General features: G+C 52.2%; 43 protein-coding genes, 2 tRNA genes and 2 rRNA genes. 1 reads left to right on the forward strand and 46 read right to left on the reverse strand.

Translation table 11 applies throughout. The features are described 5' to 3' along the window. The 36 genes from EVJ30_RS12620 to metG form a co-directional block, all read right to left on the reverse strand. Positions 1 to 111, reverse strand: a 16S ribosomal RNA gene (locus EVJ30_RS12620); the annotation flags it as partial. Positions 112 to 431: 320 nt separating this feature from the next. Continuing rightward, a complete protein-coding gene (lysS, locus tag EVJ30_RS12625; protein WP_070329362.1) occupies positions 432 to 1922 on the reverse strand; it encodes a lysine--tRNA ligase in 1491 nt (496 codons plus the stop codon). 148 nt (positions 1923 to 2070) lie between these two features. Further along, positions 2071 to 3066, reverse strand: a complete 996-nt coding sequence (gene dusB, locus EVJ30_RS12630; RefSeq protein WP_131458701.1) for a tRNA dihydrouridine synthase DusB — start codon at positions 3064 to 3066, stop codon at positions 2071 to 2073. Positions 3067 to 3088: 22 nt separating this feature from the next. Next, a complete protein-coding gene (gene folK / locus EVJ30_RS12635) occupies positions 3089 to 3592 on the reverse strand; it encodes a 2-amino-4-hydroxy-6-hydroxymethyldihydropteridine diphosphokinase (protein WP_131458700.1) in 504 nt (167 codons plus the stop codon). Continuing rightward, positions 3589 to 3954, reverse strand: coding sequence for a dihydroneopterin aldolase (folB, locus tag EVJ30_RS12640; RefSeq protein WP_070329365.1), 366 nt, complete (start codon positions 3952 to 3954; stop codon positions 3589 to 3591). Before folB ends, folK begins: the two co-directional genes overlap by 4 nt. Continuing rightward, complete coding sequence (gene folP, locus EVJ30_RS12645) at positions 3947 to 4732, reverse strand: dihydropteroate synthase (protein WP_131458699.1); 786 nt, start codon at positions 4730 to 4732, stop codon at positions 3947 to 3949. The genes folB and folP overlap by 8 nt, the downstream gene beginning before the upstream one ends. Continuing rightward, positions 4729 to 5562: an aminotransferase class IV gene (locus EVJ30_RS12650; RefSeq protein ID WP_131458698.1), complete on the reverse strand. Its 834-nt coding sequence runs from the start codon at positions 5560 to 5562 to the stop codon at positions 4729 to 4731. Before EVJ30_RS12650 ends, folP begins: the two co-directional genes overlap by 4 nt. Beyond that, on the reverse strand, positions 5546 to 6130 hold the full coding sequence (gene pabA / locus EVJ30_RS12655; protein WP_131458697.1) for an aminodeoxychorismate/anthranilate synthase component II: 585 nt from the start codon (positions 6128 to 6130) through the stop codon (positions 5546 to 5548). The genes EVJ30_RS12650 and pabA overlap by 17 nt, the downstream gene beginning before the upstream one ends. Then, positions 6127 to 7506, reverse strand: a complete 1380-nt coding sequence (locus tag EVJ30_RS12660; protein ID WP_304984925.1) for an anthranilate synthase component I family protein — start codon at positions 7504 to 7506, stop codon at positions 6127 to 6129. Before EVJ30_RS12660 ends, pabA begins: the two co-directional genes overlap by 4 nt. A gap of 93 nt (positions 7507 to 7599) precedes the next feature. Further along, positions 7600 to 8553, reverse strand: coding sequence for a cysteine synthase A (gene cysK / locus EVJ30_RS12665; protein ID WP_131458696.1), 954 nt, complete (start codon positions 8551 to 8553; stop codon positions 7600 to 7602). Between the two features lie 86 nt (positions 8554 to 8639). Beyond that, positions 8640 to 9566 (reverse strand): Hsp33 family molecular chaperone HslO, encoded by a 927-nt coding sequence (hslO, locus tag EVJ30_RS12670; RefSeq protein ID WP_131458695.1) that lies wholly within the window; start codon positions 9564 to 9566, stop codon positions 8640 to 8642. 21 nt (positions 9567 to 9587) lie between these two features. Beyond that, the gene (locus tag EVJ30_RS12675) at positions 9588 to 10352 is read right to left on the reverse strand and encodes a type III pantothenate kinase (protein WP_131458694.1); all 765 of its coding nucleotides are present in this window, start codon (positions 10350 to 10352) and stop codon (positions 9588 to 9590) included. Between the two features lie 94 nt (positions 10353 to 10446). Further along, on the reverse strand, positions 10447 to 12474 hold the full coding sequence (gene ftsH / locus EVJ30_RS12680; protein ID WP_131458693.1) for an ATP-dependent zinc metalloprotease FtsH: 2028 nt from the start codon (positions 12472 to 12474) through the stop codon (positions 10447 to 10449). 106 nt (positions 12475 to 12580) lie between these two features. Further along, positions 12581 to 13126 carry a hypoxanthine phosphoribosyltransferase gene (hpt, locus tag EVJ30_RS12685; RefSeq protein WP_016509617.1) on the reverse strand — a complete coding sequence of 182 codons (546 nt, stop codon included), beginning with the start codon at positions 13124 to 13126 and terminating at the stop codon, positions 12581 to 12583. Positions 13127 to 13161: 35 nt separating this feature from the next. After that, entirely contained in the window at positions 13162 to 14397 is a 1236-nt protein-coding gene (gene tilS, locus EVJ30_RS12690; RefSeq protein WP_236635576.1) for a tRNA lysidine(34) synthetase TilS, read from the reverse strand. 69 nt (positions 14398 to 14466) lie between these two features. After that, positions 14467 to 14538, reverse strand: a tRNA-Glu gene (locus EVJ30_RS12695). Positions 14539 to 14547: 9 nt separating this feature from the next. Next, positions 14548 to 14624 (reverse strand) — tRNA-Met (locus EVJ30_RS12700). A 143-nt stretch (positions 14625 to 14767) separates the two neighbouring features. Further along, a complete protein-coding gene (locus tag EVJ30_RS12705; RefSeq protein ID WP_236636090.1) occupies positions 14768 to 17170 on the reverse strand; it encodes a YhgE/Pip domain-containing protein in 2403 nt (800 codons plus the stop codon). 198 nt (positions 17171 to 17368) lie between these two features. Then, positions 17369 to 17923, reverse strand: coding sequence for a S1 domain-containing RNA-binding protein (locus tag EVJ30_RS12710; protein WP_070329375.1), 555 nt, complete (start codon positions 17921 to 17923; stop codon positions 17369 to 17371). 75 nt (positions 17924 to 17998) lie between these two features. Then, entirely contained in the window at positions 17999 to 18373 is a 375-nt protein-coding gene (locus tag EVJ30_RS12715) for an FtsB family cell division protein (RefSeq protein ID WP_131458690.1), read from the reverse strand. Between the two features lie 45 nt (positions 18374 to 18418). Next, positions 18419 to 18691: an RNA-binding S4 domain-containing protein gene (locus tag EVJ30_RS12720; protein ID WP_070329377.1), complete on the reverse strand. Its 273-nt coding sequence runs from the start codon at positions 18689 to 18691 to the stop codon at positions 18419 to 18421. After that, on the reverse strand, positions 18688 to 20103 hold the full coding sequence (gene yabN, locus EVJ30_RS12725) for a bifunctional methyltransferase/pyrophosphohydrolase YabN (RefSeq protein ID WP_131458689.1): 1416 nt from the start codon (positions 20101 to 20103) through the stop codon (positions 18688 to 18690). Before yabN ends, EVJ30_RS12720 begins: the two co-directional genes overlap by 4 nt. A gap of 1 nt (position 20104) precedes the next feature. Beyond that, the gene (locus EVJ30_RS12730) at positions 20105 to 21652 is read right to left on the reverse strand and encodes a polysaccharide biosynthesis protein (protein WP_131458688.1); all 1548 of its coding nucleotides are present in this window, start codon (positions 21650 to 21652) and stop codon (positions 20105 to 20107) included. Beyond that, on the reverse strand, positions 21636 to 25163 hold the full coding sequence (mfd, locus tag EVJ30_RS12735; RefSeq protein WP_131458687.1) for a transcription-repair coupling factor: 3528 nt from the start codon (positions 25161 to 25163) through the stop codon (positions 21636 to 21638). The genes EVJ30_RS12730 and mfd overlap by 17 nt, the downstream gene beginning before the upstream one ends. Before the next feature lie 45 nt (positions 25164 to 25208). Then, complete coding sequence (pth, locus tag EVJ30_RS12740) at positions 25209 to 25766, reverse strand: aminoacyl-tRNA hydrolase (RefSeq protein WP_070329381.1); 558 nt, start codon at positions 25764 to 25766, stop codon at positions 25209 to 25211. A gap of 55 nt (positions 25767 to 25821) precedes the next feature. Further along, positions 25822 to 26778, reverse strand: coding sequence for a ribose-phosphate diphosphokinase (locus EVJ30_RS12745; protein WP_131458686.1), 957 nt, complete (start codon positions 26776 to 26778; stop codon positions 25822 to 25824). 45 nt (positions 26779 to 26823) lie between these two features. Beyond that, positions 26824 to 28179, reverse strand: a complete 1356-nt coding sequence (gene glmU / locus EVJ30_RS12750) for a bifunctional UDP-N-acetylglucosamine diphosphorylase/glucosamine-1-phosphate N-acetyltransferase GlmU (RefSeq protein WP_070329382.1) — start codon at positions 28177 to 28179, stop codon at positions 26824 to 26826. A gap of 183 nt (positions 28180 to 28362) precedes the next feature. Beyond that, complete coding sequence (spoVG, locus tag EVJ30_RS12755; protein WP_070329383.1) at positions 28363 to 28662, reverse strand: septation regulator SpoVG; 300 nt, start codon at positions 28660 to 28662, stop codon at positions 28363 to 28365. Positions 28663 to 28798: 136 nt separating this feature from the next. Beyond that, a complete protein-coding gene (gene purR, locus EVJ30_RS12760; protein ID WP_070329384.1) occupies positions 28799 to 29623 on the reverse strand; it encodes a pur operon repressor in 825 nt (274 codons plus the stop codon). Positions 29624 to 29696: 73 nt separating this feature from the next. Further along, the gene (ispE, locus tag EVJ30_RS12765) at positions 29697 to 30560 is read right to left on the reverse strand and encodes a 4-(cytidine 5'-diphospho)-2-C-methyl-D-erythritol kinase (RefSeq protein WP_131458685.1); all 864 of its coding nucleotides are present in this window, start codon (positions 30558 to 30560) and stop codon (positions 29697 to 29699) included. A gap of 101 nt (positions 30561 to 30661) precedes the next feature. After that, positions 30662 to 30898 carry a Veg family protein gene (locus EVJ30_RS12770; RefSeq protein ID WP_016510694.1) on the reverse strand — a complete coding sequence of 79 codons (237 nt, stop codon included), beginning with the start codon at positions 30896 to 30898 and terminating at the stop codon, positions 30662 to 30664. An 83-nt stretch (positions 30899 to 30981) separates the two neighbouring features. Continuing rightward, positions 30982 to 31860 carry a 16S rRNA (adenine(1518)-N(6)/adenine(1519)-N(6))-dimethyltransferase RsmA gene (gene rsmA, locus EVJ30_RS12775; RefSeq protein WP_131458684.1) on the reverse strand — a complete coding sequence of 293 codons (879 nt, stop codon included), beginning with the start codon at positions 31858 to 31860 and terminating at the stop codon, positions 30982 to 30984. Beyond that, complete coding sequence (rnmV, locus tag EVJ30_RS12780) at positions 31857 to 32417, reverse strand: ribonuclease M5 (RefSeq protein ID WP_016510695.1); 561 nt, start codon at positions 32415 to 32417, stop codon at positions 31857 to 31859. Before rnmV ends, rsmA begins: the two co-directional genes overlap by 4 nt. Then, a complete protein-coding gene (locus EVJ30_RS12785) occupies positions 32410 to 33711 on the reverse strand; it encodes a 3D domain-containing protein (RefSeq protein WP_236636091.1) in 1302 nt (433 codons plus the stop codon). The genes rnmV and EVJ30_RS12785 overlap by 8 nt, the downstream gene beginning before the upstream one ends. A 2-nt stretch (positions 33712 to 33713) precedes the next feature. Further along, complete coding sequence (locus EVJ30_RS12790) at positions 33714 to 34481, reverse strand: TatD family hydrolase (protein ID WP_131458682.1); 768 nt, start codon at positions 34479 to 34481, stop codon at positions 33714 to 33716. A 53-nt stretch (positions 34482 to 34534) separates the two neighbouring features. Further along, complete coding sequence (metG, locus tag EVJ30_RS12795) at positions 34535 to 36493, reverse strand: methionine--tRNA ligase (RefSeq protein WP_131458681.1); 1959 nt, start codon at positions 36491 to 36493, stop codon at positions 34535 to 34537. Positions 36494 to 36822: 329 nt separating this feature from the next. Here metG and EVJ30_RS12800 point away from each other — a divergent pair, with 329 nt between their 5' ends. Beyond that, positions 36823 to 37116: a transition state genes transcriptional regulator AbrB gene (locus EVJ30_RS12800; protein WP_070329391.1), complete on the forward strand. Its 294-nt coding sequence runs from the start codon at positions 36823 to 36825 to the stop codon at positions 37114 to 37116. A gap of 16 nt (positions 37117 to 37132) precedes the next feature. Here the strand turns inward: EVJ30_RS12800 and rsmI are convergent, their stop codons facing one another. The 10 genes from rsmI to rrf form a co-directional block, all read right to left on the reverse strand. After that, positions 37133 to 38002, reverse strand: coding sequence for a 16S rRNA (cytidine(1402)-2'-O)-methyltransferase (gene rsmI, locus EVJ30_RS12805; protein WP_131458680.1), 870 nt, complete (start codon positions 38000 to 38002; stop codon positions 37133 to 37135). After that, positions 37974 to 38252 carry a GIY-YIG nuclease family protein gene (locus EVJ30_RS12810; protein WP_016510809.1) on the reverse strand — a complete coding sequence of 93 codons (279 nt, stop codon included), beginning with the start codon at positions 38250 to 38252 and terminating at the stop codon, positions 37974 to 37976. Before EVJ30_RS12810 ends, rsmI begins: the two co-directional genes overlap by 29 nt. After that, on the reverse strand, positions 38245 to 38979 hold the full coding sequence (locus EVJ30_RS12815) for a tRNA1(Val) (adenine(37)-N6)-methyltransferase (RefSeq protein WP_070329393.1): 735 nt from the start codon (positions 38977 to 38979) through the stop codon (positions 38245 to 38247). Before EVJ30_RS12815 ends, EVJ30_RS12810 begins: the two co-directional genes overlap by 8 nt. A gap of 65 nt (positions 38980 to 39044) precedes the next feature. Next, the gene (gene yabA, locus EVJ30_RS12820; RefSeq protein WP_016510808.1) at positions 39045 to 39380 is read right to left on the reverse strand and encodes a DNA replication initiation control protein YabA; all 336 of its coding nucleotides are present in this window, start codon (positions 39378 to 39380) and stop codon (positions 39045 to 39047) included. A gap of 23 nt (positions 39381 to 39403) precedes the next feature. Beyond that, entirely contained in the window at positions 39404 to 40234 is an 831-nt protein-coding gene (locus EVJ30_RS12825; protein WP_131458679.1) for a PSP1 domain-containing protein, read from the reverse strand. A gap of 6 nt (positions 40235 to 40240) precedes the next feature. Then, positions 40241 to 41251, reverse strand: coding sequence for a DNA polymerase III subunit delta' (locus EVJ30_RS12830; RefSeq protein WP_131458678.1), 1011 nt, complete (start codon positions 41249 to 41251; stop codon positions 40241 to 40243). Further along, entirely contained in the window at positions 41251 to 41580 is a 330-nt protein-coding gene (locus tag EVJ30_RS12835; protein ID WP_070329395.1) for a cyclic-di-AMP receptor, read from the reverse strand. The genes EVJ30_RS12830 and EVJ30_RS12835 overlap by 1 nt, the downstream gene beginning before the upstream one ends. Continuing rightward, the gene (tmk, locus tag EVJ30_RS12840) at positions 41577 to 42218 is read right to left on the reverse strand and encodes a dTMP kinase (RefSeq protein ID WP_070329396.1); all 642 of its coding nucleotides are present in this window, start codon (positions 42216 to 42218) and stop codon (positions 41577 to 41579) included. The genes EVJ30_RS12835 and tmk overlap by 4 nt, the downstream gene beginning before the upstream one ends. Positions 42219 to 42220: 2 nt before the next feature. Then, positions 42221 to 43642, reverse strand: a complete 1422-nt coding sequence (locus EVJ30_RS12845) for an aminotransferase class I/II-fold pyridoxal phosphate-dependent enzyme (protein ID WP_236634156.1) — start codon at positions 43640 to 43642, stop codon at positions 42221 to 42223. An 84-nt stretch (positions 43643 to 43726) separates the two neighbouring features. Beyond that, positions 43727 to 43842 (reverse strand): 5S ribosomal RNA (gene rrf / locus EVJ30_RS12850). Between the last annotated feature and the right edge of the window lie 3 nt (positions 43843 to 43845).

A 43845-nucleotide genomic window follows, 5' to 3' on the forward strand; every position in this document is an offset into this window, starting at 1 on the left:
TCATTCCGTCGACTTCCCCCCGAAGGGTTCCGTCGATTTCCTGCGCTCGACTTGCATGTATTAGGCACGCCGCCAGCGTTCGTCCTGAGCCAGGATCAAACTCTCCAAAGAATTTGATATAGCTCTTAAAAATGACGAAGCTTGCGCTTCAATCAAAACTTGTAAAACTTTTTTGCCTCATCGTTCAGTTTTCAAAGTTCGTCTGTCGCTCTTAACGACTCTTACAATATTACAAGTCATCGACACAGTTGTCAACCACTTTTTTAATTCTTTTCCGCTGCCATCAGCGGCAACGTTTATTACTTTAACCCATCCTCAAATAGAATGCAATAGTTTCGGTAAAAGTTTTTCTGAAAAAGTTTCCTGCCACGTTATAGCTTGGCTGTAGAAACCAAAAACCTCTCACCGCAATGGTGAGAGGTCGTAACTTGTTACTGTTGGTGACGCATTGTCGGGAAGAGCAATACGTCGCGAATCGATGGTGCGTCTGTGAGCAACATGACAAGACGGTCAATCCCGATTCCGAGACCACCTGTTGGCGGCATCCCGTACTCGAGCGCTTCTAGGAAGTCGTTATCAAGTTCATGGGCCTCATCGTTCCCAGCTTCTTTTTCAAGTAGTTGGGCTTCGAAGCGCTCACGTTGATCGATTGGATCGTTCAACTCTGTGAACGCGTTCGCGTGTTCACGACGAACGATGAACAGCTCGAAGCGATCTGTGAAGCGCGGGTCTTGATCGTTCTTCTTCGCAAGCGGCGACACTTCGACCGGATGTCCCGTGACGAACGTAGGTTGAAGCAACGTCTCTTCGATTTTTTGTTCGAAGAACTCGTTGACGATATGACCGAACGTCATATGGTCTTGGACTTCTACTCCGTGCTCTTTCGCAAGTTCACGTGCCTGTTCATCAGACATCTGCTGCCAGAAGTCGACACCCATCTCTTCTTTAACCAAGTCGACCATATGGGCCCGCTTCCAACCGACACCAAGATGGATCGTATCTTCTCCATACTTCACGTCTGTCGTACCGAGTACTTCTTTAGCAACGTGCGCAACGAGTTCTTCTGTCAAATCCATGATGTCGTTGTAATCAGCGTACGCTTCATAGAGCTCGATCATTGTGAACTCTGGGTTGTGTCGTGTCGAGATACCTTCGTTACGGAAGACACGGCCAATCTCATAAACACGCTCAAGGCCACCGACGATGAGGCGCTTCAAGTGAAGCTCGATCGCGATGCGCATATAAAGTTCCATATCGAGGGCGTTATGGTGCGTCAAGAACGGACGGGCAGCTGCTCCGCCTGCAATCGTATGGAGCATCGGTGTCTCAACTTCTAAGTAACCGCGATGGTTCAAGAAGTTACGGATCTCTGAAATGATTCGGCTACGCAAAATGAATGTTTGGCGCGAATCATTGTTCGTGATCAAATCGAGATAACGTTGACGATAACGTTGTTCGACATCTTTTAAGCCATGATATTTGTCTGGAAGCGGACGGAGCGCTTTCGTCAAAAGTTCAAACGTCTCGACGTGAATCGATAACTCGCCGACATTCGTTTTGAACAGCTTACCTTTCACGCCGACAATATCACCGAGGTCAGACGATTTGAACAAATCAAACGCCTCATCCCCTACGTCATTTTTACGGACGTAAATTTGAACCTGTCCCGTGACGTCTTGGATGTGGGCGAAGAAGACCTTCCCTTTTCCACGTTTCGTCATAATCCGTCCTGCGAGCGTGACTTCTACGTCTTGCTCAGCGAGCGCCTCTTTCTCAATCGCTTCATATTGCTCATGTAATTCACCAGCATGGGCTGAGCGTTCGAACCGATGTCCGAACGGGTCGAGACCTTGCGCGCGCATCTCAGTCATCTTTTCAAATCGAACCTGCATTTGGTCGTTCATTTCCAACTCGTGACTCACTACTCCATTCACTCCTCTATACATATTGGGTTTGTTCCTAACAAAAAGCTGTCGACCTCACGGCCAACAGCACAGCCTAAGCTGTTCGCTCTTTGCGTATCACTTTTTCGCCAAACAAGCTTACCATAAATCACTTTTTTACACTAGTTCACACTTCTTGTGGCGCGTTCTCGATCTGTCCGACGAAATCGTAGAGCACACTCCCGACGGCATCCCGTGATTCCAACTCAAAGACTTGCTTACGGACCGGCCCGTTCCCTTTGAGACCTTTCAAGTACCAGGCCACGTGTTGACGCATTTCACGAACCGCCGCCACCTCACCTTTCAAGTCGATCAAACGATCGAGATGCAGCATGCAAATGTCAATTTTCTCGCGTGCCTTCGGCTCGACCGGAAGTTCACCCGTCTCGAGGTACTGCACCGTCTGATAGAGCATCCATGGATTTCCGAGGGCAGCCCGCCCGATCATGACCGCATCGACACCGTAATGGTCGAGGGCATGCTTCGCTTGTTGCGGCGTCGTAATATCACCGTTCCCGATAATCGGGATGCCGGCAATTTTCTTCGCCTCACCAATAAGCTCCCAGTTGGCTGTTCCTTCATACAATTGGGACCGCGTCCGTCCGTGAATCGCGATCGCCGCCGCGCCACCGGATTCGGCCGCTCTGACGTTATCTAGGAGGTAGATGTGCTGACTGTCCCAGCCGGTGCGCATCTTGACGGTCACCGGTTTGTCCACCGCCTTCGATACAGCGTTCACCATCTCATAAACCTTATCCGGATCGAGGAGCCACTTGGCACCCGCTTCACATTTCGTGACTTTCGGGACCGGACATCCCATGTTGATGTCGATGATATCGGCGTTCGTATTTTGATCCACGTATTGCGCCGCTTTCACGAGCGTGTCTTTCGAACCGCCAAAAATTTGCAGGCTGAGCGGCTTTTCGCGCTCATCGACGTATAACATGCGTAGCGTTCTCGCGTTTTCAAATAAAATCCCTTTGTCGCTGACCATCTCCGCACAAACGAGTCCGGCACCGAATTCCTTCGCAATCAAACGAAATGCCGGGTTCGTCACTCCGGCCATCGGGGCGAGGACCGCCCGATTTTTTATATCAACGTTACCAATTTTGAACCCTGACATTGCTTCACTTCCTTCAATAGCGTTAAACAGAACCGACTAATGACGTTAACGACTGTAGACGTACGACGTCGCGCCGCTCCGATTCCGGCAAGGCGTCGCATAATTGTCGAACCGTCTTCCCATTAACCTCGAGCGTCGGAGCAATCTCCGCGAGCGGGGCAAGGACAAAAGCACGTTCATGCATTCGCGGATGCGGAACAGTTAAGTGCTTCGATTGTATATATTCGCCGTTATAGAGCAAGATGTCAAGGTCGATCGTACGCGGCCCGTTCTTAAACAGACGCTCTCTCCCAAGACCACGTTCAACCTGTTGGAGACGAACGAGCGCATCGTCCGCCCCTAGCGATGTCTCGACTTCGACGACCATGTTATAAAACGATGGTTGATCTTTATAGCCGACCGGTGCCGTCTCGTATACATTCGATTGCTTCGTCACATGAAGACCGGCCGCCTCCATCTCTTGAAGGGCACCGAACAAATAACGCTCCCGTTCACCGATATTCGAACCAAGCGCCACATACATCATCCGTTACGCCTCCGCGTCATCTCGATCGCGACCGAATCGTAATGGCCCGGAATCGGTGGATCCGGTTTGATGACCTTGACCGTCACACTTTGAATCTTGTCACTGTGGGCGAGCACGGCCGTCGTGATCCGTTCACCGAGTGCTTCGAGTAAGTTGACCGCCTCGCCTGTGACGATGTCTTCTGTCAGTTGATAGAGTCCGGCATAGCTGACGCCGTCTTCCAAATTATCGGACTGGCCGGCAGGGGCCAGGTCTAACTCACACATCAAATCAATATTAAATCGCTGACCGAGCCGGTTCTCTTCTTCAAATACACCGTGGTAACCGTAAAAACGCATCCCGTTCACAAACATCTTATCCAACTTGTCCGCCTCCTAACATCGCATCCATCATCCGTGACGCTCGTTTGTTCTCTAACACATCGTGCACCCGTACCCAGGCGCACCCCTTCACAATCCCGAGACATGTCGTCGCGACCGTCCCTTCGACCCGCTCCTCGGTCGGTAAATCAAGTGTCTGGCCGATGAACGATTTTCGCGATGTCCCGAGCAGAACGGGGAACCCGAGATTCGTGATGACGTCGAGCCGATTCATGAGCTCTAAGTTTTGGTTGTAGTCTTTGGCGAAGCCGATGCCGGGGTCTAACCAAATCTGGTCATCACAAACACCGGCGGCACGGGCGATCGCGATTGATTCTTGTATGTCGCCGACGACTTCTTCGATGAAGTGTCCATAGTTTCGGTTGTCTCGATTATGCATCAAAATGATCGGGACGTTAAACTCTTTGGCCACTTCTCCCATCGATTGATCGTCCCACTTCGACCCCCACACATCATTGATGATGTCAGCGCCCGCTTCAAGTGCCGCTCGCGCAACGATAGGTTTGTACGTATCGATCGAGATCAGGACGTCAAGCTCCTCTTTCAAGCGGCGAATGACCGGGACAACGCGGTCGATCTCTTGATCCGCCGTGACGAACTGTGCGCCCGGCCTTGTCGACTCGCCTCCGACGTCGATCGCATCGGCCCCGTCCTGAACGAGCCGTTTAGCGTGTTCGAGCGCTTGCTCGACTGCGTTATAACGCCCACCGTCTGAAAACGAATCTGGCGTCACGTTTAAAATGCCCATAATTTTTGTCATGCTGTTCCCTCGCTTTCAATTGCTCGTCGTAACTCGGACCAACACGCTGTAAATCGAGCACCCTGCTTGCCCGGATACGTCCGGCCGGCATAAGCGGTGACCGGTGCGATTTGTTGCACCGAGTTCGTGAGCCAAATTTCGGATGCATGCTCGAGTTCTTTAAACGTCACGTCACGTTCGAGCACGTCAAACGTCTCCATCAGCCAGTGCCGGGTCACGCCCGCAAGCGCCCCGGTCGCGAGCGGCGTCGTCCATAGCCGCCCATCCTGTTCCACCCAAAAGATGTTTGAGACGAGTCCCTCGACGACACGTCCCGCCTCGTCCGCGAACAAACCTTCCGCTTCCCGGTCGACCAAGGCACGTTTTCCAAGGATGTTGTTCATATAGTGATGTGACTTCAAACGGAACGCCGCTTCCGGTCGACTTCTCGGAAACGGGAGTGCCTCAAGCCGTTTCTCGGTCGGTTCGAACGTTTCCGGTAACGGTTTGACGAGCAGCGTCACGTTCGGCCGTGAGTAACGCCCGTCGTGCAGACCGAGCGGAGCGACACCGGCGGAGACGTTCAGTCGGATATATACGTTCGGCGCCTCGTTTTGACGCACGACGTCTTGAATCGCCTGCACGATCTCCTGCTTCGTATAAGGTAGATCGATCCAAAGAGCGTCCATGCTTTTCTCAAGCCTGTCCCAATGGAGGTCGAACAAGAACGGGACCCCGTCAAACGTCCGGAACGTCTCGAACAACCCCATCCCGTACAAAAAACCGTGGTCGTGAACCGGCACCGTCACTTCTGAACTGCCGCGCAGTTCGCCGTTATGCCAAAGCCACATGACGATACGCCTCGATAAAGTTTTTAATCATGTCTTTCCCATGTTCCGTCAAGATGGCTTCAGGATGGAATTGGACGCCCTCGATCGGCAACTCTTTATGGCGTAGCGCCATGATCTCTCCCGTGCTCGTCTCAGCCGTCACTTCTAAGCAGGACGGCAATGAAGTGCGCTCGACGGCGAGCGAATGATAACGCGTCACGATCGTCTGCTGTGGGATGTCTTTAAATAACGTCTTGCCGTCATGTTCGATCGGTGACGTCTTCCCGTGCATGAGGCGGTCCGCATGGACGACTTTCCCGCCGAACGCCTGACCGATCGCTTGATGACCGAGACACACCCCTAAAATCGGGATCTTCCCAGCAAACGTCCGAATCGTGTCGACGCTGATCCCCGCTTCGTTCGGCGTCCGCGGACCTGGCGAGATGACGAGATAACTCGGACCCATCTGTTTAATCTCTTCGATCGTAATGTCGTCATTACGACGCACGATCAAGTCCTCTCCAAGCTCACCAAAGTATTGAACCAAGTTGTACGTGAATGAGTCGTAGTTATCGATGAGTAAAATCATACCGTCGCCTCCGTCATTTCTTTCGCGGCCCATAGCGCCTTCGCTTTCGACAACGATTCTTCATATTCAGCGACCGGGTCGGAGTCGATGACGATCCCTGCCCCGGCCTGGACGTGGGCCATCCCGTCTTTGACGACCATCGTCCGGATCGTGATGTTAAAGACGAGGTCGTCGTCCCAACTGATCCAGCCAAACGAACCCGTGTAAATCCCACGTCGAACCGGTTCAAGTTCCTCGATGATTTCCATCGTCCGAATTTTCGGGGCACCGGTAATCGTTCCGCCCGGGAACATCGCCCCGAGCGCCTCTGACCCGGACACACCGTCTCGCATCGTGCCGCGCACGTTCGAAACGATGTGCTGGACGTGTGAGTACTTCTCGATGACCATCAATTCGTCGACGTGCACCGTCCCATAAGCCGCCACTTTCCCGAGGTCGTTCCGCTCCAAATCAACGAGCATGACGTGCTCGGCCCGCTCTTTCTCGTTGTCGAGCAACGTCCGCGCTAGTTCCATATCTTCTGCCTCGTCCCGTCCGCGCGGCCGTGTCCCGGCGATTGGGCGTGTCGAGATCGACGTCCCGTGTTTCTCAATCAACAGTTCTGGCGAGGCCGACACCATCGTCAAAAAATCATCGACGAAGTACCCCATATACGGTGAGGGATTCATTTGGCGCAATGTGTCATAGACGTGGCGTGGGTCCCCGAGCAGCGCTTCCGATTGGCGGACGCTCAGATTCACTTGGAACACGTCGCCTTCGACGATGTAGTCTTGAATTTTCTGCACAGCTTCGACGAATTCACCTTGCGATAGAGAACGCGCTCGCTCGAGTGGCGCTTGCGCGACCGGTCCGAACGTGTAATGCGTCTCCGTCTGCCATATGGCAGCCCAGCGCTCGAGCTTCGCTTCTACTTCTTCATCGGCGGTGACCAGCAAATAGAGGAGCGACGTCGCTTCGTCGAATACCGCCACTTCATCAAACAACAAGAACGAGACGTCGGGCGTCCCTAAATCATCTTCGGCTTGACGCGGCAAGCGTTCGAGTGTCCGGGCGACATCGTAACTGACATAACCGATCATCCCGCCGAAGAATGGCGGTGCTCCTTCTGGTCTTGCGGCAACGTAACGGGCCCGCACTTGCTCGACGATGTCGAGCGGTTGGCCATAAAACGTCTCGGTCTTATCTGAAATGACGAGCGTTCCAGTCCCATCTTTCACGTGAAGCGCACCGAACGGCTCGATTCCGGCCATCGTGTAACGTCCAGCCCTCCCGCTCTCGAGCCACGCATAGCGCTCGCCCGCTTCCGTCAACGTCATATACGTCTCATACATTCTCTCTTTTGTCGTTCGCATCGTTTTGAACGCTGTCGTTCTCACGTCAAATCCCCCCGTTCCACTCATTCATGCCTCTAATTGTACACAAGAAAAGGCAGTTACCGAAAGAAGATGTCTTCTGGTAACTGCCGTTTGTTATGCGCGAACGCTATCTGATTCTTCGTCGAACTGATAGAGCGGCGTGCTAAGGTAGCGTTCTCCGTTTGACGGGATGATCGCGAGCACGTTTTTGCCTTTCCCAAGGCGCTTCGCCGTATCGACCGCGGCCGCGATGGCTGCACCTGACGAGATGCCACCGAGCACACCGTTCGTCCGAGCCGCGAGACGCGCGTACTCGAACGCCTGCTCTGTCGTGATTTGAAGGACACCTTCGTAAATCTCAGTGTCTAAAATCGACGGGATAAACCCGGCCCCGATGCCTTGAATTTTATGAGGTCCTGGCTTCCCGCCAGATAGGACTGGAGAGTCGACCGGTTCGACCGCTAAAATTTGCACGTCCGGATAGTGGGCTTTCAATACTTTACCCGCTCCTGTGATCGTTCCGCCTGTACCGACACCAGCGATGAACGCATCGACTTGAAGACCTGACGCGTCGAACGCATCGACGATCTCAGGGCCGGTCGTCATTTCATGGACATTCGGGTTGGCCGCATTATTGAATTGTTGCGGGAGGAAGTAGCCGTTTTTCTCAGCTTCTTCTGTCGCCCGGCGAATCGCTCCGCCCATCCCCTCAGGACCAGGCGTCAAAATCAGCTCGGCACCGTATCCACGAAGCAGATTGCGACGTTCCATACTCATCGTTTCCGGCATGACGAGAATTGCCTTATAGCCTTTAGCGGCACTGACCATTGCGAGTCCGATGCCCGTGTTCCCACTCGTCGGCTCGATGATTGTGTCACCCGGCTTTAAGACGCCTTCTTCCTCAGCGGCCTCGATCATCGCTAAGGCGATCCGGTCTTTTACACTCGAACCAGGGTTCATATATTCCAACTTCATGTAAACCGTCGCGTCATCCGGTCCAGTCAGCCCGTTCAACTTCACGACCGGAGTCTTTCCAATTAAGTCTGTCACTGAATCTACGATACGCATTTCATTTCCTCCTTCATAATTCCGACTATTCCGATATTGTAATAATACCCTATCGGATTGAAAATATGCAATTTGGAACGACAGCCTCAGCGAGCTTGCTGTTTCATCACTTCGAGCTGTTCAGCCGAGAAGTGATACTTTTCGCCACAGAAGTGGCAAACCGCCTCGGCGCCACCGTCTTCTTCGATCATTTGACGGATCTCTTCGGTACCGAGCCCGATGATCGCACTTTCCATCCGATCCCGGCTGCACGTACAGTTGAACTGTACCGCTTGGTGGTCGAGCACTTCTAAACTATCTCCGAGTAACATCTGTAGCATCTCTTCTGGTGTCTTCTCTTCTCCGATGAGAACCGACACTGGCGGGAACGTTTTCAATGCGTCTTCTAACGCTTGAATCGTTTGCTCTGAAGCGTCCGGCATCAACTGGACGATAATCCCGCCGGCAGCTAAAATCGATTCATCTTCTGGAAGCACGAGCACACCAGCTCCGACGACTGAAGGCACTTGTTCCGACGTCGCGAAGTAGTACGTGAAGTCTTCACTGATCTCACCCGTTTGAATTTCGGACGAACCGCCAACGAAGTCTTTTAGCCCGAGGTCTTTGATGACCGAGATCGTGCCGCGGCCGACGACATCGCCGACTTTCAACTTCGTCAATCCGTGGTCGTTGACGAATGTTCCGCCTTCGACACGCGGATGTGACACGTATCCGCGGACGTCTCCTGCCGTGTCCGCATCGACGATAATTTTCCCGATCGGTCCATCGCCTTCGACTTTTAGGGTAACGCGCGCGGCTCCTTTTTGCATCGAACCGATCATCGTCCCGATCGTCATCGTCCGCCCGAGCGCGGCTGAGGCGACTGGTGTCGTCTGATGGCGAAGTTGCGTTTCGAAAATCGTTTTTGTCGTCCGTACGGCGAACGCCCGGACTTCTCCACCGAACCCGAGGGCACGGACGAGATAGTCGTCTTTCATTTGGTCAAGTAACGCTTGTTGTTCTGGTTGAATCATATTGAGTAACTCCTTTAAAGTTTATTTCTGGTTGCGCTCATAGATGAGACGAAGTCCATCGAGCGTCAAGAACGAGTCGACGACGTCAATCGTTTCAGCATGTTCACTGATCAAACGGGCCAGCCCACCAGTCGCGATGACGGTCGCTTCCCCGACTTCACGCTTGACGCGACTGACGATGCCGTCGACTTGGGCGACATACCCGTAATACGTGCCCGATTGCATCGCTTGGATCGTATTTTTTCCGACGACGGTCGGCGGGGTCGCGAGCTCGATGCGCGGTAATTTCGCAGCCCGTTGATAGAGCGCCTCAACCGAGATCATGATCCCCGGGGAGATGATCCCGCCATGGTAGCGGCGGTTGTCATCGATATAGCAATACGTCGTCGCCGTACCGAAGTCGACGATGATCAATGGACCGTCGTACTTGGCAATACCTGCGACCGCGTTGACGATGCGGTCCGCCCCGACTTCACGCGGATTATCGACGTGGATGTCGAGACCTGTTTTCACGCCGGGACCGACGACGATCGGCCGGACGTTGAAGTAGCGCTGCGACATCTGTTCGAGCGGGAAGATGACCGGTGGAACAACCGAAGACAAAATGACGCCGTCGATTTGGTCAAACGAGACGTTCGAGTGGTCAAACAGCGACTTGACGAGCATACCGTACTCGTCGGTCGTTTTCGTGCGGTCCGTCGAGATGCGCCAATGATGGACGAGCGTCTCACCATCGTACATCCCGAGGACAATATTTGTATTCCCAACATCGATCACTAAAATCATGATATGGTTCCTCACTTTGTTGTCAATTACAGTTCGATCGAATTATAACACGAAAAAAGACGAATGCCTTATTTAGGGCATTCGTCTCTTACACTTACCGTGATTCGTTGTTCGGGCGTTCCGTCGGTGTCGCTTCCGGCTTATCGCCTTCAGGGACAACGTCCGGCTTCGCTTCTTGAACGACTCCAGGCTGATCGATGACTTGTCCGTGCTTGACGGCCGCCTCATCTTTCTTCGCCTCATCGCTTGCATCATCTTTCGATGGTTCAGACGGCTCTTCCGGTTCGTGCGGAAGATATTCGCGCGTCTTGATCAAGTGACGAATCTGTTTCGAATCGAGCGTCTCGACTTCGAGCAACGTCTTCGCGACGAGCTCGAGATCGTCTTTACGGTCCGTCAAAATCTGTTTTGCTTTCGCGTAACAACGGTTGATGATGTCCCGGATCTCGAGGTCGATATCTTGTGCAATCGCATCCGAGTAGTTTTGTTCCGTTTGGAAATCGCGACCTAAGAAGACTTGTCCTCCATGGTTCGATCCAAGTTGGAGCGGTCCGAGCTTGTCGCTCATCCCGTAATCCATGACCATCTTCCGAGCGATACCAGTCGCGCGTTGGAAGTCATTGCTTGCTCCTGTCGATACTTCACCGAAGATGACGTCTTCCGCCACGCGCCCCCCAAGGAGACCAACGATTTTATCTTCGAGTTCAGGTTTCGTCATGAAGTAACGATCTTCTTTCGGAAGCATGACGACGTATCCGCCAGCATTTCCACGTGGGACGATTGTCACTTTGTGTACTTCGTCTGCGTTCTCAAGTTCAATCCCGATAATCGTATGACCCGCCTCATGATAGGCGACGATTTGGCGTTCTTTCTCCGAGATGACGCGGCTCTTCTTAGAAGGACCAGCGATGACACGGTCAATCGCTTCCTCGACATCCACGACCGAGACCGCTGAACGGTCAGACCGGGCTGCGACGAGCGCTGCTTCGTTCAACAAGTTTTCAAGGTCAGCACCTGAGAATCCAGGCGTCCGCTGCGCGATCGACTTCAAGTCAACTGTCGAATCGAGCGGTTTGTTACGGGCGTGAACTTTGAGTACTGCTTCACGGCCTTTAACATCCGGGCGGTCAACCGTGATTTGACGGTCGAATCGACCTGGACGAAGAAGGGCCGGGTCAAGAATGTCCGGACGGTTCGTCGCGGCAATCATGATGATTCCTTCGTTGTCACTAAATCCATCCATCTCGACGAGAAGTTGGTTGAGCGTTTGCTCACGCTCGTCGTGGCCACCACCAAGACCGGCACCACGCTGGCGTCCGACCGCATCGATCTCATCGATGAAGATGATACACGGTGCGTTCTTTTTCGCATTCTCGAACAAGTCGCGGACACGCGACGCCCCGACACCGACGAACATTTCGACGAAGTCAGAACCTGAGATCGAGAAGAACGGTACACCGGCTTCTCCTGCAGCTGCACGAGCGAGTAACGTCTTACCTGTTCCCGGAGGACCGACGAGCAAGACGCCTTTCGGAATCCGCGCTCCAAGTCGCGAGAACTTGCGAGGGTCTTTCAAGAATTCGACGACTTCGATGAGTTCTTGTTTCTCCTCATCCGCCCCGGCAACGTCATCAAACGTTACACGACGTTTTTCTTGGTCGTAGAGTTTCGCCTTCGATTTCCCGAAGTTCATCACACGACCGCCACCACCGCCGCCTTGGGCTTGGTTGAGCAAGAAGAAGAACAAGATGAAGATGATGATGAACGGTAAGATCGCGAATACGATGCTAAACCAGCTACCACTCGACTCTGATTCTTCGATTTGAATGTCGGTATTCGCACGAAGTTGCGAGAGTACTTCGGCGTATTCGGCCTCGTTGGCCGGGATATTCGTTTCATAACGCTGGTCTTCATCTCCTGTAAGGTCACCTGTAATTGAGATGGCTCCCGGGATTTCCTGTACGGTTGCCGTTTCGATCCGATCGTCTTCCACATATTCTAAGAACTTCGAATAAGAGAGCGTTTCGCTCTGGCTACTCGGGTTCTGTAAATATTGAAGGAACAAGATCAAGGCCAGGAAAATCACACCGAACACTAAGGTGTTTTTCACTGCACGATTCATTCTCTGCCTCCTATTCCGAGAAACGATGTTCTCGCCCATTCAGTATATGTGTATACTTTGGGGTATTTCTTTTATCTTAACACGTCACATTTTCAAAAGAAAAACGTTAGCCCCCGTAAACACTCGGCTTGAGCACACCGACGTAAGGAAGGTTACGATATTTCTCTTCGTAATCGAGACCGTAGCCGACGACAAACTCGTGCGGAATCACGAACCCGCTATAGTCTGCCGATAGACCGTTCTTGCGACCCGTCGGTTTATCGAGCAACGTGACGATCTTCACCGACTTGGCTTTCCGATATTTGAGGAGATCGACGAGATAGCCGAGCGTGAGCCCGCTATCAATGATATCTTCTACAATCAGGATGTCTCGTCCTTCTACAGACGTGTTTAAATCTTTCTCGATTTTCACTTCACCTGTCGATGACGTTCCACCGTGATACGTCGATACGTCCATGAAGTCCATCTCTAAATGGATGTCCATCTCTTTGACGAGGTCCGACATGAACGGCATCGCGCCTTTCAATACGCAAACGAGAAGCGGAAACTCTTCTTTATATTCTTCGCTGAGCGTTGTTGCGAGTTCTTTCACCTTTACTTGAATCTCTTCACTTGAAATAAGCACCTTTTCCATATCGTTCATTAATGACATCTTGAAATCCTCCTCTTTCTAATCCGACACAATCATCATTTTACCATTAATCGTGGGCAAATCGCATCTGACTTATCCGGAAAATCCGAAACTCTTACTCCTACTATAGCGACAATCCTCCCTGTCGCGTCAACTACTAAGGGGACAAACGGACGATTTTCACGACGAATTTTCGCATCGATCAAGATTCGGGCGACTTTTTTCGTCCCGATCGAGAGTTTCATCACATCCCCTGGTCGGACGGAGCGGACGGTCAACGGGAACGTGAGCGCCTCGAGCGGGATCCCATCCTTGCCTGTGACGACTTCAAGTGAGAGCCCGCGGTCGCCAAAAGACGCCTGGACCGGGAGGCTCGAGATCACTCGGTCACCCGGTGCTTCAGTCAGCACTGGATCGGTATGTGGGACGAGGCTGATCACCCCATCATACTTTTGTAATCGAGAGCCGCCTTCAAGGTCGTAACGGCCCGTCCCTTTTGGACTGTCCAGAAGCCGACTGATCCCTTCGCCCATCTCGACACCATATCTAGCCGATAAGAGTCGGCCGAGTACGTATCGTTCGGGCCCGTTCAAACTGGCCACGTCTTCAAGTTTCACATGAAACGTTTTCATATCACAACGGACGTAGCGCACCATCCACTTCCCGACGTCGTCGTAGCGCTTATGCCAAATCTCACGCTGTCGACGGGCCGCCTGACCGACGTCTTGAACCACGTTCGGCCAAACATCGAGCAGCCGCGGGATGATGTGGTGTCTGATCTTGTTGCGCAAGTAATCCGTCTGCTCATTCGTCGCGTCTTCTCGCCAGACGAGTCCGTTCGCTGACGCATACGCCAAGAGCTGTCGTTTTGTTTCCGTCAGCAACGGACGAACAATCGTCCCTCCGGCGAACGGTCGACGTTCCGGGATCCCAGTCACTTCGACGACGTTTCGATGAAGCTGGATGAGTACCGTTTCGAGCTCGTCATCGCCGTGATGAGCCGTCATCAGTTCGGTATACCCGTCTTCACGCATGACCGTTTCAAAAAATGCATACCGCGCCGCCCGATAGACGGCTTGTGATCCCCCGTCCGGAAACGCAAGACGCTTCCCGTGAAACGGCACACCGTACGCTTTCGCCAACTGTCTCACGAACTCGAACTCTTCATCGGACTCGGGCCTAAGTCCATGATGGACGTGGGCGATCCCGACGTCAGCACCGCTTCTCACGACGCGGTCTAACAAGACGATTGAATCCACCCCACCCGATACGGCCATCAGCACTTTCGTCATCGTCGCTCCTCCTTGGTATAACAAAAGAAGCCATCTCAACTTGAGATGGCTTCTTTTCGCTTAGGTAAGTGACCCGTACGGGATTCGAACCCGTGTTACCGCCGTGAAAGGGCGGTGTCTTAACCGCTTGACCAACGGGCCTAAATAAAATGGTAGCGGCGGAGGGAGTCGAACCCACGACCTCACGGGTATGAACCGTACGCTCTAGCCAGCTGAGCTACACCGCCATGTTATTGTGTTGTGTCCTAAGCACATTTTCTATAATAACCAGTAGCCACGTCCGTGTCAATTCTTTTTTAAAACTTTTTTCACAAAAAATCGTGTATAGTGCCATTTCATACACTATACACGATTTTCGGTTGATTGTGCATCACGCTTCCGACGGAGCCGGGCGATATTTTTTCTTCCAAGCGATGCGGAAATATCCCCAGAGCAAGAAGAAGCAACCGACCGACACGAGCGCCAAGTATAGAATCGCCCCTTGTAAATAACTGAGCCCGTCCGCCGACAAAATCTCTTTATAGCCGGCCACCGTATACGTCATTGGAAGTAACGCGTTGAACGGCTGCAAGGCACGTGGAATCAATTCAAGCGGGAACGTCCCGGCCGACGTCGTCAATTGAAGAATCAATAAGACGATGGCAACGAACCGTCCCGGGTTCCCGAGCGTCGTGACGAGCAACTGAACAATCAATAAGAACGTAATACTGACGAGCCAGCTGAAACCGAAGAAGCGAAGCGGTGACTCGACCTCGAGTCCGAGCAAAGTCATCATCGCCACGTTTAAGACGAGCGCCTGAACAAAACCGACGACGATTAATACGCCCGATTTCGATAACAACCAAGATAAACTCCGCTTCGGTTTGCCAGCCGGATCATAGAGCGGATAGACGATTGACAACAAGAGCGCCCCGACAAAGAGACCGAGCGACATGAAGTATGGTGCAAATCCTGTCCCGTAGTTCGGTACGTGATGAATCGAGTCGTTCACGATTTGAATCGGCCCCGCCATCATTTCAACGTTCTCATCGCGGATGTCGACGTCAGCCGCTTCCGCACCCGAGAGTAAGGCGTCACGAAGTTTTCCGTTACCGGACTCTAGTTCAGTCAGACCTTCCGCCAGGTCCGAACTTCCAGAACCGAGCGCTTGACCTCCTTCGGCCAGACGAGATGCCCCTTCAGCGAGGGTACCCGTTCCTTGACCGGCCGTTTTGACCCCGTTGGCGAGTTTCGTACTTCCTTCAGATAAGGCGAGCGTGGCGTCAGCCAATTGATCACTCCCCGACGCCAGTTCCGTCGTCCCGTCATGAAGCGTCGTCACGCCTTCGTTCAATTGAATGCTTGCCGATGCAAGTTCACCCGAACGATCCATCGCGGTTTTGATACCTTGCTCGATTTGACCTGACCCCTCGCTCAGCGCCGCGGCCCCGTTGACGAGCTGAGTCTGTCCGTCATTCAACGCAACCAATCCGGCCGCGAGTTCAGTGGCACCGGCTTCTGCTTGTCCCAACCCGTCCCCGAGTGTCGTTTGGCCTTCCGTGATACGAGACGCGCCCTCTGAAAGCGATGTGAATCCCGCTTCCGTTGCCTGCATGCCTGTAGACAACTCGGCGACGATGGCTTGTAACACGTCTGGCGTTGCGGGCGTGCCGGATTCGGCGAGCGCAGACAACTTGGCGATCAGTTGCTCTTGCTGGCCTAACAGCTCCGCTTTCATTTGGTCAATGCCAGCGGTGACACCTACCGTTCCTGCTACAAGTGCTTCGTTTCCGGCACTAGCCGCACCAAGCGCTTCTGCGAGTGTGTTCGAGCCGTTGACGAGCTGGCCGCTTCCGGCCTGTGCGTCCTCGAGTCCGGCTGCGAGTTCATGAATCCCAGCGTCAAGCTGTTGCGTCCCGCTATGCAACTCGCCTAACTTCGAAGAGAACGCGCTCGTTCCGTCGACGAGCTGAGTCGTACCGTCTTTTAGCACGGCGGCCCCGGCGTCGACACGATGGACACCGTCTGACAGCGTGGAACTCCCGGTTTGGATACGTTGGCTCCCGTCGACGAGATCAGCCGCCCCAGACTCAAGCGCACCGAGTCCGTCATCGAGCTTGGCTGCGCCGTCCGCTAGTTCCCGCTGTTTTGAAGCGAGCAGTTGCGAGCCGTCCGCTAGCTTAACGGCTCCTTCTTTAGCAGTCGTTGATCCGTCAGCAAGCTCCGTCGCACCGGTTGCGGCTTCATCTAATCCATCAGCCACGGTTTTCAATCCGTCCCGCATGGCGTTGACGTACTGTTTCGTCACTTCAGTCGACAGTCCGCCTTTCACTTGCTCCATCGCCGAACCTCCGATTTGAGCGGCGAGGAAGTTATACGACTCGTTCGCGATGTACCGAAGTTCTAATTGCTCAGGGTCAGCGGACAGCGCGCTCGTCGCTTTCTCCGAAAAGTCATCCGGGATTTCGATCGCCATGTAAAAGGCGTGATCTTGTAACCCGGCGTCCGCTTCCGCTTTCGACACTTCGACGAATCGGAACGCTTCCGAGGTCGTCAACTTATCGACGAGTTCGTCACCGACAGCGAGTTCCTCCCCTTCAAACGTGGCCCCTTGATCTTCATTGACGATCGCGACGGGCAAATCTTTCATTTGGCCGTAAGGATCCCAAAATGCCCACAAGAACATGCCCGCATACATGAGCGGCACGAGCGCGACCGCGAGAATCGGAATCCATACCCGCGGATTTTTACCGATGCTCTGCCATTCTGCTTTCCACAACTTCCATCCGTTCATTTGTTTCTCCACCTTTACTTATAAAACATAACTATTTTTCATGTTCCCTATTGTGCTCGCTCCATCGAAAAATTGCAACCCTTTTTAGTTATTTTTCATAACAAAAAAGCGTCGACAATTGTCGCGCCATGAAAAAAAGCCACGGACCGGTGTCCGTGGCGTTATCGTTACGAGTAGAAGCTGATGGTTTACGAAGGGTTACCCGCGCTTGGCTCCACGTCCACCGCGTTTTGAATCAGTTTGACGCTTCAACGTTGTAAGGCGTTCGTCGCTATCTTTCAAGAACTTGGTCATCAACGTATCAAACGTTTCTGGCTCACGACGTACTTCACGACGCGCGCCGCCACCGCCACGGGGACCGCCGCCACCGCGTGGGCCACCGCCGCCGCGTGGGCCTTGACCAGGACCACCTGGACGTGGACCGCCCGGACGTGGGCCACCTTGACCAGGGCCGCCCGAACTAGGGCCCCGTGAGAAGCGTTCGCCGGCTGGACGTTCTGGGCGTTCGCTAACAGGACGATCGACAGTTTTTTTGATAGACAACCCGATTTTGCCATCACTTTCGATGTTCAAGATTTTGACTGTGACTTCTTGACCGACCGTTAGGACTTCATTGATGTCTTTGACATAAGAATCTGCCACTTCACTGATGTGCACCAAACCCGTTTTTCCATTCGGGAGCTCTACGAACGCTCCGAAATGCGTAATCCCTGTAACCTTACCTTGTACCTTGCTTCCTACTTCAATTGACATAAAATAATGTACTCCTTTTTTTGAATGATTCCCTACAATTATACGAGTCGATTCGTCAACGGTCAACGAACCTACTTATTCCTCTGGTGAGAAGTAAAAAATAATCTCGCCATCTTTCGAGAACAACAGCTCGTTGCGTGCAAGATTGGCGATGTATTCTTCGTCTTGTAAACGTTCAACCTGCTCTTTTAGCTCCGCTTGTTCTTCCTTCGTTTCACGAAGCTCGACACGAGCCTCGTCTTGCTTTAGCTCTTGATCCGCTACATATCCGACCTTTGAGAAATAGCTCTGACCGATGAAGACAATCAACAACAAAAAGACAAGTGAGGCCACGGCTAGGCGGCGTCGAAGATGGATACGTCGCCGGCTCTGTTCTTTTTCCAGCTGTTCTCTCCGTTCGTCGAGAGCCCGAATCCGCTGTTTGCGTTCCATCGGGTTACGTCCATTCATCGAATCACCTTCCTCTTGACCTATTATATTCAGTATACCTTTTTTTTATGCTTCCGTACCACTGTTCACCTTTTCTTCTTTGATCAACCGGTACATTTCTTTCGCATCCTCTTTCCGGGCATGCTCGGCAATTGAATCGATAATGACCGTCACCAGCTTATTCCCGAATCGGATTTGGAGCTCATCACCGGCCTTGACGTCCGTACTGGCCTTGGCGACTTGGCCATTCAAGCGGATACGGCCTTGATCGGCCACTTCCTTCGCTAACGTCCGTCGTTTGATCAAGCGCGACACTTTCAAAAATTTATCTAGTCTCATAATCCCTTCTCCTTCGCTTCATCCCAAAGCCGATCCATCTGTTCGAGCGTCATGTCGCTGAGCGATCCGTTCGCTTCGATATATTCAAATCGTCTCTTGAATTTTTGATTGGTCCGTTCAAGTGCTTGCTCCGCGTTCAACCCGAAATAACGGGCTACGTTGACGACTGAGAACAGTACGTCCCCTAGTTCTTGTTCATCTTCGGGACTTTCTCGCCACTCTTGTAACTCTTCTTCGAGCTTCTCGAACGCTCCGGTTACGTCATCCCACTCGAACCCGACTTGAGCCGCTTTCTTTTGGAGTTGCTCGGCACGCATTAACCCCGGTTGGGTCATGAGCACACCATCAAGCTGCGAATGTTTATTTTCCCCTTTTTCGTCTTGTTTAATCGCATTCCAGTTCGAAACCACGTCGTCGGCGTCTGCGACCGTCACGTCACCGAAGACGTGCGGATGGCGACGGACCATTTTTGTGCTGATCGCGCCGATCACGTCACGAATATCAAAGTACCCTTCATCGGCCCCGATTTGCGCGTGAAGCATGACTTGGAGCAAGACGTCTCCGAGTTCTTCGATCATCGCATCATCGTCCTCTTCGTCGATCGCCTCGATCAACTCATACGCCTCTTCGAGTAAATATTTCCGCAGTGATGCGTGCGTCTGTTTTCGGTCCCACGGGCAGCCGTTCGGACCGCGGAGTGTCGCGATGATGTCTGTCAACGTCGCAAACTCCCGCGCGAGGTGCGTCTCGTCAGTGAGTGGCGGGACATAGAGCGTCGTCAAATTGTCGACTTCAGCGACCCGGTCCATCTCGTAGAGCGGAACTTCGGAAATTCGCTCTCGTTTCGTCCCGGCCGCCGTGACAAGCTTGACAAGATGTTCGTCCGGATAACGTTCCATCAATTGTACTTTCACATCCCCGGCCACAAACCCGTCGTACACTTGACCGATTAAGACGTGCTGCGTGACTTGGAGCCGTTCAACGTCGAGTGCGGTCGCATCGAGCAGTTGAAATCCATTGATCGGATCAATCTGGAGCGCTTGAAACATGGCGTCCAAAAAGCTCTGTCCGCCGAGGAACGTCACGTCCGCCCCTTGTTCGACGAGCAGTTCGACCGTCCGCTCGGCGACGAACGGATGGCCCGGGACCGCATACGTAATCGCCAGTTCGTCGCTCTTATCGAGCAACGTCTCAACGATTTGTTTATAGACGTCCTCAAATGTATCGTTTGATTCATAAATGTGGTCGAACGATTCAAAATGAACCCCTTCCGCCTCGAGCTCTTTGACGACCGGATGTTCTTTCGTGCGCAACCAGACGAGCGGTTGCTGTTTCAAATGACGATATACCCCGAGCGGAAGTTGCTCGAGTTCGCCGGAGCCGAGTCCGACGACGGTAATTCCATAACTCATATTAGGTCTCCTTTTTATCAATCAAATTGATGAGTCGATTTCCAAACGGGATCATCTCCCATTCTTCGATCGTCAGCACCTGTTCCCTGACCGCTCGCCAGACGTACAAAGCGCCGCCGCACACCACCATCAAACCGAGCCAACCGAGTGCGTTGACGCGGTTTGATGGTGACTCAGACGCTAACGCGTTCAAACCGAGCAAGACGATCCCCATGGGCAGGACGGTCTTTAAAAGCAGTCCGTAATGGTGCAATCGAAACGTACCGAGCGGAATGTTCTGATCGAGCCGATTAAAATTAAAGGCTGCCATCGCTAAAAATGCGAGCGACGTACCGACTGCCGCCCCGTCAATCCCATAACGCGGAACGAGCAGCAAATTGATCACAAACTTTACAATCATGGCAAACAGCATACCAAAGGCGGCCGTCCGCTCTTTGTCGATCGCTTGAAGGCACGTCATACTCGCGACTGCGAGCGAGGCCGCGAACGTACTTGTCGACAACAATACAAGCGCTCTTGTACCGTCAGCATTTTCAAACAACGCGACGTTCAAAGGCCACATGACGCCCATCAGTCCGATCGTTGCAGCCGCAGCGACCGTGGTCGTCACTCGAATCATCGAACTGAGGCCCGTTGCCGTCGCTGTGAGTCGCCCGGCCCGGTAATGGCGGACTAAGTTCGGCACGTTCGCCATCCCGAGTGCCGTCGTGAAGAGGATCGCAAACTGCACGAGCGGATAGCCACGGTCGAACACGCCTTTACTCACTTTGGCCGAATAATCGCCGCCCATCAAATTGACGATTGTGAATGAATCGACGAGTTGCATCCAAAGAATACCGAGCGACGCAAATCCGACCGCAAGCCCGCTCGTCAAGAGAACACGCAGTACGGCACGCAGTGTTGTGGCACGGACCGCGACGATTCGGAACCCTTTCGCCCAAATCGACAAGACGACGACGGCGACACTCCCGCCGACTAACGTCGCCGCATAGGCATAGCGACTGAGTTCATATGCGTCACGTCCAAAGTGGACACCGACGAGCAATGAGACGAGCAACACCGCGACCCGAATCAAGTTTTCAAGCACTTGCGACAGCGCACTCGGTCGCAAGTCATCAATTGATTGAAATGACCCGCGCAGTACCGCAAGCGCAGGCATCAACAAGTAGCTGAGACTGATGATTTGGAGCGTCGTCGCCAGTTCGGGGTCACCGAGCAAGCGCGCGATGACAGGCGCAAGCGCGAACATCGCGACCACGAGGCCGACAGCGAGGCCGAGGAGCACATAAAAACTGCCCCACAGGACTTCTAACTTCTGTCTTGGACCTTGTGCCCCGACCCCGATTTTGGCAATCACGACCGGCATCGCGTAAATCCCGAGCGAGGCGACGATCGCCGCAAACGGATATACCGTCTGGTAAGCGTATAACCCAAAATCACCGGCAATGTTTTGATACGGGACCCGATAGGCAAAACTAATAAATTTTGAAATGTATCCTGCGAGCGCAAATAAGACGACGCCCGTCGCAAACTTACTTGGCGTCCGCATGGACCACCAACCGCTTCACGAGTTCCTCAAGGACCGTGTCGGCATCGTTCAACAGCTCGACAACCGGCATACGTCCGCTGAGTGACAGCTTGAGCGCCCCGTTGTCTTGCCCGACTCCGAGTTTCCGTCCGAGCGGCATCGTCCATTCCATGAACGACGGCACATCGAGTGCCGTCGTCGATTCCATCGATAACACGATGTCGATCCGCTCTGGTGACTGTTTGATCCGTGTCACTTTCGCCAGCTCCCCGTAAATGCGCAGACGCGTCAGTTGGATGAGCAACGCGACCGGTTCCGGGAATTCTCCGAACCGTTCGATCAGCTCGTCTTGAAGCGCGAACAGTGCTTCTGGTGTATCGACATATTTGAACCGCTTATACATCTCGATCTTCAGTTCGCTGTCCGACAAGTAATCGTCCGGAATGTAGGCATCCGCTTGGAACGTGACTTCCGGTTTGAAGACGACTTGTTTCGCTTGGCCGCGCATGCGGTCTTTCCGCTCTTCGATCGCTTCTGACAACATCTGTGAATACAGATCGAACCCGACCGAGTCGATGAACCCGGACTGTTGGGCACCGAGCAGGTTGCCGGCCCCACGAATCGATAAATCACGCATCGCGATCTTAAACCCGCTGCCGAGCTCGGTGAACTCTTTGATCGCTTGCAGGCGGCTCTCCGCAACTTCGGTCAACCGCTTGTCTTTCCGATACGTGAAGTACGCATACGCGATCCGGTTCGATCGGCCGACGCGTCCTCGAAGCTGATACAGCTGCGACAGACCCATCTTATCGGCGTCGTGCACGATGAGCGTGTTCACGTTCGGGATGTCGATGCCGGTCTCGATAATCGTCGTCGAGACGAGGACGTCGGCTTCTCCTTCAAGAAAACTGATGAGCTGACTTTCAAGCTCGGTTTCGGTCATCCGGCCGTGCGCCGTCGCGATACGGGCATCCGGCAACAGCGCCCGAATCTCTTCGGCTTTCCGCTCGATCCCTTCGACTCGGTTATATAAGAAGAACGCTTGGCCGCCACGGGCGAGTTCGCGCTCGAGCGCTTCTCGCAACACGATGCCGTCGTATTCCATGACGTACGTCTGAACCGGATAACGGTTCTCCGGCGGTGTCTCGAGGACAGATAAATCACGGATTCCGATCATCGACATATGAAGCGTCCGCGGAATCGGTGTCGCCGTAAGCGTCAAGACGTCGATGTTCGTCTTCAGCTGTTTCAGGCGCTCTTTATGCTTGACCCCGAACCGCTGTTCTTCATCGATGATGACAAGGCCAAGATCGGCGAACGTCACGTCTTTCGACAGCACGCGGTGCGTCCCGACGACGACGTCGATCGTTCCCTCTTTCAGTCCTTTTTTCGTCGCCGCCAGCTCACTCTTCGAACGGAAACGACTCATGACCGAGACGTTGATCGGGAATTCACTGAACCGTTCGAGCATCGTCTCATAATGTTGCTGCGCGAGCACCGTTGTCGGCACGAGGAATGCGACTTGTTTGCCCGCGAGAACGGATTTGAACGCCGCCCGGATCGCGACTTCGGTCTTGCCATATCCGACGTCACCGCAAAGCAGGCGATCCATCGGGCGCGACCGTTCCATATCCGCCTTGATCTCGGCGATCGACCGAACTTGGTCTTCCGTCTCGGCGTACGGGAAGGTCGATTCGAACTGGCTCATCTCGTCATCGTCCGCCGGGAAGGCGAAGCCGACCGATGCCTCTCGGGCCGCATAAAGTTTGATCAACTCGTCGGCAATGTCTTCGACCGACTTGGCGACTTTTGATTTGACCTTCTTCCATTCCGTCCCGCCGAGTTTATAAATCTTCGGCTCTTTCCCTTCGGCCCCGACGTACTTTTGGACGAGGTCGATTTGATCGACCGGCACGTAAAGCGCGTCATCCCCGGCGTACACGAGATGGAGATAGTCTTGATGGATCCCGCCGACTTCGATCGTTTTGATACCTAAGTATTTCCCGATTCCGTGATGGATATGAACGACATGATCATTCGGCTTCAGCTCTTGATAACTCTTGATCCGTTCGGCGTTCGTCAAATTCTTCGTCTGCCGTTTCCGTTTCGTGACCCGCTTGAACAGCTCCGTTTCCGAGACGACGACGAGGCGGCTCGTCGATAACTCGAACCCTCCTTCGACCTGTCCGATCATGACGTGGACATGGCGTGGCAACAGCTCCCCGTCAACGTTTGTGAACGTGGACGGGATCCCGTAGTCTTCCAGGAGCGCCACGACTTTGTCTGCCCGCATTTGATCCCCGGCGAGGAAAACGATCCGGTGATCACTTTGTTGCCACCGCTCGACCTCTTGCTTCAACAAGTGCATCTGTCCGTGGAAGGCAGGGAGCGGGCGGCAACTGAGATGGACCGTATTCGTCTCCGGGATCCCCGAACGCCGTGATGGCAGCAACGAGAACGCGACTTGTTTCAAGCTTCGGAACACTTTGTGCATCGGCACGGCGAGGGTATAGTTGCTGACCGACTCCCCGCGTTCGATCAGTGACGAGAACCATTCGGCCTCTTCACGGTCTTGCACGTCCGCCGCGTCCTCGATGCGTGCCACTTCGTCCAACATGAGGACCGAATCAGCACCCACATAGTCAAGCAGCGTCGACGTATAAAGTAGCGGCGTATACTTCCCGAGCTTCTCCGGCACATCACCGCGTCCGAACTGTTCGATGTCGCGGGCGATACCTGATTCAAGCGCTTGTCGAATCGTCTCGGTTTCAATCAGCTCGAGCGTCCTTTCGTATTGCCGTTCGAGCGCTTGTCCGGCTTTCTTCAACTGTTCGACCGATGCGACGAACTCGGTCGCCGGCGTGATGACCGCTTCCGAAACGACACCTAACGACCGTTGCGTCTCCGCATCGAACGTGAAGACGGAATCGACTTCCGTGTCGAACAAATCAATTCGATACGGTCTCGCTTCCGTGAGCGGATAGACGTCAAGAATACTGCCGCGGACCGAAAACTCACCTGGCGCCGTAACCGTGGCCGTCCGCTCGTAACCAAGTTCAATCAGTGTTGAGGCAAACGGCTTTAAATCAAGCTCTTGCCCTGGTTTGATCGTCCGATGACTCGCCAGCCAATCGGTCGGACTCGGCACGAAACGACGCAAGCCACCGAGCGGTACGACAAGGACGCCTCCCTCTTCGGTCAGGAGGCGTGTTCTGGCTTCGATTCGCGCGGCGAGGAGCTCGGGACTGGATGTGAGCGACAGTTCCCCGGCGAGCGTCTCGTCAATCGGATAGAGCAACGTCTTGCTCGGTCCGACAAGTGGCTCAAGCTGGTCGAACATCTTTTGGGCTTGGTACATGTTATGGGTGACGACAACGAGACGGCGTGTCGACTGTTTCGCCAAACCGGCCAAAACGAGCGCTTTGGCACTTGTCGTCAATCCCGTGACGAGTTGACGGTCGACTTTAGGCAACCGGTCTCGAATCACGTTCGTCTCCGGCAGTGTCACCATAAATCTCTCTAAAGCGTTCATTTGTTTTCCTCCACCTTATACGACAAAAAAGGGTGCTGTGACCCTTTAGTTATATCGATTCATGAGCGCGACCCAGTCCGTGTCCACAAAATCTGTTGCGGCGGCCACGGCTTGGTCGAGCGTATCGTTCAATTCGGACATATCTTCTTTTCGATAACTCATCAGTACCCAATCAACAACTTTGATCGGGTGCGGCGGACGTCCAACGCCAAGCTTAAGCCGTTTAAAATCCATCGTCCCTAGATGCTGAATCAATGACTTGATGCCATTATGTCCACCGGCACTCCCTTTCGGACGCAGGCGGAGTTTACCTGGGACCATGTCTAAATCATCATAGATGACGAGTAAATCGTCGATATCGATTTTATAGTAATCGAGAATCGGACGGACCGCTTCACCTGATAGATTCATGTACGTGAGCGGTTTGACGAGGACGACCCGCTCTCCATTGATTCTTCCCGTTCCAATGACTGCTTTAAACTTGGCTTCGTCAAGCGTGATCCCGTGCTTGTCCGCTAACCGATCAATTGCTAAAAACCCGATATTATGACGGGTCATTCCATATTTCTTGCCCGGATTCCCGAGACCGACGATACATTTCATCATGTTCCTCCTGAACAAAAAAGCCCAAAGGCGAACGCCTTCGGGCCTCGTTTTTTTAATCGAACAGCGTGCTCACCGATTTGTGCTCGTGGACACGCATGATCGCTTCCCCAAGCAAACGGGCAACCGACATCTGCTTGATTTTGCTCGAGCACTCGCGACCAGTCAAATCGATCGTGTTGAGGACGACGAGTTCTTTGATTGACGAGTTGTCGATTCGCTCCATTGCCGGGCCAGACAGAACCGGATGGGTACATGAAGCGTATACTTCTTTTGCTCCCGCTTGGACGATTGCGTCTGCTGCGAGCGTGATCGTACCGGCTGTGTCGATGATATCATCGATCAAGATGGCTGTTTTGCCTTCAACGCTGCCAACGATGTTCATGACTTCGGCCACGTTCGCTTCCGGGCGTCGTTTGTCGATGATGGCGATTGGCGCTTTCAAACGTTCTGCGAGCTTCCGGGCGCGCGTGACACCGCCGTGATCTGGTGAGACGACGACGATATCTTTTGCTTTGAACTCATCTGTCTCAAAATACGTCGAGATGAGCGGAACGCCTAACAATTGGTCTACTGGAATATTGAAGAAACCTTGGATCTGAGCGGCGTGCAAGTCCATCGTGATGACGCGTGTCGCTCCGGCTACCGTAAGCAGATCGGCAACGAGTTTCGCTGTGATCGGCTCACGCGACCGTGCTTTACGGTCTTGGCGTGCGTAACCATAGTACGGGATGACGACGTTGATCGTGCGAACCGAGGCCCGTTTCAGCGCATCGATCATCACGAGCAGTTCCATGAGCGTTTCATTCACTGGTGAGCTCGTCGATTGGATGATGTACACATCGTCGCCTCGGACGCTCTCCTCGATATTGATGTAAAGTTCTCCGTCGCTAAACCGCTTCACTTGGCAGTCACTGAGTGGGACACCGATTTCTTTGGCAATTTCTTCAGCTAACGGGCGGTTCGAGTTTAAGCTAAATAGGCGAATTTCACGTTCATATACAGTAGACATGTTTAGGATTCTCCTCCATCGTTTTCCATAGTAATAGGCAGCAACTTAGCGTTTCGTGTAACCTTCTTTGTTCGTTTGACGCTCGCGCGCAATCGCGAGAGCTTCTTCAGGGACATCGTTTGTAATCGTTGAACCGGCAGCGACGATCGCGCCTTTCCCGACTGTCACCGGGGCAATCAAGTTGACGTTGCATCCGACAAACGCGTCTGCTTCAACGACCGTCTCAAACTTATTCTTACCATCATAGTTGACCGTGATCGATCCACATCCGAGATTGACACGTTCACCGATCGAGGCATCTCCGATATAGCTGAGATGCGATGCTTTCGCACCGTCCCCGAACGTTGATTTTTTGATTTCCACGAAATTGCCGACGCGCGTATTGGCGCCAAGGACTGCTTGTTGACGAAGGTGGGCGAACGGCCCAACTTGCGCATGACTTCCGACACGGCTATCACTGAGTACCGATTGACGAACGGTCGCACCGTCTTCAATCACACTGTTGCGGATGTCCGAGTTCGGTCCGATCACGCACTCCGAACCGATGACTGTCTTGCCAAGAATGACTGTCCCTGGGTAGATGATCGTATCTGATCCGATGACGGCGTCCGGCGAAATGTATGTCGAGGCCGGGTCCATGAAGGTTACGCCTTCGCGCATAAGGCGTTCGTTCGTCCGCTTGCGCATGAGTGTTTCAGCCTGCGCGAGAGCGACACGATCGTTGACACCGATCGTCTCGCCGAACGTCGGCGCGGTATGGGCCGCGACAACTTCGCCTGCTTCTTTCGCAATCGCGATGACGTCTGGCAAGTAATACTCACCTTGAACGTTATCGTTACCGACTTGTTTGAGGGCATCAAACAATAATTCGTTGTCAAACACGTAAGTTCCCGTATTGATTTCAAGAATCGCTTGCTCTGCAGCAGAGGCGTCTTTATGTTCGACGACTTTCGTCACGTTACCGTCTTCTCCACGGATGACACGACCATAACCGGTCGCATCGTCAGCGATCGCCGTCAGTACCGTTACTTTCGCTTGCTGCGCCTCATGATGGGCAAGGAGCGCCTCCAACGTTTCCGCTGTGAGAAGTGGTGTGTCACCACAGACGACAAGCGTCGCACCTGATTTACCAGCGAGCTCAGCTTCTGCCATTTGAACCGCATGGCCCGTTCCAAGTTGCTGTTCTTGGACCGCGTACTCGACGCGCGAGCCTAGCGTCTCTTGTACCGCTTCAGCCCCGTGACCGACGATGACGATTTGACGACTGACTCCGATTTTGTCGAGTTGGTCGACGACATGTTCGACCATCGGTTTTCCGAGGACCGGATGAAGCACTTTATAGAGCTTAGACTTCATACGCGTCCCTTTACCTGCTGCCAAAATGACTGCAAAACGATCCATTCTTGATTCGCCCCTATCTTAATCGACTGTTTTTATTCAATCGTTCGGTTTTTTCTATATTTAAATCCTGAATACACCGTTTCTACTATATCGAAACCGTGACGCGGTTTCAACCGTTGTAACCATTCGTAACCAATCAAACGCAAAAAGGCAGCGGAAGGGTCCCCATCCGCTGTCGAGTCATTATTCGTTTATACCGTTGTATGATTCCTGTGCTTCGTAAGTGGAAACATCGACCGTGCCGTAGGCTTCGAGCACAGCCGCCTCGACTTTTTGGCGCATATCTCCATTGATCGGGTGAGCGATGTCTCGGAAGATGCCTTCCGGCGTTCGTTTACTCGGCATCGCGACGAAGAGCCCGGTGCTTCCTTCGATGATTCGAAGGTCATGCACGACAAACTCTTGGTCGAGCGTGATTGAAGCGAGCGCCTTCATCCTACCTTCCGTCGTCACTTTGCGAATTTTTACGTCTGTGATCTGCATGTTTCGCATCCCCTTTTCTTCGTTGTCTATGCCATGGTGTACTTTCACTAAAAGGTTAAAGTGATTCAAGCGAACCGATTGACTCCGTATGACTGATATACCCTCTCATCATAAAACGAAATCAAATTTTTGCCAATCACTTTAAGAACTGTTCGACGTTACCGCGTGAAATTGTGACGAGTCCTTCATCTGCATCAACGTTCGTCAACTTCATCAAGCTGACGTACTCACTCACCATTTTCTTCTCGGCACCTTCGGCTTCCATCAAGACACCGACACCAGCTAGGTTTGCCTCGAACTCATTCAACAGGCTCATCATCCCACGGATCGTCCCGCCTGCTTTCATAAAGTCATCGATGAGCAAGACGTTTGCGCCTCGTGGCAAGCTTCGACGTGCGAGTGCCATCGTACGGATCGCTTTTGACGAGCCGGAAACGTAATTGATACTGACGGTCGACCCTTCCGTGACACGGCTGTCGGACCGGACGATGACGAACGGAACACCTAATTGCTCAGCGACCGCGTAGGCGAGCGGGATCCCTTTTGTCGCAATCGTCATGACGACGTCGACTTTACGGTCCGCAAACACCGAGGCGAAGATTTGTCCCATCGGTTTCACTTGACGCGGATTACCAAGCACGTCGGTTAAGTATAAATAGCCTCCCGGAAGCAGACGCTCCGGTTTCGACAGTTGATCGCACAAGCCATCGATCATCGATAGCGACTTGTCTTTGCTCCACCCTGGAATGAACATGACTCCCCCGGCCGCACCTGGGACGGTAATCAATTTTCCGGTACCGTCGTGGGCGAGCATTTCACTGACGATGACTAAATCTTCACTGATCGATGATTTAGCAGACTGATAGCGGCTCGAAAACATCGATAACGAGACGAGCTGATGTGGATGGTCAAGCATATAACGGGTCATATCGACGAGACGACCACTTCTACGAATTTTCATACGGATTCCCCTTCACTTTGTCAATAATAGACGAATGTTCTAAACAGAATATATCACTTTCATTCGTTTTTTTTCAATGTTTTTTACCGAGAATCCGAACGACGAACACTTCCGGACAAAATCCTTTCAGTCCGTTATAGACGCGGTGCGCTTTTTGCTCGTGCTCGATGAGCGCGAATACGGTCGGGCCGCTGCCGCTCATCAACACGCCATCAGCACCACAATGCAGCATCGTCTCTTTGATTTGACGGACTTCGGGATGCAGTTCAAGCGTGACGCCTTCAAGCGCGTTGCCGAGGTTCGCACAAATTCCGTCAAAGTCCCGTTCACGAATCGCTTTAACCATCGCCGCAGTGTTTGGATGGATGATTTTCTCCATCTGAACGGCTCGATACACGTCAGCCGTTGATACACCGAGCTTCGGCTTCGCCAATACGACATAGCACGGCGGCGGTGACGGAACCGCCTCTAATATCTCACCGCGGCCCCGGGCGATCGCGGTTCCACCCATCACACAAAACGAGACGTCTGAACCGACCGCGGCTCCGAGCTCTGCTAACTCCTCGAGCGTTAAACCGAGGTCGAACAGTTCATTCATTCCCCGAAGCGTCGCCGCAGCATCACTTGACCCTCCCGCGAGCCCTGCTGCGACCGGGATTTGTTTATCAAGGACGATTTCGACTCCTTCTGTGATGCCGAACCGCTTCCGCAACAGATCGGCCGCACGGTAAGCCAAGTTCCGATGATCGCTCGGGACATAGGCATGCTCAGACTGGATTCGAATCTCATCCGTATCAAGTACGGTCAATTCGAGCCGGTCGGACAAGTCCACCGTCGTCATCACCATTTCTACTTCATGATAGCCGTCCGTCCGCTTCCCGAGGACGTCTAGTGTCAAATTGATTTTTGCCGGCGCTTTCACACTGATCGTGCGCATATCGTTCACCCTTCCCAATGTATCTCCTGTTCGCCATTGTACCGTAAACGGACGCACAAAAAAAGAAGCAGCTGCCAATGCATCCGCCCCTCATTTATCGATCAATTACTGAATTCAATTTTAACTGTATCCGTTAGGACATCAGCGTAGCTATACGAGACACGTTCCACATTATGGTAGTCTTCATCCAACTTGACAACGAACACCGCAGGATACGTCTCAACGAGCGTTCCAAACCGAGTAACGACTTTCTTACGACCGCCGTTTGCTTTCAACGTCAATCGTTCTCCAACATGTGATTCGAGTTTTTGTCTGATTTCTTGCAACGTCTTTGGCATACGCTTCACCTCACTGCTACAAGTATAGCATATTCTAAAACGGAAATAAAGATTAAATATTATAGCGACTCCCTATCCGGTCGTCAACTATTTTTAAGTGGTAAAATTGTGTCTGCTAAGCGTGCAAACTCTTCAAGCGAAAGCGTTTCGCCTCGCCGTTTCGGGTCGATTCCCGCTTCATTCAAGAGACGTTCAAGGTCTACTTTTTTATCTTTGCCGAGATGATTCGTCAAGTTGTTCAAAATCGTTTTTCGACGTTGCGCGAAACTAGCGCGGGCGATTTCAAAGAAAAAGGCTTCGTCTTCGACATCGACGGCCGGGCGCGGCCGCATCTTGAGCGTGATCACGGCCGAGTCGACGTTTGGAGCCGGCATGAATACGCTTTTCGGTACGATAAAGCTTACACTCGCTTCCGCATAATACTGGATCGCGATTGATAACGAACCGTACGCTTTCGTGCCAGGTTTCGCCCCGATGCGCTCAGCCACCTCTTTTTGAATCATCATGACGAGCGAACGGAACTTGATCCGGCTCTCGAGCAAACGCATGATAATCGGCGTCGTCACATAATATGGCAAGTTGGCGACGACCGCGATATCATCGATTCCTTCATTCAAGAACTCACGTTCGACGATGCTGCGAATGTCGAGCTCGAGCGCGTCCCCATGAATGACGTGAACGTTCGGGTAAGGCGCCATCGTGTCTTCAAGGATCGGCAGAAGGCGTTGATCGATTTCAAGCGCGACCACTTTTTGCGCCCGCTTGGCCGATTGTTCCGTCAACGAGCCGATTCCCGGACCGATTTCGAGCACACCGCTCGCTTCACCTAGTTCTGCGGCGTCGACGATTTTATTTAATATATTCAAGTCGATTAAAAAGTTTTGTCCGAGCGACTTTTTGAATGAGAAGCCGTGACGTTGTAAAATCGCTTTTGTGCGATGAATCGTTGCAATGTCTTTCAATGATTTTCCTCCTCTAACTGAGCGAGCGCCCGCTCCCATTCTTCGATGGTCACACGCAACGCTTCGACTCGTTTCACAAATTGCTTGGCGTTCGGTTCCCCGATGCGGAGCAAAACACCTAGACGCTTGCGACGAGTTGCGGCGTCAGCCCCGCCGATCAAATCGGCCTCGAGCACCATCTGTCGTGTGACGAGCGGCTCGTCCGTCTCAACTCGCGTTTCATAAACCGCCTCGAGCACACGACGGATTGTCGCAGGTGTCGCGTGTTCGACGCCGATTTTCCCTCGTTTGTCTTTCGCCTCGGCCCGAGGGAGGTAGGCGTGTTTACAGCCCTTCACTTGCTCTTCGACGATGGCCCGGATCCGGTCGCCCGGATAGTCCGGGTCGGTCAAGATGATGACACCGCGTGTCTCCTGGGCACGTTTGATCCGTTCGATCGTCTGTTTTGACACGGCCGACCCGTTCGTTTCAATCGTGTCGACGTCGTACACTTCTTGAAGCCGGGTCGTATCATCGCGTCCTTCGACGACGATCACTTCTTGTATTTTCTCACGCATTGTCAGTTCCTTCTTTCTCTTCTTGCTTCGGGATCACCCAAATCGTCAGTGGCTTACGACCAAACGTGACCGCTTCCTCTTTCGTATCCATCATGATATCGATAATATTGCCTTTAATCGCGCTGCCTGTGTCGAGAGCGATCGCCATGCCAAACCCTTCGATATAGACACGGGTTCCGAGCGGAATGACGGCCGGGTCGACCGCAATGATCCGCATTCCTTCATACAGGATCGTATCCGTCACGTCATAGCCGCTGCGCGTCAGTACTCTGCCGTCATACGTCACGGTGTCTTCTGCGTTGTTCGTATAGGCGGTGGCCTCGACGAGGAGCTGTTTGGCTGATGTGAAGTCGAGGACATCGTCGGCCCGAGGCGTTTCCTCGATTTTGATTTCCGCTTCCTCGCGGAATGGACTTGTCGAGTCAACGGGCTCAGCCGGCGCTTCGGCTGCTTCAAACTCGGCTTCGCGCTCGGTTGCGACTTTCGTACCGACCTTAATGATTTGCGGTCGGACTGTCTGCACCATTTCGACGTCTGTCTCGGTCCGATTTGTAATTGTACCATTTTCAACTGTCAGTGCATACCGCGTCCGCTCTAGACCAGGGACGCCGACTTGTGACACTTCGGTCGTCCCGACTGTAAGTGTCGCATCCTCTTCTTCAATGATCTCAAACGGGATTAAGCGGTTCTCATATTGAACGACGTCTCGGCTCATGTTGACGGTGATCGTCATCCCATCACGCACTTCGGCCGTGAGCGCCGGAACGACCGTATCTTTATCTGAAATCTCAATTCGGGCTTCTCGTAACACCTCTTCCACGGTCGATGCCATCGTATGAACTTTCGTCGCATCATCGCCTATGATCAAATCAAGCGCCACGACCGGCTGATAGCGAATCGTCATTCCTGACGTGATCGGTGTTCTGACCGACGGATAGACATCATCGCCTTCTCGTACGCTCACACCGTATCGGAGCAGGACATCACCAACGGTCCGCTCACGGGTATCGATCGTTTCCATTTGGCCGTAACCGATCTGGAGCGACACCGTATGGGCCCGTTCGATATGAATGACACGCTCCGGCGGGATGTCCGCACTGAGCGCCGGCGTCACATAGTCGGCCTCATCGATCGTGATCCCGGCCTCGGCGAGCACTTCGATGACCGAATCAGCCTGTGTGTCGTGCTCAATCTTGACACCGTTATCGATAATCGTAATCTGCTCCGGCTGCATCATCATGTAGGCGAAGACGACAACGACAATGGCGCCTACACTTAACACGAAACGTCTCATCATCATGGAAGTCGGAACAGCCGTTTCGCATTGGCGGTCGTCGCCTCGGCGAGTGCTTCGTAAGGCATGCCGCGGAGCGCTGCAATCTCTTCAGCGACGTAAGTGACGTATGCCGGTTCGTTTCGTTTACCGCGGAACGGTGTCGGCGTCAAATAGGGGCAATCCGTCTCGACAAGAAGACGGTCGAGCGGTACCTGCTGCGCTACTTTCTTCGGCACTTTGGCGTTTTTGAACGTCACCGGTCCGCCGAGCGAGATATAAAAATTCAACTTCAAACAGCGCTCGAGCAGTTCGACAGACATGCTGTAACTATGAAACACGCCGCCGACAACTTCCGCGTGCTCTTCTTCTAGCAGATCGAGCACGTCCGCTGTCGCTTCGCGGTTATGGATGACGATCGGCATGTTCGTCCGCTTCGCGATCGCGATTTGCTGACGGAACACACGCTGCTGTACATCTTTCGGTGACTTGTCCCAATGGTAATCGAGGCCGATTTCCCCGAGTGCCATCACTTTAGGATGTGCCATAAGCGCTTCAATTCGGTCGAGTTCAGCTTCGGTGCAGTCGATCGCGTCGACCGGATGCCAGCCGACGATGGCGTAGACGTCCTCATACGCCTCGGCCAACTCAATGGCACGGTCAATCGTAGGTGTATCGAATCCGACGACGAGCATCGGCGAGACGCCGGCAGTGCGAGCACGCTCGATTGTCGCCTCGACATCTTCATTGAACTGCTCAGCGTTAATATGGGTGTGCGTATCAATCAACATGATGCATCCTCCTTCTTTAGACAAAGAGAGGGAGACCGAAGTCTCCCTCAAAATTATTTGACGATGGCCCCGTTCGGCATATTTTCTGAGACGGTGGCGAGTTCTAGCTTACCATCTTTATCGGCTGCTAAAATCATTCCTTGAGACAGTTCACCGCGGAGTTTGACCGGTTTCAAGTTGGCGACGACGATCACTTTTTTACCGACTAAGTCTTCCGGCGCATACCATTCGGCGATTCCCGAGACGATTTGTCGCGTTTCGCCGCCAAGGTCGACTTGAAGCTTTAATAGTTTTTTCGCTTTCTTGATCTTATCTGCTTCGACGATTTGCCCGACCCGAAACTCAACTTGGTCGAACACATCGATCGTGATTTCTGGACGGACGTCCTCATCTTCAGCTTCAGCCGGCGTTGCTTCCGCTTCGATGCGCGCTTGCGAAGCTTGACGCATCATCTCTTGAATCGCATCGACTTCTTCTTTCACGTCTCGACGTGGGAAGATCGGCGTTCCGTCCGTCACGACCGCTCCATCAAAGGCAGCGAACGTATCGAGCGCTTCCCATGACATGTCTTCGTCAACGAGTCCGAGCTGACGGAACATTTCTTTCGGCGCCCGTGTCATGAACGGTTGAATCATGATCGCGACATGGCGGAGTACGCCCGCGAGGTGTGTCATCACAGATGCAAGCTCATCACGCTTCGACTCATCTTTTACGAGCACCCATGGTTGTGTCTCATCGATATATTTATTGGCTCGGCTGACGAGTTGCCAAATACTTGCGAGGGCGACCGAGAACTCCATGTGCTCCATCGCTTCTTCTGTCTTGTTCGTCGTGTCGTTTACCATACGGAGAAGTTCCGCATCGAACGCCGTCACGTTCCCCGCATAAGCCGGTACGTTGCCATCGAAATACTTCTTGATCATGGCAACAGTCCGGTTGAGAAGATTCCCGAGGTCGTTCGCGAGATCAAAGTTCAAGCGATCGACGAACGCTTCCGGTGTGAACGTGCCGTCCGCACCGAATGGGACTTCACGGAGCAAGTAGTAGCGAAGCGAATCAAGGCCGTAGCGGTCGATGAGTGGAATCGGATCGACGACGTTCCCTTTCGACTTCGACATCTTACCGTCTTTCATGAGCAACCAGCCGTGCGCGAACACTTGCTTCGGTAACGGTAGGTCAAGCGCCATGAGCAGCGCCGGCCAAATGATCGTATGGAAACGAACGATTTCTTTCCCGACCAAGTGTACGTCTGCCGGCCAGTAACGATTGAACAATTCGTCGTTATCTGTCCCGTAGCCGAGCGCGGAGATATAGTTCGTGAGCGCGTCGACCCAGACGTATACGACGTGTTTCGGGTTCGACGGGACTTGTACGCCCCAGTCGAACGTCGTCCGCGAGACTGCCAAATCCTGAAGCCCCGGCTTCAAAAAGTTGTTGATCATTTCAGTTTTACGCGATTCCGGTAAAATGAAATCCGGATGTGACTCGAAGTACTCGATCAACCGGTCCGCATACTTGCTGAGGCGGAAGAAATAGCACTCTTCGCGCACGAGCTCCACCGGATGGCCGCTGTCAGGACTTTTTCCATCAACGAGTTGTGATTCTGTATAGTACGTCTCGTCCGGAATCGAGTACCACCCTTCGTACTCACCGAGGTAAATATCATCATTTTTGAGCAGCGTCTCAAACACGTGTTCGACGACCGCTTTATGACGGGCGTCAGTTGTCCGGATGTAATCGTCATATGAGATCTCAAGCTTGTCCCAAAGCACACGGATGTCTTTGACGACTTCATCGACAAACGCTTGTGGCGTCACGCCAGCTTCTTGGGCCTTTTCTTGAATTTTCTGTCCATGCTCGTCGGTCCCAGTCAAGTAACGGACGTCAAATCCTTTTAAGCGCTTATAGCGAGCAATCGCATCGCCGGCCACCGTCGTATAGGCATGACCAATGTGTAGTTTCGCACTCGGATAGTAAATCGGAGTCGTGATATAAAAAGTTGGCTTCGCCATAGTATGTTCTCCATCCTTTCGATATTTGCAATTTCCATTATACACGGTTCGACAAAAGAATTTCCAAACCAATTGTTTGGAATTAATTTGATGCTGATTCATAAAGAATGTTCCAAAAAAACCCTTTCTTTGTTTCGTGTTCAAATAATCGGGGAATTTTATGGATATACGATTCCCTTATCGTCATTATTCGAAAATGTGTATTTCCAATAGTAAGCAGTTGACTGCAATTGGAAAGTTTAGTATGCTTTTTGCTATAGCCACATTGTCGAATTTTGACGATTCATGTCACCACGAGATTTCGACATCATTGGAGGAGGAAATACAAAATGAAATCTACAGGTATTGTACGGAAAGTTGACGAGCTCGGGCGCGTCGTTATTCCAATTGAATTGCGCCGGACACTCGGTATCGCTGAAAAAGATGCACTCGAAATTTACGTCGACAACGAACAAATCATCTTGAAAAAATACAAACCGAACATGACATGCCAAGTGACAGGCGAAGTATCTGACGACAACTTCAAGTTGGCTGACGGAAAACTCATCCTTTCACCTGAAGGCGCACAGCGCGTTCTCGTCGAGTTGAAAAACATGCTCGAGAACTACTACAGCGAAGAGTAAGCAAGGGAATCCTTGCTTACTCTTTTTTGTCGACTTGATGATACGCATCGTAGACTTCGCTTCGTGCCAAGCCACGCTCTTTCGCGACTTGCTTAATGGCCGCGTTCGGTTTGAGTCCGTCTTCGATGTACCGATCGACATGCTCTAAAGGCGACAGCGTTTCCCACCAGTCGCTCGTCGGTGCAGACTCTGTAGAGCCGCTCACCATGACGACGAATTCACCACGCACCTCACCCTCGCACCAAGCGAGCGCCTCTTCAACCGTGCCTCTTAAAAACTCTTCGAACGTTTTCGTCAACTCTCGACCGAGCACGATTTCGCGATTACCGAGTACGTCCTTCACCCCGGTCAACATCTCTTTCAACCGATGCGGCGCCTCATAAAAGATGAGCGTGCCCGGTTCATATTGAAGGGAAGCCAACACTTCGGTCCGCTCTTTCTTTTTACGAGGTAAAAAACCATAGTATAAGAACCGTTCTGTCGCGAGGCCAGATGCGACGAGTGCTGTGAGTGCCGCGTTCGCACCCGGCAAGACGACGACCGGTAGCTTCGCCTCGATTGCGAGTCGGACGAGGTCACTCCCCGGATCTGAAATACCAGGCATGCCCGCATCCGATACGACGGCGACGGACTTACCGTTTTGAATGTCTTCGATTAAACGGGGTCCGCTCACTTGCTTATTGTGCTCATGATAGCTGACCAATTTCGTCTCGATCTCGAAATGACGACATAGTTTCATCGTTTGCCGCGTGTCTTCGGCCGCAATCAAATCGACTTCACGCATGATGCGGACGGCCCGGTACGTCATGTCCTCTAAGTTGCCGATCGGTGTCGGTACGACATAAAGCGTCGGCCCCTCAGTTTGATAACTTTTCTGTGAATTCATTGGTCGTCCCCTCCATCAGCTGCTGTTTTTGAGCGCGGGTCAATTGTTTGATCGACCATTCATACCGCATCGCTTCCTGTTTCGTCTCGAACGACTTGACGTATCGAAGACTGACCGGGAGACGCGCCCTCGTATATTTCGCACCTTTACCGGCGTTGTGTACAGTGACCCGTTTTTCGATATCGGTCGTGTAACCGGTGTAGTAGGTTTGGTCACTGCATTCGAGAATATACGCATAATAGTTACGCATCGAGGATGTCTCGCATCGTTTTCGTATACGTATCATCTTCCTCATAAACGATAAACGGAGGTAAGATCGTGAGTCCTGGTTTTCCATCTTTAGACCCCTCTATAAGTAATGTGTTCGCATCTCGTCCTGCCTTCGGATAGACGAGCTGCATCCGCTTCGGCTCAATGCGGTATGCCCGCATGAGCGTGACGATATCGAGCAGCCGTTCGGGCCGATGGACGAACGCGACTTTCCCGCCTGGCTTCACAAGCTGACTTGCCGAACGAATGCAATCTTCAAGCGTACAGAGTACTTCATGACGAGCAATCGTATGGTGCTCATTTTGATTGCGAAGCGACGTCTCATTGGCCAGGAAGTAAGGTGGGTTACACGTCACAACATCATAACGGGCATGGCCGAGACTGGAGGCGGCCGTTTTCACATCTCCTTCGATGATGTGAAGCCGCTCTTCGAGACCGTTCACCTCAATGCTGCGATTCGCCATGTCGACGAGCCGGGGCTGAATCTCGACGCCCGTCACCGTCCCTTTCGTCCGATAAGATAAAAAGAGCGGGATTGCGCCGGTGCCAGCGCATAAATCGACCAACTTTCCTTGTTGAATCGGTACCCAAACGAATTCGGCGAGTAGCACCGCATCCAATGAGAATGAAAAGACATCATCACTTTGGATGATTTTACCAGGGCGTCCAAGCAAATCGTCAAGGCGCTCCCCTTGTTTTACAGTCACGCTGTTTCCCTCCTATATAACAACAGAGGCGACGGACAGAGATTTCCTCCGTCTATCGCCCCCGATTAATGCTTATTTAACATCGACATACAGAAGAGGCAATCGCCATCTTTTCTGACTTGTCCGTAGTGCAAGTTGCAAATATGGAACCCTTCCTGATAGAGCGCCGCCAAGTTGTTCTGTCCTTTTCCGGACAAAGCGATTTGCGGATCGCCATCAGGGGTTTCGACTTCTGCAAGCTGCTCAACCTTTTCACGCAGGTGATGGTTCTCGAGATACATATGTTGGTTTTCTTCAAGCAAATAGGCGAGTTGTTCTTTGAGCACGCTTAAATGCTCCGTCAACACGTACATCTGTTGCTCGATGGCATCGACCCGCATCATAACTTCTTTTTTATCCATTCTCTCCACTGCTCAGCACCCCATCACTGTTTCAACGGTTTTCGTTTGACCGCACCGACTTCGACGAGTTCATCGATCGTATACGTCACAACACGAGTCCGGTCATTCAATTCGACTTGAATCAACTGATCCAAGATGTTGAGACCGACGACACGTCCGTCACCTTCTGGAATTTTGATTCGCTTCCCGACGTCTGGCAAGTCTCGTTTCAATTCTTCATACGTATCGTTCTCATATTTGAGACAACACATGAGACGACCGCATACACCGGAGATCTTGTTAGGGTTCAAGGAAAGGTTTTGATCCTTGGCCATCTTGATAGACACCGGTTCGAACTCGCCTAAGAACGAGGAACAACACAGCACTCGACCACAAGGACCGATTCCACTGAGTAGCTTCGCTTCATCCCGCACCCCGATTTGTCGGAGTTCGATCCGTGTCCGGAACACGCTCGCTAAGTCTTTAACAAGCTCGCGAAAATCAACGCGCCCCTCAGCCGTGAAATAAAAAATAACTTTATTACGATCAAATGTATACTCAACATCTACTAATTTCATCTCAAGTCGATGTTCGCGAATTTTTTCTTCACAGACGGCGTGAGCGTCAACAGCTGCCAATTGGTTGTCTTGAACGATTTCGGCATCTTTTTGATCGGCGACACGAAGGATCGTTTTCAACGGCAAGACGACTTCGTCTTCACCTAGTTGTTTACCAACTTGGACGATTTCACCGTATTCGATTCCTCGCACCGTCTCGACGATGACATGGTCTCCACGTTCAAGCGTTGCTTCGCCTGGTGAAAAGTAATAGATTTTTCCCGCTTCTTTAAAACGGACTCCAACTACTTCAAGCACGCTCTCCTATCCCTTCTGCAAATCGAACGTTAACCGTTCGAACGTTAATTGAGGATTGACGTTTGCCTCGAGCCGTCGAATCGCTTCATGAACGAATTCGATGGCATGGACGATTTTGTGTACCGGACGATCATTCACGAAAGCCGTATATAACGACTGCTCTTTCGTGAACAGTTCCGGGACATAATCGGTTCGAACTTTGAAGTGGAGAGCTTCCTCCAACCAACTTTCGAACAGTTCGAGGCCGACTCGGAGTTCATTGCGCCCTTTGAAGTGACCGAGCCACTTCTCTTGGGCGAACAAAAGCAACTCTTGCGGCCGTTTTGTCAATACTTCAACTAATTGTACCACTAGCCCGTACGCCTGTACAAACCAGTCGTTGTGAAGTGCCTCGCGCGCATCGTCCCATTTCGGATAAACGGTCAGGGCAAGACGTGCCAAATCGTTCGTGCATTGCATCTCTTCTGCCAGTTTTTCAGCAAGGCGGACCCGGTCAATGGGGCGAAATACTAAGTGTTGAGCCCGTGAACGAATCGTCGGGAGAAGCAGTTGAGGTTGCGTCGTCACCAAAATGGCGAGTTTGCCGACACCGGGTTCCTCAAAAAACTTTAATAAACTGTTCGCTGCTTGCGTCGTCATCTTATGCGCTTGATGGATCACATAGACTTGACGATCGCCCTCGGCTCCCCGTAACGACAGGTCGCTCAATAGCTGCTGGATTTGTTCTTTTTTGATACTGGCCCCGTCCGGTTCAACTTCCATGTAGTCGACGATATTGCCAGAATCCATCCGTTTGCAGTTTCGGCAAACGCCACAAGGTTCAGCCCCGCTAGGCATCCCACAAAAAAGTGCCTTGGCAAATAATTGGGCCGTTTCAATCAGATAAGGTTCATAGTCACCCGAAAAAATGTAGGCGTGCCCGATTTTTTGAGCGGCAATCGAATTCTCAATCACTTTTGCTACGACTTTCTGTGATTCAGTCAACTCTTGGAATCGCATATGTGTGACCATTCCCATTAAAACTGATGAAATCCTTCAATCGGCAAGACGAAAATAGTCGCTCCGCCAACTTGGACTTCAACAGGATACGGAATGTATGAATCGGCATGTCCACCCATAGGCGAGATTGGCGTAATCATTTGATCGCGGCTTGAGCAGTTCGATTTGATCAAACCTAGCAAATCGTCAAGGCGTTCTTTCGGGACACCGATCATGAACGTCGTATTGCCTTCCTTCAAAAAACCTCCGGTCGTAGCCAATTTCGTCGCTCGAAAATCTTCTTCAATTAAAGCGTCTGACAAACGCGCGCTGTCTTTATCGTGTACGATTGCGATTACCATTTTCATAATTCGTTCACTCCTCTTTCGTGTAGTCGTTCTATCGTGATATCGAACACTTCATCTTGGATGATTTCAATCGTCTGGCTTGCGTCGATTCGGACCATTCGGCCAGGATTTTGTTGAAGTAACGTCAAGAAACCTTCATAGACGCGTTGATGAAACGCCTCGTCCCGACTCTCGATTCGATCTAACTGCCCGCGTTCTTTCATGCGATGACTCGACTGCTCTGGACTTAGGTCGAATAAGAAAGTCAAATCGGGTGTGACCCCAGCTGTCGCCCACTTATTGAGCGATACGACTTGCTCTAAGTCATACTGAAGACCATACCCTTGGTACGCGATGGATGCATCGACAAACCGGTCACAAACAACGATGGCACCCCGGTCGATGGCCGGACGAATCACCTGATCCACGTTTTGTGCACGAGACGCTGCATACAGCATCATTTCGGTGCGTGGTGTCATTTCGTCATGTTCTGGAGACAATAACACTTCCCGGATGCTATTCCCGACTTTCGTTCCTCCTGGCTCTCGTGTCATAACAACCTCATACCCTTTTTTAGTCAAGGCGTTAGCCAGCAATTGCAACTGCGTCGTCTTTCCAGACCCGTCTGGACCTTCGACAGTGATGAACATACCTTTCACTTTTAAAACTCCTCTACGATAACATCAATTTGTTTTATCATAACATGTCTGTTCGCCTGGAGGTTCCGTCCCAACGAAATCCACTCTTTTAACACACGAATTTTCTCATCCGTCACGGTCTCACCTTTTAAAATCCAAGGAATTCCTGGCGGATAAGGGATAATCGTCTCAGCTGCAACGAGTCCGATCGCTTCATCGAACGGAAGGCGCACGACGTGTGTATCTTCTTTTATAAGATGAAGGCGCGAAACAGGCTCCGTCATCGGAAACGGATAAATTGTTTCATCCTCGTCAATGAGTGGGACATGCTGAGAAGCATTTTTAATCAGCTTCACCCAATGATGGATCTCTTGCGTTTTTAATTCCCGGAACGGCAGACAGAATAACACATGGTCCTCGGCTGCAAGTTCAATATCAATTCCAATCGAAGATAGATGTCTACTAAAGATCAAACCGTTCTTCGGATAAGTCAGCACTGTCATTTTTGTGAAATCATCGCCCACTTTTATTGTGAAACCGGCACGTCTCATTTCCATAATAAAAGCTAAATGACTCGTTTGAATCAGTGACCAATCTCGGTCACTCAAATTTTCGAGATAAGCTCGAGCATGATCAAGCGACGCCATGATCAAGTAAGACGGGCTAGACGTTTGGAAGGAAGAGAGCGCATGAAATAAACGCGATTCATTAATATCTTCCTTATAGTGGATCCAGGCCCCCATCGTGAATGCCGGAAGTGTCTTATGGGCGGACTGGACGACAGCGCTCGCACCTTCAAAAATCGCTGAGCGGTTTGGAAGATTCGGATGAATCAAGTGTGCCCCATGCGCCTCGTCTACGAGTAAAGGAATCGTTAACGTCTGCAGAAAACGACTGATTGCCCGTACATCTGCCATATCCCCATAGTAAGTCGGGGACGTAAGCAGTAACGCTTTTCCTCCGGGATATTGCGTAACCGCCGCTTCGACGGTACGAAGGGACACGACTGTCGGCAGACCACTGCCCCGTTCTAGTTCAGGAGTCAATAAAATCGGCTCTAAGCCCAACCATTCAATTGCGTTCCAAACTGATTTATGTGAGTTTCGCTGGACGTATACCCGCTCACCTCGTTTGACTGTCGCAGCTAACATGCTCCAGTTGCCAACGGTCGATCCGTTGACTAACCACTTACTCTTACTTTGATACAGGGTCCCAAGAGCCTCTTCACCTTGCTGGATAATCCCTTCAGCGTGATGAAGGTCATCCAGATGTGCAAGTTCGGTTAAATCATACGGCATGATTTTATTAAATGCTGTCGGGAGGCTATCATCTGTCACGGTCCCGTTATGATGACCTGGCACATGAAACGACACACGTCCTTCCCGAACGTGCTGTTCAAGCATTTCCATAAACGTGAATGGATTATTTTTAGGCTTTCGAGTCATGTGGAAATCCTCCTTATCCGACACCGTACGCATAAATTATACAAAAAGAGACGACCAAGCAGATGCTTGGTCGTCCTTCATATGGCCTGGCAACGTCCTATCCTCACAGGGGGAGACCCCCAACTACTTTCGGCGCTGAAGCGCTTAACTTCCGTGTTCGGCATGGGAACGGGTGTGGCCGCTTCGCTATCGCCACCAGACAA

This window comes from Exiguobacterium sp. SH5S13 (assembly GCF_004337085.1).
Taxonomy (GTDB): domain Bacteria; phylum Bacillota; class Bacilli; order Exiguobacteriales; family Exiguobacteriaceae; genus Exiguobacterium; species Exiguobacterium aurantiacum_A.

Excerpts from the sequence above, each read along its gene's own strand:
- dusB (WP_131458701.1), bottom strand. The coding sequence starts at position 3,066 with ATGTCAGGGTTCAAAATTGGTAACGTTGATATAAAAAATCGGGCGGTC.
- folK (WP_131458700.1), bottom strand. The coding sequence starts at position 3,592 with ATGATGTATGTGGCGCTTGGTTCGAATATCGGTGAACGGGAGCGTTAT.
- folP (WP_131458699.1), bottom strand. The coding sequence starts at position 4,732 with ATGACAAAAATTATGGGCATTTTAAACGTGACGCCAGATTCGTTTTCA.
- EVJ30_RS12650 (WP_131458698.1), bottom strand. The coding sequence starts at position 5,562 with ATGTGGCTTTGGCATAACGGCGAACTGCGCGGCAGTTCAGAAGTGACG.
- pabA (WP_131458697.1), bottom strand. The coding sequence starts at position 6,130 with ATGATTTTACTCATCGATAACTACGACTCATTCACGTACAACTTGGTT.
- cysK (WP_131458696.1), bottom strand. The coding sequence starts at position 8,553 with ATGCGTATCGTAGATTCAGTGACAGACTTAATTGGAAAGACTCCGGTC.
- hslO (WP_131458695.1), bottom strand. The coding sequence starts at position 9,566 with ATGATTCAACCAGAACAACAAGCGTTACTTGACCAAATGAAAGACGAC.
- EVJ30_RS12675 (WP_131458694.1), bottom strand. The coding sequence starts at position 10,352 with ATGATTTTAGTGATCGATGTTGGGAATACAAATATTGTCCTCGGGATG.
- ftsH (WP_131458693.1), bottom strand. The coding sequence starts at position 12,474 with ATGAATCGTGCAGTGAAAAACACCTTAGTGTTCGGTGTGATTTTCCTG.
- hpt (WP_016509617.1), bottom strand. The coding sequence starts at position 13,126 with ATGTCATTAATGAACGATATGGAAAAGGTGCTTATTTCAAGTGAAGAG.
- tilS (WP_236635576.1), bottom strand. The coding sequence starts at position 14,397 with ATGACGAAAGTGCTGATGGCCGTATCGGGTGGGGTGGATTCAATCGTC.
- EVJ30_RS12705 (WP_236636090.1), bottom strand. The coding sequence starts at position 17,170 with ATGAACGGATGGAAGTTGTGGAAAGCAGAATGGCAGAGCATCGGTAAA.
- EVJ30_RS12710 (WP_070329375.1), bottom strand. The coding sequence starts at position 17,923 with ATGTCAATTGAAGTAGGAAGCAAGGTACAAGGTAAGGTTACAGGGATT.
- EVJ30_RS12715 (WP_131458690.1), bottom strand. The coding sequence starts at position 18,373 with ATGAATGGACGTAACCCGATGGAACGCAAACAGCGGATTCGGGCTCTC.
- EVJ30_RS12720 (WP_070329377.1), bottom strand. The coding sequence starts at position 18,691 with ATGAGACTAGATAAATTTTTGAAAGTGTCGCGCTTGATCAAACGACGG.
- yabN (WP_131458689.1), bottom strand. The coding sequence starts at position 20,103 with ATGAGTTATGGAATTACCGTCGTCGGACTCGGCTCCGGCGAACTCGAG.
- EVJ30_RS12730 (WP_131458688.1), bottom strand. The coding sequence starts at position 21,652 with ATGCGGACGCCAAGTAAGTTTGCGACGGGCGTCGTCTTATTTGCGCTC.
- mfd (WP_131458687.1), bottom strand. The coding sequence starts at position 25,163 with ATGAACGCTTTAGAGAGATTTATGGTGACACTGCCGGAGACGAACGTG.
- pth (WP_070329381.1), bottom strand. The coding sequence starts at position 25,766 with ATGAAATGTATCGTCGGTCTCGGGAATCCGGGCAAGAAATATGGAATG.
- EVJ30_RS12745 (WP_131458686.1), bottom strand. The coding sequence starts at position 26,778 with ATGTCTACTGTATATGAACGTGAAATTCGCCTATTTAGCTTAAACTCG.
- glmU (WP_070329382.1), bottom strand. The coding sequence starts at position 28,179 with ATGGATCGTTTTGCAGTCATTTTGGCAGCAGGTAAAGGGACGCGTATG.
- spoVG (WP_070329383.1), bottom strand. The coding sequence starts at position 28,662 with ATGCAGATCACAGACGTAAAAATTCGCAAAGTGACGACGGAAGGTAGG.
- purR (WP_070329384.1), bottom strand. The coding sequence starts at position 29,623 with ATGAAAATTCGTAGAAGTGGTCGTCTCGTCGATATGACCCGTTATATG.
- ispE (WP_131458685.1), bottom strand. The coding sequence starts at position 30,560 with ATGCGCACGATCAGTGTGAAAGCGCCGGCAAAAATCAATTTGACACTA.
- EVJ30_RS12770 (WP_016510694.1), bottom strand. The coding sequence starts at position 30,898 with ATGCCAAAGACGTTGCAAGAAATCAGACAAAAACTCGAATCACATGTT.
- rnmV (WP_016510695.1), bottom strand. The coding sequence starts at position 32,417 with ATGCGTGAGAAAATACAAGAAGTGATCGTCGTCGAAGGACGCGATGAT.
- EVJ30_RS12785 (WP_236636091.1), bottom strand. The coding sequence starts at position 33,711 with ATGAGACGTTTCGTGTTAAGTGTAGGCGCCATTGTCGTTGTCGTCTTC.
- EVJ30_RS12790 (WP_131458682.1), bottom strand. The coding sequence starts at position 34,481 with ATGTTGATTGATACGCACACCCATATTAACGCTGAGCAGTTCAATGAA.
- metG (WP_131458681.1), bottom strand. The coding sequence starts at position 36,493 with ATGGCGAAGCCAACTTTTTATATCACGACTCCGATTTACTATCCGAGT.
- EVJ30_RS12800 (WP_070329391.1), top strand. The coding sequence starts at position 36,823 with ATGAAATCTACAGGTATTGTACGGAAAGTTGACGAGCTCGGGCGCGTC.
- rsmI (WP_131458680.1), bottom strand. The coding sequence starts at position 38,002 with ATGAATTCACAGAAAAGTTATCAAACTGAGGGGCCGACGCTTTATGTC.
- EVJ30_RS12810 (WP_016510809.1), bottom strand. The coding sequence starts at position 38,252 with ATGCGTAACTATTATGCGTATATTCTCGAATGCAGTGACCAAACCTAC.
- yabA (WP_016510808.1), bottom strand. The coding sequence starts at position 39,380 with ATGGATAAAAAAGAAGTTATGATGCGGGTCGATGCCATCGAGCAACAG.
- EVJ30_RS12830 (WP_131458678.1), bottom strand. The coding sequence starts at position 41,251 with ATGGGAATGGTCACACATATGCGATTCCAAGAGTTGACTGAATCACAG.
- EVJ30_RS12835 (WP_070329395.1), bottom strand. The coding sequence starts at position 41,580 with ATGAAAATGGTAATCGCAATCGTACACGATAAAGACAGCGCGCGTTTG.
- EVJ30_RS12845 (WP_236634156.1), bottom strand. The coding sequence starts at position 43,642 with ATGACTCGAAAGCCTAAAAATAATCCATTCACGTTTATGGAAATGCTT.